We start from the raw sequence: 56,363 nt of genomic DNA, 5'->3' as shown, positions 1-56,363 counted from the left end.
CACGCGAAGGCGGGCGAACTCGCCGAGCGGTTCGACGCCTACCACATCGTGGTGGACGGCCGGGTGGAGCGCACCGTGCCCACCTACCGGGGCGAACACCAGAACTTCGGCTGACTTGTCCACATGTCCACAACCCTGTGGACAACTCAGGCGAGCGTCGCCGCCGCCTGTCGCAGTTCGTCGAGCGTCCGCCGGGTCAGTTCGGCGAAGTCCAGCTGGTTGGCCGGGTCGATCCAGCGGGTGAACGCGGTCCGGAAGGCGAGGTTCCCGATCTCGGCGGCGAGGCTCGCGCCGGGTTCCGGCACGCCGCGTTCCCGCAGGGCGTCCCGGAAGGCGGTGGTGAGCGTGGCGAGCTTGAGCAGCTCGCGCTCCTGCAGCTCGGGGTTGGCGTCGATGACGGCCTGCCGTTCCTGCGCCCACTTCAGCCGCTCCGGCCCGAAGAACACCGCGGTGGCTTCGAGAGCCGCGCCGATCGCCGCCAGCGGTTCGACCGGATCGGGCACGGCGGTGATCGCCTCCGCGAGAACCTTGACCAGCGCGTCCTGACCGCCGAACAGCACCTCGCGCTTGTCGGCGAAGTGCCGGAAGAAGGTCCGCTTCGTCAGCCCGGTGCGCTCCGCGATCTCCGCGACCGTCGTGTTGTCGTACCCCCGCTCGGTGAACAGCTCCAGCGCGGCGCGCGACAGCCGCTCAGGCGCGTTGGGCTCCCACCTGACCATGGGCCCAGTCTAGGTGATGACACCAAGTGTCATGCGGTGCTATCGTTGCTGATGTCACCAAGTGACATCACTGAGGAGGATTCCATGCGGGTTTTCGTCACGGGCGCGTCCGGGCACGTCGGTTCGGCGGTCGTCCCGGAGCTGCTTTCGGCTGGTCACGAGGTGGTCGGCCTGGCGCGGTCGGAGGCCTCGGCCGCGAAGCTGTCCGCCGCCGGCGCGCAGGTGCGGCGGGGCGACCTGCGGGACCTGGACGGCCTGCGGGAGGCGGCGGCCGAGGCGGATGGCGTCATCCACCTCGCCTTCGACCACGAGGCCATGACCGCCGGGGACTTCGCGACCGCGGGCGACACCGACCTGGCCGTCGTGCGGGCGTTCGGCGAGGTGCTGGCCGGCACCGGCAAGCCGCTGGTCGGGACCTCGGGTACCGGGATGGTCGCCGAGCTCGGGCTGGACCGGGCCGCCACCGAGGAGGACGTGATGCCCGGCGGCTATCGGATCGACGCGGAGAACGAGCTCATCGGGTTCGCCGACCGCGGGATCCGGTCGTCGGTGGTCCGGCTCCCGCCGACCGTGCACAGCTCACTGGACAAGCACGGTTTCGTCCCGGTCCTGATCGCCGCCGCGCGGAAGGCGGGCCGGTCCGGCTACCTCGGCGACGGCGTCAACCGCTGGCCCGCCGTGCACACGCTGGACGCCGCGCGGCTCTACCGCCTGGCGCTGGAGAAGGCCCCGGCCGGTTCGCGGTTGCACGCCGTGGGGGACGAGGGCGTCCCGTTCCGGCAGATCGCCGAGGCCATCGGCCGCCACCTGGGGTTGCCGACGGAGAGCATCCCGGCCGAGCAGGCGGAGGAGCACTTCGGCTTCCTGGCCCGCTTCGCGGCGATGGACAACGCGGCGTCCAGCGAGCGCACCCAGCGGCTGCTGGACTGGAAGCCGGAGCACCCCGGCCTGCTCGCCGACCTCGACGCGGGCCACTACTTCGAAGAGGGCTGACCGCTCTGGTACGCGGCGCAGCCGCTTGCGCCATGCAGGCAGCTCGCACCGCTACCCGCACCGCCCCGCAAGCCGCGCTGACACGTTCCTATTCGCCGAGGCGCGAGGCCAAGTACTGCTTGATGAGGTGCTTGGTCTCGCCCACGATTTCCGCGTCGCCCTCGGGGTCGCGGTGGAAGGCCAGCTTCAGCAGCCCGTCCGCGGCCTCGATGGCGACCGTCATCGCCAGCGACAGGCGTGGCGTGTTCAGGTCGATGTACTTCCCGACGAGGTCGGCGAGCGAGTCCGCGATGACCCGGTTGTTGTCCCGGCTGTCGTCGAGCAGCTGCCGGTCCACCACGTCGCCGAAGTGCACCTTCGAGAAGCCCGGCACGGTCCGGTGCATCTCCAGGTAGATGTCCAGCACCGAGTCGACGACGTCCCACCAGTGCCGCGGGTCCTCGCGGCTCAGCCGCTCGCTCACGGCCTGCACGAACCGGTCGAGGTTGCGTTGCGTCAGCGCCCGCACGACCGCCCGCTTGTCGGGGAAGAACTGGTACAGCGACCCGACGGCGACCCCGGCGCGCTTCGCGATCAGGGTGGTGGTCAACGCGTCATAACCGACCTCGTCGATGAGCTCGGCGCTCGCGTCCAGCATCTGCTCGACCCGCTTCGCGCTGCGCTGCTGGACGGGCTGCCGGCGAAGCGGGGTCGTCGTCGCCTGGGTCTCCGACACGTTGTGCTCCTTCTGGTGCTCTGAACAGGGACTTTAGCGCGCCGGACCGCTTCCCCCCGGTCGAGGGAAGGGCTAGCATTTGAGAACTTTTCACGTTAGCCCCGATGAAGGGACGTCGCTCGTGGAGAACCTCGCCTTCCCGCCCGGCTTCCTGTGGGGCGTGTCCACTTCGGCCTTCCAGATCGAGGGCGCCACCAGCGAAGACGGGCGCGGACCGTCGGTGTGGGACACCTTCGCCCCCGGGCAGGCCGACGTCGCCTGCGACCACTACCACCGCTGGCCGGAGGACGTCGCGCTGCTGACCGAGCTGGGTGTCGGCGCCTACCGCTTCTCCTTCGCCTGGCCGCGGATCCAGCCGACGGGGTCCGGCGCGCCGAACGCGGCGGGCCTTGCCTTCTACGACCGGCTGATCGACGCGCTCTGCGAAGCGGACATCGCGCCGGTGGCGACGGTCTACCACTGGGACACCCCGCAACCGCTGGAGGACGACGGCGGCTGGCTGAACCGGGAGACGGCGTACCGGTTCGCCGAGTACGCCTCGGTCCTCGGCGAGCGCTTCGCTGATCGCGTGCGGATGTGGATCCCCCTCAACGAGCCGATGGTGACGACGGTGTTCGGGTACGCGATCGGTGAGTACGCGCCCGGACGGACACTGCTCTTGGACGCCCTCCCCACCGCACACCACCAACACCTCGCCCACGGCCTCGCGGTCCAGGCTCTGCGGGCCGCGGGTGCCTCGAACATCGGCACCGCCAACCATCATTGTCCAGTTTGGCCCACTTCAAACGCCGAAGCCGATCATGACGCGGCGCGCCGACTGGACGCATTGCTCAACAGAGCCTTTTCGGACCCGGTGCTGCTCGGCGCTTATCCCGCGGAAATCGAACCGCACCTTCCCGCCGGATACGCCGATGACCTGGTGAACATCGGTCAACCGCTGGATTTCTACGGCGTCAACTATTACGAGCCGCAGGGCGCGGCGGCGCCCGGCGAGGGCAATCCGCTGCCGTTCGAACTTCGCCCGATCGAGGGTTTTCCGCGCACCACCAACGACTCCCCGATCGTGCCGGCCGCGCTGCACGAGCTGCTGGTCGGCCTGCGCGACCGCTACGGCGAGAAGCTGCCGCCGATCTACCTGACCGAGAACGGTGCGAGCTTCGACGGCGTCCACGATCAGGAGCGCATCGACTTCCTGGACGCGCACCTGCGGTCCGTCGCCGCCGCGATAACGGCGGGAGTTGAAGTCCGTGGGTATTTCGTTTGGTCGTTGCTCGACAATTTCGAATGGTCCAAGGGGTACGCGCCGCGGTTCGGCCTGGTGCACGTCGACTACGAAACGCAGCGCCGGACTCCCAAGGACTCCTTCTCCTGGTACCGGAAGCTGGTGCGCGCATGACCGGAACGCGGACGCCCGACGCGCTCGCCGAGCCCGACGTCCCGGTCCGGGCCGGCTGGGTCAGCCTGCTCTTCGGCGCGAACATCGGGCTATGGCTGGGGATCTACGCCCCGATCCAGGTGCTGCTGCCGGAACAGGCCGAGCACCTGGACGCCGCGGACAAGGAGCTGGTGTTCGGCATCGTCACCGGGGTCGGCGCGGTGGTCGCGCTGCTCACCAACCCGCTGGTCGGGCTGGCCTCGGACCGCACGCGCTCGCGGTTCGGGCGGCGGCACCCGTGGACGCTCGCGGGCGCGCTGTGCGGCGCGCTCGGCTTGGTGGTGCTGGCGCTGGCGCCGAACGTGGCGGTCATGGTCGTCGGTTGGTGCCTGGTGCAGGCCGGGCTCGGCGGCATGCTCGCCACGCTCACCTCGGCGGTGCCGGACCGGGTCCCGGTCGGCCAGCGGGCGCGGATCGGCGGCCTCGTCGGCATCAGCCAGATGCTCGGCACGGTCCTCGGCGCCGTGCTGGTGACGGTCCTGGTCACCAGCCTGCCCGGCGGCTACCTCGCCTGCGCCGCGGTCGTGGTGCTCGGTGCGGCGGCGTTCGTGCTGCGCACCAGGGACATCGCCCTGCCCCGGGACTGGCGCCCGGCGACCGGTTTCCGCGCGGTCCTGCGCGAGCTGTGGGTTTCGCCGCGGCGGCACCCGGACTTCGCGTGGGCCTGGGGCTGCCACTTCCTGATCAACCTCGGCAACGCGCTGGGCACGTTCTTCCTGCTGTTCTTCCTCAAGGACGCGGTGCACCACCCGGACCCGGACACCGGGCTGCTGATCATGATGGGTCTCTACGGCGTCGCGCTGGTGATCGGCGGCCTCGTGGTCGGCCCGCTGTCCGACCGGACCGGCCGCCGCAAGCCGTTCGTGCTGGGCGCGGTGGTGGTGATGGCCGCGGCGGCGGTGGTGCTGGTGCTGTGGCAGACCTGGCCCGCAGCGCTGGCGGCGTCCCCGCTGCTCGGGGTCGGCTTCGGCGCGTACTGGGCGGTGGCGCTGGCCATCCTCACCGAGGTGCTGCCCGCCGCGCAGGACCGCGCCAAGGACCTGGGCGTCATCAACATCGCGAACGCGCTGCCGCAGGTGATCGCGCCGGTCTCCGCCACCGTGATCCTGGCCGAACTGGGCGGCTACCCGGGACTGTTCGCCGCTTCGGCGGTCGCGACGCTCGCGGCCGGGGCGTTCGTCCTCCGCGTCCGCTCGGTGCGCTGAAATCACCGAAGGGCTCCTCCGGGGTTCGGAGGAGCCCTTCAGCTCCGTACCTTTGGGCCCGCGGGCCGGTGCCGGTCGGGGGAGGGGAGTGCAACGGCACCGGTCCGCGGAGTTCTCGGGGCCACGAGGGCGGGGGCGGTCAAGGTGCGATCTGCAACTTCGCGACCTCAACCATGATCGACAACATAGTGGTGACGGGGGCGTTCCGCCAGAGGTTGTGACCGAGTTTTTTCGATTAATCGCCGAGTGGTCAGTGGTTCGCGACCTGCGGTATCAGCGCGTGCCGACCGGTTGTCTCACCCGGCGTCGTACCGCGCGTCTGTGCCGGGACCTTCGGCTTGCGGCGCGACGGGCGGCGCAGGTCCTGCTGGGGGGCGAGACCGCCGGCGACGAGGTGCTCGTGCGCGACCTGCCACACCGAGCACGGCGCCTTGCAGCGGTGCCACCGGGTGGAGCAGGTGGGGCAGTCACCCCGCTCGTCGGGCTCGTGAGCGGTCAGCATCGCGCGCCAGCCCTCGGTCAGCCGCGGCAGTTCCGACCGGGCCACTGAGACCAGGGACTGCGCGTCCGCCCTGGTGGCGAGATCGGCGAGCATGTCGAGGCGCTCCCAAACCGCGTTGCGGAGGACCTGCCCAAGGATCTGATCCACGGAATTCTCACCGTCACCTTTCCGCCAGTTTGGCGGCTTCGTTCAACGCCGCCTGGAGCTGGCCGAGCTGACCCGCGGTGAGGCGGGCCGTTTCCCCGGGCGGCCCGACGAGGACCACCTGGTTGTCCTGGACGAGCACGGTGACGCAGCGGTCGCGGTTGATCATGTCGCCGCACTGCACCCGCCACACCAGCTGACCACCCTCGTAGCGGCGCAGCTGCGCGGCACGCGGGTCCGGCGCCGGCATCGCCGACCGGCTCGCGACCGGCGCACCGGCCGGGGCGAAGGACCGCCGGTGGACCTGGGCGCGTGGTGCCGAGATCGAGTTCATGAACTCCACCGCGTGTCTCCGCTCTGCTTCGGGCTTGCTGTCCGTGTTCGTCGTAGCTCTGCGTGATCGCGGGCCGTATTCGCTCGGTCACGCCGAACCCGAGAACTAGATTGCGATGAACCGCAGCCGAAGAGAAGGCGAACCGCGGTCACAGCGGCGACCGGCGCGGGCGGGCCGGTGAACGGTCGCCGGAGTTCACCCCGACCGATCAGGGCTCCCGCAACGACGTTTCCCAGGGTTCAATGGGTGTGCCTACGCTGCGAATCGACGCCCGACAGGACGGTGAGGGGGCGCAATGGACGCCGGTGACAACACTGATGCCCGCCAGGGACACCCGATCAGCTCGGATGCCTGGGAGAAGCGGGAGATGAGGGAGGCCCTGGCCGCCCGCAACATCAGTGCCGTGTACCGGAACCTGCGCAAGGAGGGCATCTCCCAGCGCCAGATCGCCGCGCTCACCGGCCAGTCCCAGTCGGAGGTCTCGGAGATCCTCAAAGGCCGCCAGGTGATGGCCTACGACGTGCTCGCCAGGATCGCCGACGGACTGGGTGTCCCCCGTGGATACATGGGCCTCGCCTACGACGAGGCCACCGAGATTCAGGTCGTCGGCGCAGCCGACGAGCAGCAGGCTGAGGAGGACGAGTCCGTGAAGCGGCGGAACTTCCTCGCGCACGCCGCCCAGGTCACGATGGGGGCGGCCATCCTGGGATCGTCGCCGAGGGCATGGGCGGCGAGCCCCGCGAGGACGCCGGCACCCGGCCACATCGGGATGACCGACGTGCGCCAGGTCGAGGCTGCGACCAGAGCGCTGCGCGCGCTCGACTACCAGTACGGCGGCGGTTTCTGCCGCGACGCCGTGGTCGCGCAGCTGTCCTGGGGGCAGCAGATGCTCGACTCCTCCGCGGCCACCCCGGTCCGCTCGCGCCTGTTCGTGGCGCTGGCCGACCTGCACAGCCTGGCCGGTTGGACGTCGTTCGACAGTGGACTGATGGACTCCGCGCGCGGGCACTTCGCCAACGCGCTGGAGCTGGCCAAGCAGGGCAACAACGACCACCTGGTGGCCAACATCCTGTACCGGATGGGCCGGGTCTACCTGCACCAGGAGGCGCCCAACGACGCGCTCAAGCTGTTCCAGCTGGGACAGATCGCGGCGCAGGAATCCGGCTCCGAGCTGGCGATCTCCGTGCTCGCGGCCAACCAGGCGTGGGCCTACGCGATGATGGGCAACGAGGACCAGTCGCTCAAGCTGCTCGGCCTGGCGAAGGACGAGTTCGCCCGCGCCAACGTGGCCGAGGCCGAGGACTGGGTCAAGTTCTTCAACGAGACCGACGTCTACGCGATGATCGGCACCGTCCACACGGTACTGGCGCGCGGCGTCGACACGAAGCACACGCAGTACGCGATCCCGGCGCTGACCAGGGCGATCGAGGCCTACGGCGAGGACATGCAGCGCAGCAAGGTGTTCAACCAGGCCGCGCTGGCCACCAACCACCTCATCGACGGCGACATCGACCACGGCGCCCGCATCGGCCGCCTGGCGCTGGAGTCGGCGGACGGCCTCAAGTCGGCCCGGGTGAAGGACCGCATGATGCCGATGCAGGAGGAAGCGGCCAAGCGCCGCAACAACCCGGACGCCCGCGACCTCGACGAACGCATCAGTTCGTTCTTCGCGGCATAGGACGATGCGCACCGTCGCGGACGAGCTGGACGGCCGGTTCACCAAGGAGAAACTGGCCGCCGTGCTGGCCGAGGCGTGCGCCCTGCTGGGTCTGGACCACCGTGGCGCCCGGCTGCTGCGGTTCACCAACAACGCCGTCTACGAGCTGGCGGGCGCGCCCGTCGTGATGCGCATCGTCGGGTCGCGGGCGCTGCGGCACCGGGTCGCCAAGGTCGTCGAGGTCGCACGGCACTTCGAGGCCAACGACGTGCCTGCGATCCGCCTGCTGCCCGGCGTCGGCCAGCCGATCCACGTCGGCGAGCACGTCGTCACCGCGTGGGTCCGGGTGCCGCCGGGAGAGCGCCGCGCGAACGCCGCCGACCTGGGCAGACTGCTGCGCCGGGTGCACGCCCTGCCCGCGCCGGACGGCGTCGGCGAGTGGGCGCCGCTGGCGGACGTGCGGGCCCGCGTGGCCGACGCCGAGGAGCTCGACCCAGACGACCGCCGGTTCCTGCTGCGCCGCAGCGCCGAGGTCGAAGCGGCGCTCGGCGAGCTGGAGTTCCCGCTGGACCGGAGCCTGATCCACGGCGACGCGCACCCGGGCAACGTGATCGTCGGCCCGGACGGACCGGTGCTGTGCGACTTCGACTCCGCGTGCTTCGGCCCGCCGGAATGGGACCTCACGCCGCTGGCCGTCGGCCGCGAGCGGTTCGGGGACCCGGCGGGCCGGTACCGCATGCTCGCCGACGTCTACGGCTTCGACGTCACCGCCTGGGACGGGTTCGCGGTGCTGCGGGCCGCCCGCGAGCTCAAGCTCGTGACCAGCGTGCTGCCGATCCTGCGCAGCCACCCGCACGTGCGCGGCGAGCTGCGGCGACGGCTGGGCGACCTGCGCGCGGGCCGTGCCGGCACGGAGTGGGCCCGCTACCGCTAGTCCACATCGTGGGAAAATCGGGGACATTTACCGACCGCAGAAGACCGCTCGTCGTATGTCCGGATCCCTGTGCGAGCGGTGCGAACTTCGGCCCGGCTAGTCACCCCGGGCGGATTAATCCGTCCCCCACGCGTGCAACTTGCAGCTACTGACGGTTAGCTGACCGGGGCGCGGGTGAGCACCACCGCGAAGCCGAACGCGAGCCCCATGACGGTCAGCTCGAGCGTCGCCCACGTCGCGAGCGCGGTCCGCTCGTGCCGGACGATCCGCGGCATCAGCTTCCACCGGACCATCGCCCCGAGCACCGCGATCCCCGCCGCGCACAGCAGCTTGAGCACCACGAGCTGCCCGTACGGCGTGGTGAACAACGCGGTGAACAGCCCGATCGTCGGGTTGAGCAGGATCTCCACCACCGCGTTGAACAGGCCCGTCGCCGACACCAGGACCAGGCACAGGGTGGCCAGCTTGGAGAACCGCGGCAGCGCGTGCGCGAGCAGCGTCCGGTTCGCGGCGAGCAGCACGACCATCGCGCCGAGGCCGCCGGTCCACGCGACCGCGCCCATGACGTGCAGCTCCATCGAGATCATCGTGTAGTCGTGGTAGTCCCAGTTCGCCGCGTGCCCGGTCACCGGCAGTGGCAGCAGGGCGAACAGGCCGAGCCCGACGCGCACCTCGGCAGGCACCTTCTCGCCGTGCCGCAGCGTCAGCACCCCCAGCCCGACCTGGACCAGCGCGAGCACGGCGACGACGAGCAGCGCCTTGCCCGCGCCGACCTGCACCACGTAGTCCCAGATGTCGGCGAAGCTCACGGTCGGCACCTGCGGCCGATACTCGGCGGTCTGCAGGACGAGCGTGACCAGCGCGGTCATCGTCCACACCAGCGACGCGGCGAGCGCGATCGGACGGGCGCGGCGCATGATCGGCTCGGTGAGCTTCGGCCGGTCGTACCCGACCAGCACAGACAGCAGGGCGAGCCCGATCGTCGTCACCGCGGCCAGGTCGAGCAGCACGCGGACGATCGGGATGGCGACCGAGACCACCTCGCTGACCTCCGCCACCCCGGGCACCGGCGCGGTGGCCGTCAGCGCGACGCCGATCAGCGCGCCGGCCAGCGCCGCGGTGACGATCGCGACGATCGCCTGGTAACGGACTTGCGAGGTGGCCCCGGCCGCCGTAGTCATGCCGCGACGCCTCCCCGCTGCGCTCCTTGGGCCGCGGCCGGCCCTGCGATGCTCATGCGTCGTTGTCGCGGAGTCATGCCTTTTCCCTACCCATCCGCAGAGCCAGCGTCAGCCCGATGGCCAGCAGGACCACCGCGCCGAGGATCCACACCCACACCGGAACGCCGCCGCCGGACTGCGCGGCGGGCGCGGCCGTGTCCGCCCCGGTCGCGGCGCTGGCCGTGGCCGGGGTGCCGTTGCCGGCGGTGGTGAGGGTGAACGGCACCTCGCCGGTCACCGGGTGCCCGTCGGCGGACAGGATCCGGAACCCGACGGTGTACTGCCCCGCCGGGCCGAGCGGCCGCACGCCGACGGTGACGACGTTGCTGCTGATCTGCACGTCGCCCTCCGCCCACTGGGTGCCGCCGGGGCCGGTGACCGAGACCTGGTTGACGTTGCCGCCCTGCACCGGCGCGTCGAAGGTCAGCGTGATCTTCGACGGCCCGGTCGCGAGCACGGCGTCCTTGGCCGGGTCGGACGAGACGAGCACGTTGTGCGCGAGCGCCGGGGTGGCGGTGACGACCAGCGCGACCAGTGCGGTGGCGACGGTGACGAGCAGGCGGCGCATTACTTCGACGCCTTCCGGGAGCGCAGGACCGCCCCGGCGCCGACACCGAGGCCGAGCGCGCCGACGGCCAGTCCGGCGCCGCCGAGCCAGCGGGCCGTGTCGTCCGTGGAGGCGGACTCCTCCGCCGCGGCCTGTGCGGCGGCGGTCTTCGCGTGGTGCGAGTCGCCCGAGGCCGAAGCCGCGGCCAGCGACACGGTGGGGGCCGGGTGCTCCGGCTCCTCCGCGCCGGCCGCCTGGACCTGGTCCCACGCCACGACCGCGCCGTTGTCGTAGGTCTGGATCGCGGGCAGGACCAGTTCGTCGACCGCGGGCAGCGAGCCCGCGGTGATGCCGAAGTCCTGGTACTGGGTTTCGCCGGGGCCGATCTTGGTGCCCGGCTGAGCGGTGAAGACGATCTTCGTGACCGCCTCGGTGACGTCGAGGCCCTTGCCGTTCTTGACCGGCGCCGGCAGCGGGGTCTTGGTGACCTCCGCGGTCCAGCCGGGGATCGGCTGGTACCGCACCGAGCTGATCGCGTACTCCGGCTTGAAGTCGATCTCCACCTTGACGGTGGCGGCGTTCTCCTCCTCGTTCGGCACGCGGAAGGTGATCGCCCCGTACCCACCCTGCTGCGGCTCCGAGCCGAGGACGTTGGCGGTGACGTGCGCGGACGCGACGCCCGCGCCCAGCAGACCCGCGATCCCGACCGTGCCGGCCAGCACGAGCCCGCGCCGGATGACGGCGTTGTTCGTCATGATGCTCCTGAAGAAGTGAAGTGGGTCAGCGCGCTGCGCTGAGGTGAAGGGTGTGGTGCGCCGGGCGCGCGGGCGGGCCGCGCCGCGCGTGCATCCGGTTCAACAACACCTGCACCTGCGGCACGCCGGGCGCCGGAGCGGGCGCGGCGGGCAGCGGGACCGGCGGCGGGAGCGGTCCGAACAGGACCGGGAGCAGCAGCGACAACCGCGCGGCGGCGACGTCCAGCAGTGCTTCGGCGTGCGCCAGCAGCAGTCCGGTCACGACCGTCGCGCCCGCGTGGGCGGCGAACATCGCGCCGGGCATGTCGCCGGCGTGCGGCATCAGCTCGTCGAGCACGACGTGCATCAGCAGCTGGGCCGCGCCGAGGACGGCGAGCACGCCGACCGGGCCGCGGGTGCGGTCGGCCAGCGCGGTGCCGGTCCAGCCGACGAGCAGGACGAGCAGCAGCGTCAGCGCGGTGTCCGGGAGGCCGCCGTGGGCGAGCGCGTGCGCGCTGACGGCAAGGCCGCCGGAGGTGAGCGCGAGCAGGACGCCGCGCACGGTGCGTGACGCTCCGTGTCGCTGGGGTCGCTTGCTCACCGATCCAGGGTATGAGACCGGTGATGATCATGCGACGGCATCCCGGGTGGTGAACGCTGGGAGAGGTCCGGAAACCGGTCCTACTCGGACCGTAACCCAGTGTCGGTAGTTGAGACTTTCATGTTTTTCGGCAACGGTGGGTAGGCCGGACGAGTGAACGACCGAACCGGGAGGAGGCGGCCACCGGGGATGAACCTGTTCGAATACGTGGCCGATCGGTGGAGCAGGCTCGGGCTGCAGGCCTGGCTCCACGTGAGCGCCGTGGTGCAGTGCACGATCATCGCCGCCGTCATCGGTGTGCTGATCGGCATCGCGGTCTACCGCAGCCCCATCGGATCGGCCCTGGCCACCGCGCTGGCCAGCACGGTCCTCACCATCCCGTCGTTCGCGCTGATCGGCCTGCTGATCCCGATCGTCGGGCTCGGCGTGGCGCCCAGCGTGATCCCGCTCGTGCTGTACGCGCTGCTGCCGATCGTGCGGAACACCATCGTCGGGCTGAGCGGGGTCGACCCCGCGGTCACCGACGCCGCCAAGGGCATCGGGATGAGCCGGTTCGGCGTGCTCACGCGCGTCGAGCTGCGCCTGGCCTGGCCCGCGATCCTGGCCGGCATGCGCGTCGCCACCCAGATGCTGATGGGCATCGCGGTGATCGCCGCCTACGCCAAGGGGCCGGGCCTGGGGTCGGAGGTGTTCGCCGGGCTGACCAACGCGGGCAGCACCAACTCCATGAACCAGGCCCTCACCGGCACGATCGGCGTGGTCGTCCTCGCGCTGATCCTCGACGGCATCTACGTCCTGATCTCCCGCTTCACCGTTCCCAGGGGTGTCCGTGTCTGAAACCATCGAATCTCCCGCACAGGCGGAATCCGGCGCGGTGTCCGGCGTCGAGATCCAGCTGGAGCACGTCACCAAGCGCTACCCCGGCTCGCGCCAGCCCGCGGTCGACGACGTCACCATGACGATCCCGGCCGGCAAGATCGTGATCCTGGTCGGCCCGTCCGGCTGCGGCAAGACGACCACGATGCGGATGATCAACCGGCTGATCGAGCCGACGTCCGGCCGGATCACCATCGGCGGTGAGGACGCGCTGAGCCTCAACCCGGACCGCCTGCGCCGCAAGGTCGGCTACGCGATCCAGCAGGCCGGGCTGTTCCCGCACTTCACGGTCGCGCAGAACGTCGCGGTCGTGCCCGGGCTGCTCGGCTGGGACAAGAAGAAGATCGCCGACCGCGTCGACGAGATGCTCGACCTGGTCGGGCTCGACCCGGCCCAGTTCCACGACCGGTTCCCGCGCCAGCTCTCCGGCGGCCAGCAGCAGCGCGTCGGCGTGGCCCGCGCGCTCGCCGCCGATCCGCCGGTGCTGCTGATGGACGAGCCGTTCGGCGCGGTCGACCCCATCACCCGCGGCAACCTGCAGGACGAGCTGTTGCGGCTGCAGTCCGAACTGGGCAAGACGATCGTGTTCGTGACCCACGACTTCGACGAGGCCGTGAAGCTCGGCGACAAGATCGCGGTGCTCGGCAACCAGTCGAAGATCCTGCAGTACGACACCCCGGACGCGATCCTGGCCAACCCGGCCGACGACACGGTCGCCGGGTTCGTCGGCGCGGGCGCGTCGCTCAAGCAGCTCACCCTGCTGCGCGTGCGCGACGTCGAGCTGAAGCAGGACACGGTGACCGCGACGATCGGCGATTCGCCCGCCGAGCTGCGGCGGCAGATGACCGAGCAGCGCCGCACCTACGCGCTGGTGCTCGACCACCGCCGCCGCCCGGTCCGCTGGGTGCACGTCCGGGACCTGGGCAGCGCGACCTCGCTGGACGGGGTCGGCAAGCCGATCGGCGACTACGTGAGCCTGCAGTCGACGCTGCAGGACGCGCTGGAGGCGATGCTCGTCGAGGGCGGCGGCGTGCCGGTCACCGGGGCGCGCGGCGAGTACGCCGGGATGATCGAGCTGGACACCGTGATGGGCACGATCCAGCGGCTGCGCGAGGAGCACTCCGACGACGGGGGACCGGCGTGACCACGACCGTCGACAAGGGGTTCACCACCGAATCCGGCTCCCGCCGCGCGGAACGGGCGCGCCTGCTGGTGCAGCCCGCGGTGGTCGTGGTGGTCGTCGCCGCGGTCGTGGCCTGGGCGCTGCTGCGGGACAACGACGCCATCGAGGCGCAGAACCTGAACGCCGCCCGGCTGCTGGAGGCGACGTGGCAGCACCTGCTGATCACGGTCGCGGTCGCGGTCATCGTGGTCGGCGTCGCGGTGCCGCTCGGCGCGGTGCTCACCCGCTCCTGGGCGCGGCCGATCGCGCCGGTGTTCCTGACGATCGCGAACATCGGGCAGGCCGCGCCCGCGCTCGGCGTGATCGTGTTGTTCTTCCTGTGGACCCAGTGGGACGGGTTCTGGGTCGCGGTGCTGCCGATCGCGTTCTACTCGCTGCTGCCGGTGCTGCGGAACACGATCGTCGGCATCAACTCGGTCGACCCGGCGCTGATCGACGCGGGCCGCGGCATCGGCATGTCCGGCCGCGCGGTGCTGTTCCGGATCGAGCTGCCGCTGGCGGTGCCGCTGATCCTGGCCGGGCTGCGGACGTCGCTGGTGCTGGCGGTCGGCACGGCGACGCTGGCGTTCTTCGTCAACGGCGGCGGGCTCGGCGAGCTGATCGACACCGGGTACAAGCTCAACCGCGTCCCGGTGCTGGTCACCGGCGCGATCCTGGCGGTCGGCCTGGCACTGCTGATCGACTGGCTGGGCGCGGTCATGGAACGCGTCTTCGGACCGAGGGGGCTGGCGTGAAGCACCGCTGGAAGGCGATTTTCGGAGCCGCGCTGCTGACGACCTCGCTCACCGCGTGTGGCCTGGACGTCAACGCGGCGCTGCCGTACGAGGTGAAGCCCGGGTCGATCCGGCCGGTGCCGAGCCTGGACGGCGTGGACATCGCGGTGGGGTCGAAGGACTTCACCGAGAACATCATCCTGGGCTACATGGCCGAGCTGGCGTTGTCGGCGGCCGGGGCGGACATCACCGACCTGACGAACATCAGCGGGTCGAACTCCGCGCGACAGGCACTGATCAACGGGCAGATCGACATCTCGTGGGAGTACACCGGCACCGCGTGGATCTCCTACCAGGGCAACACCGAGCCGATCCCGGACGAGAAGGCCCAGTTCGACGCGGCGAAGGCGGCCGACGAGGCGCAGTTCGGCATCACCTGGCTGGACTACTCGCCGGTGAACGACACGTACGCGTTCGCCACCACTGAGGCCTACGCCCAGCAGCACAACCTGCGGTCCAATTCGGACATGACGGAGTTCTTGAAGCAGCACCCGGAACAGGCCATCTTCTGCGTGGAGACGGAGTTCGCGAGCCGCCAGGACGGGATGCCGGGCGTGCAGAAGACCTACGGCTTCCCGACCACGGAGGTGAAGACGTTCGGCACGGGCGCGATCTACTCCGCGGTGGCCAGCGGCACCTGCAACTTCGGCGAGATCTTCACGACGGACGGCCGCATCGCGGGCCTGAACCTCCGCGTCCTTGCCGACGACAAGCGGTTCTTCCCGCAGTACAACGCGGCGGTCACGATGAAGAAGGAGTTCCTGGACGCGCACCCGGCGGTGCGCGGGGTGCTGGAACCCGTCGCGAAGGCGCTGGACAACCAGCAGATGATCGAGCTGTGCAAGCAGGTCGACGTCGACGGCCGGGACGCCGGTGAGGTCGCCCGCGACTGGATGGTCGCGAAGGGCTTCATCCAGTAGCTAGACGCCGAGGCGCTTGAGCAGCTGGCCCTCGATCCGCTCCAGCTCGGCCGCCACCGCGTGGTGCGCGGCCTTGCGGCGCGTGCCGGGCATGCGCTCGGCGGCCCGGACCGCGGCGGTCAGCTGTTCGAGCGTCGCCTGCGAGTCGTTCGCGAATCGGACGTCGTCGTCGCTCGCGCGTTCGGCCTTGCGCACCTCGGCCAGCGCCTCGGACGTGCCGGCGATGCGCGCCAGCAGGTGCGCGCCGCGGCCGGTGAACTCCGAGAGCTGGTCGATCGGCACCCCGAGGCGCCGCGCCTGGTAGTGGTCGTAGGCGTCGCGGACCGCGCTCGCCGCCTTGACCGCGAGCGGTGCCAGCGCGGGAGCCACCGCGGGCACCACGATCTTCGCCACGGCGACCGCGTTCTTGGCCTTCTTCGGCGTGATGCCCGTCTCGGCCGGCGTCTTGGTCTTCTTGCGAGCCATGGGCTGAATGTAGCGGCACGCACAAGCCGGAGCATGTCCGACACGTAATGCGCCGGTCACACTCGGCGCGGAACTGTCGGTGGTCCTCTCTAAAGTGGGTGTCATGGAACCTGAGGTGCTGCTCGAGGCCGGCGCGGTGAGCCGTTGCCGTCGTCGTGTGCACCTCGAACACGACCCGGCGATGCGTGAGGTGCCGCTGGCCCCGCCGGACCCGTCGGCCGAGCAGCGGATCGCCGACGCGGCCGCGCACCGCGCCGAGATCCGCGACCGGCTGATCGCGGCCAACCCGGGCGCGAGCTGGGTGGTCGTCGACCGGGAGCTGCCGCCGCCGGAGCGGGCCGCCGCGACCCAGCAGGCGATGGCGCAGGGCGCCGACTACATCTGGGGCGCGCTGCTGCCCGCCGACCGGGCCGGCCACCGCCGCGGCGGGTCCGAGCTGCTGGTCCGCGCGGAGGGCGGGTACCTGCCGGTGCTGGTGGTGCGCCACCGCATCACCGACCCGGGCGCGGGCGCGGTCACCACGCCGCCGCACGACCTCGACCCGCGGCACGCGATCCCCGACCCGGCGCGCCGGGTCCGCTCGCACCCGCGCGACCAGATGCGGCTGGCCCACCTGCGCCGCATGCTGGAGGCGCACGGAATGGCGGCGGACCGGCTGGTCGGCGGTGTCATCGGCCTGGACGCCGACGTGGTGCTGTGGCACGACCTGTCCGCCGCGACCTGGCCGAACGGCCGCACGGCGCTGACCGAGTACGACACTCGCTTCGCCGACCGGCTGGCGATCGCCGGGGCCGCCCGCTCCGGCGGCCCCGCGCTGGCCGAGCCGTCCCGCGTGCTGGAGTGCCGCACCTGCCCGTGGTGGCCGACGTGCGAGGCGGAGCTGACCGCGATGCGGGACGTGAGCCTGGTCGTCCGCGGTGAGGACGCGATGGAGCTGCGCCGCGCCGGGGTCTCCACAGTGGACAAGCTCGCCGCGCTCGACCCGGACGACGAGCCGCCGATCATCTGGACGTCCGGGCCGTTCGCCGACGCTGTCGCCCTGGCCAGGGCGTGGCTCGCGGACCTGACGATGGTGCGCCGCGTCCGCGAGGTCGAGGTGGCGCGCGCGGACGTCGAGGTCGACATCGACATGGAGTCCTTCGGCGAGTCCGGCGCCTACCTGTGGGGATGCCTGCTCAGCGGCGCGGACATCGGGGTCGAGCAGGGCTACCGAGCGTTCGTGACCTGGCAGCCGCTGCCGACCGGGGACGAGGCGCGGTCGTTCACGGAGTTCTGGACCTGGCTGCGTGACGTCCGCGAGCGCACCCGCGCGGCCGGCCTCACGTTCCGGGCCTACTGCTACAACGCGATGGCCGAGAACCGCTGGCTCTTCGGCTCGGTCGAGCGGTTCGGCGACCACCCCGGCATGCCTGCCAAAGCCGAGATCCAGTCCTTTGTGGATTCGGATGAGTGGGTGGACCTGTTCCGCAGCGTGTCCGACCAGTTCCTGTGCTCCCGCGGCAAGGGGCTGAAGGTGGTCGCCCCGGTGGCCGGCTTCACTTGGCGCGACCCGGAAGCCGGGGGGGAGGCCTCGATGCGCTGGTACCGCCAGGCGGTAGGCATGGACGGCGGCGAGCCGGACCTGACCCAGCGCGACCGACTGCTGCGCTACAACGAGGACGACGTGCGAGCCACGCACGCCCTGCGCGAGTGGATGACCACGACCGCGAACGGCATCCCGTTCATGGGCGACCTATAGGCGCCACCGCCTGGTGGTGGCGCTTCCCCTGGCGCTTCCCCTGGCGCTTCGCTTGGCGGTGACCCGCCAGCGGGGCGCTGCGGCGCCGCCAGGTGGCGCTTTCCCTGGGCCTTCTCTTGCTGGTGACCCGCCTGCGGGCGTTGACCGCGCACTGCGCGGGAGGCGGCTCGCTTACTCGTGCGCTCACCTGCCTGGGCCGGCGCTATCCGGGTCGCGATTTGCAGCCTGGCTGGGCTTGCGCCATCCCCGCCGTGCGATCCGGGTCTTGGCTCGCGGGCCTGTGCCTGGGCTGTGCCATCCCGGCCTCGCCATCGTCGCCGTGCCATCGCGGTCAGCCGGAAGCCTCGGCCGCCCGGAGGTAGGCGCTCAGCTGCGTGGCGGCCTCCAGCATCGCCACCCCCTGCGCGGTCAGCTTCCCCTGCCACGCCGACAGCGCGTCGGCCAGTGCCTTGGTTCCGCCTGCCGTCCGGATCTGCCGCACCACCTCCGCGATGTGTTCCAGCAGGTAGCCGCCGCGCCGGAGGAGGTGCGCGAGTTCCGCGTCGCGCACGTCGGCCGCCTGGTAGAGGCGGTACCCGGTGGCCGGATCCCTGGTGGGCGAGATGATGCCCGCCTCCTCCCACTTGCGCAGCGTCGCCGGCGTTACGCGGAGCCTCCGCGCGAGTTCGCCGATCGTCCGCGCCGGCCCTTCCGCAACGGACGGGGCTTCGGTCAGGTGCCCGACCGCCTTGCGCACCGAGTCCAGCGTCTCCCGATCGCGCAGCAACTGGGCGTGCCCGCGGTCGACGAGCGTCAGCGCGTGGTCGAGCCTGCCCTCGTTGAGCGCCTTCATGATCTGCCCGGCGATCGCGTGCCCGTGCGCCCGCACCAGCGCCAGGAACGCCCGCAGCGCCGCGGCGTGCACCTCCGTGTAGACCCGGTAGCCGCTGGGCGTGCGGTCGGCCCGCGGGAGGAAGCCGTCCCGCTCGTAGTTGCGCACCGCCTGCGTCGAGATGCCGTGCTCGCGCGCGAGATCCGCCGGTTTCAAGGTGACCACCGGTTGGAGACTTTAGCGCACTCCACCGAGACCAAGTCCAACAAAAGTCTCAACCGTTCTTTCAACGATACGATTGAGGCTCATGGACATTCGAGAACTACTCGCCCCGGACGTCGACTTCCTGGCCTTCGGCGAGCCCGCCCACCTGGAATCGGCCTTCGCCCGGATCCGCAACGAACTGTTGGCCGAGCTGGCCGGTGCGGTCACCGCGATCGCACTGGAGACCGACCGCGTCGCCGCGCTCGCGGTGAACGACTACGTCCAGCACGGCGACGGCGACCTGGACACGGTGATGCGTGAGGGCTTCTCGCACCGCTTCGGCGAGCTCGACAACAACCGGCGCCTGATCGCCTGGATGCGCGAGTACAACGAGACCGCCGAGCGGCCGCTCGCCTTCCACGGCTTCGACGTCTCCACGGAAATGATGAACGCGCCCAGCCCGCGCACCTACCTCGAGCACGCGCGGGACTACCTGGGCCTCGACCACGACATCGCGGCCCTCACCGGCGACGACGAGCGGTGGAACCGCACGGAGGCAGTGCTGAAGGCGGCCGAATCGCCCGGCGCGACGCCCGAGGCGGACCGGCTCCGCGTGATCGCCGACGACATGCTGGTCACCCTCCACGCCGGCGCGCCGATGCTGATCGCGGCGACCTCACGCGCCGAGTGGGACCGGGCGCGGATCCACCTCACCGCGGGCCTCGGCCTGCTGCGGTACCACCGCCAGGCCGCGGAACCGGTCGACGACAGCGCGCGCTGGACCCGGATGAGCGCGTTCCGCGACGCGATGATGGCCCAGAACCTGCTCGACATCCGGGACGCCGAGCGCGGCCCGGTCCTGGTGTTCGGCCAGAACCGGCACCTGCAGCGCAACGAGAGCCACATGCGGCTGGGCCCGATGGACATGAACTGGTCCAGCGCGGGCGCCATCGTTTCGTCGCTGGTTGGCGAGCGGTACCGGCTGATCGTCGGCAGCCTGGGCAGCAGCAAGGCGATCGACCTCGGCGAACCCGGGCCGGAGACGTTCGAGGGCCGGTTACAGAGCCGCGTCGACACGTGGGGTCTGGTGCCGGCGCGCGAGCTCGCTGCCGCGGAGACGCGCACCGACACCAACCCGATGCAGGGCTACTTCCCACTGGACCAGGCCACGGTCGACGGCGCCGACGCGATCCTGCACGTCACCGCCGGCACCGACACACAGGCCCTGGTGCTGCGCGCCTAGCGCGGCGCCATCCGCAGCGAGCCGTCCATGCGGATGACCTCGCCGTTGAGGTAGTCGTGCTCGACGATGTTCACCGCGAGCTGGGCGTACTCGTCGGGCCGGCCGAGGCGCTTCGGGAACGGCACCCCCGCCGCCAGACCGGCCCGGAACTCGTCGGAGACCGTGGCCAGCATCGGGGTGTCGATGATGCCCGGCGCGATCGTCATGACCCGGATGCCGTGCGAGGCCAGGTCACGCGCCGCGGGCAGGGTCATCCCGGCGACACCGCCCTTCGACGCCGAGTAGGCGACCTGCCCGATCTGCCCGTCGAAGGCGGCGACCGACGCGGTGTTGATGACGACACCCCGGGCGCCGTCCTCGACGGGCTCGGTCTTGGCGATCGCCTCGGCGGCCAGGGTCGTCACGTTGAAGGTGCCGATCAGGTTGACCTCGACGACCTTGCGGAACAGGTTCAGGTCGTGCCTGCCCTTCTTGGACAGGATCCGCGCGGACGGCCCGATGCCGGCGCAGTTCACCACGACCCGCAGCGGCACCGACCCGCCCGCGGCCTGCTCCACCGCGGCCGCGACCTGGTCACCGTCGGTCACGTCGGCCTCGACGTAGGTGATGCCCTCGACCTTCTCCGCCTTCTCGATCCCGGCGGCGAGGTCCAGCGCGAACACGTGCGCGCCCCGCTCGGCGAGCGCCTTCGCCGTCGCGCCACCGAGCCCCGACGCACCACCTGTGACGATCGCGGCGGTGTCCTTGATCTGCATGAACGGTTCCTTCCGTGGCCGGCCACTCTGCTCTGCACACGAGGTTAACGCTCGTTTTCCCCGGCCTGGCGTGGCCCTCCTCACCCGTCGCGCGACGTACCCGGCGCGGACGACTTCCGTTAGGACTGCGGTCAACTGCGGCTGTCACCGTCGGCAGCATGAGCGGAGCTCGCATCGTCGTGATCGGCACCGGATACGTCGGACTGACCACAGGGGCCTGCCTCGCCGCCCTCGGACACCAGGTGACCTGCGTGGACGTGGACGACGTCAAGGTGGCCCGGCTCGCCGCGGGACGGGTGGACATCCTGGAGCCCGGCCTGGAGGAACTGGTCACGCGCGGGCTCGCGGCGAGAAGGCTGCGGTTCGTCGTCGGGTCCCGCGCTGCGGTGGCCGGCGCGGAGGCCGTCTACCTGTGCGTGCCGACGCCGATGGGCGCGGGCGGCGCCGCCGACCTCCGCGCCGTCGAAGCGGTGATCGCCGAGATCGCCGACGTCCTGCCCGCCGGGTGCGCGGTGGTCACCAAGTCGACCGTCCCGGTCGGCACCGCCCAGCGCATCCGCGCCCTGCTCGGCCGCGACGACGTGCCGGTGGTCGCGAACCCCGAGTTCCTGCGCGAGGGCACCGCGGTCGCCGACTTCATGCACCCGGACCGGATCGTCGTCGGCTCCGACGACGAGGCCGCCGCGCGCCGCATCGCCGACCTCTACCGCGACCTGTCCGCGCCGAACGTCATCACCGATGCGGCCAGCGCGGAGCTGGTCAAGTACGCGGCCAACTGCTTCCTCGCGATGAAGCTGTCCTACGTCAACGCGATCGCCGAACTGTGCGAGCGGCTCGGCGCGGACATCGTGTCGGTGACCGAGGGGATGGGCCACGACCGTCGCATCGGCCGGTCGTTCCTCAAGCCCGGCCCTGGCTGGGGCGGCTCCTGCCTGCCCAAGGACACGCACGCGCTGGTGCAGGTCGCCGAGTCCGTCGGGTTCGACTTCTCGCTGCTCACCGCCGCGATCGTGGAGAACATCGCGCAGCGGGACCGGATCGTCGCGAAGATCGCCGGCGCGGTGGGCGGCAGCCTGGCTGCCGCCCGGATCGGCGTGCTGGGCCTGGCGTTCAAGGCCGGCACGAACGACCTGCGCGACTCGCCCGCCCTGTCGGTGACCTCGATGCTCGCCGCGCACGGGGCCGAGGTCACGGCCTACGACCCGGCGGTGCGCGAGGCGCTGCCCGGCATGACCGTGGTCGACGACCCGTACCAGGTGGCCAAGGACGCCGACGCGATCGTCGTGCTCACCGAGTGGGCCGAGTTCACCAAGCTGGACTGGGGTTACGTGGCGGACCTGATGCAGGGCGACGGGGTGGTGGACACACGGAACCTGCTGGAGCCGCGGACCATCACGGACGCCGGACTGTCCTATGTGGGCCTCGGCCGCCCCCGCCCGGCCCGCGTCGCCCTGCCGGGGTGACTCACGGCTGCCAGAGCCAGAACTCGATGCCCTGGTTGTCGATGCAGTCGGCGGTGAGGCCGTACGGTTTGCGGTCCACTTCGGTCACCTGACCGCCGGCCGCGCGGACACGCTCCACCGCGGCGTGCACGTCGTCGACCGCGTACATCAGCTTCCAGCCGACCTGCCGCGGCCCGCCCCACAGGCCGCCTTCCAGGCCAGGCCCCTGGAAACGCCAGGCGCCTTCGACGGATCCCCGGGAGAACTGCCAGCCGAGCACGCTGCCGTAGAACGCCTTCGCGGCCTCGTCGTCGGGGACCTGGAAGGTGAAGTACATGGCCTGGCCGTGTCGCGCGGTGTCCTGACCGCTGGCCCGGACCGGCGCCTGGGCCAGCAGCCACCGCTGGCCGAACGGGTCGCGGATCGAGCCGGACCGGCCGTGCCCGCGGTCGGACACCGGGTCGAGCACCTGCGCGCCCAGCTCGACGGCGCGCGCCACCGCGGCGTCCACATCGGACAGCTCGATCCGGATGCTCGCCCCGCCCGTGGCCGTCTGGTGCCCGATCTCCGGGAACTCCTCGGCCAGCATCAGGACGCTGTCGCCGATCGCCAGTTCGGCGTGCCCGATGCGGCCGTCCGCCATGACGATGGGGTCGCCGCGGCGTTGCGCGCCGAAGGCTTGGACGTAGAAGTCCAGAGCCCGCCGCGCGTCGGACACGGCGAGGTACGGGGTCAGCGAGTGCAGTTCCGCCCGTGCGGGTGCTTCCGTGCTGGTCATCTCTCCTCCGTTCAACACAGCGCGACGCAGGCGCTCGCGCAGCTCGGCGGCGAACCGCGGATCGGGGGCGACCGGCTGGACCGGGGTGCGGAGTGCGTCGAACGGGTCAGTCATCACGCACCTCCTTCTCCCGGTAGGCGGCCCGGAACGCGGATCGCGCCCGGACCAGCAGTGCTTCGGTGGCGTGCACGGTCCGGCCCAGCAGGCGGGCGACCTCCGGCACCGGCAGACCGTCCAGGTACCGCAGCGTCAGCGCGGCCCGGTGGTGCGCGCCCAGCGACTCGAGCACCTCGCGGGCCAGCAGGGCGTCCAGTTCGGCGTCCCACGGGTCCACCGAACCGGCCTCGGATTCGTGCACCACGCGCAGCCCGCGTTCCTCACGCTCCCGCCACCGCCAGTGGTCGATCAGCTTGTGCCGGGCCACCCCGATGAGCCACGGCGTGCTCACCGGGGGCGCCCCCGGGTTCCGGCACGCGCTGACGGCGCCGAGGAACGTCTCCGAGGTCAGCTCCTCGGCCACGCCCCGGTCACCGCAGCGCGCGAGCAGGTAGCCGTACACCTCCGGCAGCGCCGTCTCGTAGAGGTCGAGCAGCGCGAAGGCCGGGTCCGGTCGTACCCGCGGTTCGCTCACACCCCCATCGTCGTCCGGGGAGGCGGTTCTCCGACGCCCTTCGCGCGGATTTTCAGCCGCGCGGGTCCGGCAAGCGCCGCGCGGCGACCGCGACGACGGCCATCACGGTCGCCTGCAGGCCGGTGACCAGCAGCAACGCGTCCTGCGCGCCCCAAGTGCCCGCCAGCGCGACGTACAGGGTGCCCATGGTCGCGACGCCCAGCGCGAGCGCGCTCTGCTGGGTCGTGGTGAGCATGCCGCTGCCCGCGCCCGCGCTGTCCGCCGGGACCCGCGACAGGACGACCCGGAAGAGCGTCGGCCCGGCCAGCCCCTGCCCGGCGCCCGTCACCAGCATGCCGGGGACGAGGGCGAGGACCGTGACGTCCGGCCAGGACAGCAGCACGGTGCCGATGAGGGTGAGCAGCCCGAGCACCTGCACGGCCGTGCCGAGCACGATGACGTGACGCCCGAGCCGGGCCACGAACCGGCTGCTGAGCAGCGAGAACACGAGGAACGCGACGGCCATCGGGGCGAGCGCGAGACCCGACGCGAGCGGGCCGAGACGCAGGCCGTCCTGCAGCACGAGCGCGTAGACGAACAGGAACCCGCCGAACCCGGCGAAGAACGGCACGCCGACCATCAGCCCGCGGCGCATGCTCGGCATCCGCGCCAGCGACGGCGGCAGCAGCGGGGTCGCGCCTCGCGCTTCGAGCCGGCGTTCCACGGTGACGAACGCGGCCGCGGCGAACGGGACGGCGACGAGCAGCGCCCAGCACCACGCCGGCCAGCCGAGCGCGTGGCCCTCCATCAGTGGCACGAGCAGCGCGAGCAGGGTCAGGCCGAGCAGGGCGGTGCCCCGGAGGTCCACGCCGAGCGGGTGGTTCGCCTTGGTGTCCGGCAGCAGACGACGGGCCAGCACCAGGCCGAGCAGCCCGATCGGCACGTTGACCAGGAAGATCGGCCGCCAGCCGCCGCCCGCCAGGTCGGCCGACACGAGGACCCCGCCGAGGAGCTGGCCGACGACCATCGAGATGCCGCCGGTGGCGCCGTAGTAGCCGATGGTGCGGGAGCGCCGCTCGCCGGAGGTGGTGGCCTGGATGATCGAGAGCACCTGCGGCACCACCAGCGCGGCCGCCGCGCCCTGGACGACGCGGGCCGCGACCAGCACGCCCGCGTTCGGGGCGAGCCCGCAGACCAGCGAGGTCAGGGTGAACGCGGCCAGGCCGAGGGAGAACACGCGGCGGTGGCCGAACGCGTCGCCCAGCCGCCCGCCGACGACCAGCAGCAGCGCGAACGCGAGGCCGTAACCGGCGACGATCCACTCCAGCGTGGCGGCAGTGGTGTGCAGGTCGGCATTGATGGTGGGCAGCGCGACGTTGACGATGTACAGGTCGATGGGCGCCAGCGCCGCCCCCAGGAGCACGGTGGCGAGCCCACCGCGGGTGAGTGCCAGCCGGGTCTCGGCCGGCGCCAGGGTTGTGGTCATGGTTCCACGGTGGGCTGCCGCGGAGCCTGGTACCAGATAGCGTTGATCCAGGTACCGGGACTACCTGGTAACAGGATCGGGCGCGTGCCAGGCTGGCACCATGACCACCGCCGTGCGCATGTCCGCCGACGAGATCCGCCGCGCCGAGCTGGCCGCGTTCCTGCGCAGCCGCCGGGAACGGATCTCGCCCGAGCAGGTCGGCCTGCCCGCGGGCGGCCGCCGCCGCACGCCCGGGCTGCGGCGCGAGGAGGTCGCCCAGCTCGCCGGGGTCGGGGTCACCTGGTACACGTGGCTGGAGCAGGGCCGCGACATCCACGCGTCCGAGCAGGTGCTCACCGCGATCGCGCGGACCCTGCAGCTCGACCAGCACGAGCGCAGCCACCTGTTCACCCTCGCCGGCGCGCCCGAGCCGCCGATGGAGAAGGACTGCAAGGTCGTCACACCGCAGATCCGGGCGATCCTCGACCAGCTGGAGCCGTTCCCCGCGGCGGTGCAGAACGCGCGCACCGACATCCTCGCCTACAACCGCACCTACGACTGGCTGATGGACGTCGGGAGCGTGCCGGTCGAGGAGCGCAACTCGATGCTGCTGGCCTTCACGAACCCGCGGTGGCGGGCGAGGCTGCGGGACTGGGAGGACGGCCTGCCGCGCTCGGTGGCGCAGTTCCGCGCGTCGATGGCCGAGCACGTCGCCGAGCCGGGCTGGAAGGCGCTGGTCAAACGCCTGCGTCGGGAGTCACCGGAGTTCGAGGCGATCTGGAACCAGCACGACGTCCAGCCGATGCGGAACCTCACGAAGTGCTTCGTGCACCCCGAGGCGGGCCTGCTGAGCTTCGACTACACGCACCTGTGGTTCGGCCGCCGCTCCGAGGTCCGCCTGACGACCTACACCCCCGCGGACAGCGAGACGGCCGCGAAGCTCGCGGCCCGCTGATCTTGCGGAACCGGCGGCCGGGCTGGTTGCGTCGTACCCAGGGTAGATGGGGGGCGTATGACCGAGGGCAATCCGCTGGTGGCGGCGCCGGTGTCGACGACGACCGGGGTGACCGGGATCGGGATCCTGGAGTCGGCGCAGGACCTGTCCAACGGCATCAAGGACGGGTCGTGGGTCGAGGGCGGGCTGGGCGCGCTCGGCACCGGTCTCGAGGTGCTGTCGATGGTCATCGATCCGCTGGGCACGCTGGCGCAGTACGGGGTGGCGTGGCTGATCGAGCACGTGCGGCCGCTGAAGGAGGCGCTGGATTGGCTGGCGGGGGATCCGCCGGTGATCCAGTCGTTCGCCGACACCTGGGCGAACGTGGCGGCCGAGGTGGGCACGATCGCGGGCGATCTGGGCAACGAGGTGAACAACGGGACCGCGGGCTGGTCGGGTCAGGCGGCCGACACCTACCGGGGCGCGGGCGCGGAGCAGGCGGACGCGCTGGCGGGGGCGGCGGCGCTGGCCGACGGGATCTCCAGCGGTGTGATGATCATGGGCACGGTGGTCGGGTTCGTGCGCGAGATGGTGCGCGACATCGTGGCCGAGCTGGTCGGCAAGCTGATCACCTGGGCGCTGGAGGCGGCCTGCACCCTGGGCTTCGCCACCCCGCTGATCGCCGCGCAGGCGACCACGGCCATTTCCAGCGCCGTCACCCGCATCGCCGACTTCATCCGTAAGCTGGTCAAGACCATCGGCAACGTCTCGCCACGGATCAGCCGGATCATCTCCAAGCTGGACGAGATCATCCAGCAGCTGACCAAGATCGGCCGCAAGCTCGGCGGCGACGGCACCACCCCGTCGGCCGCGCACGGCGGCGGCGGGAAGGTCGACACGCCGGACCTGAACAGCCCGGACACCCCCGACAGCCCCGACGGCGTGGACGGCACCCCGGGCACCCCGGGCACCGGCCGCTCCGGCGACGGTTCCGGGAGCCCGCTCCGGCAGGACGCCGAAGACCCCGACCTCCGTTCCCAGGAACCGGTCGGGCGGTGCGGCCGCCGTGAGCCGATCGACATGGCGACCGGCGAGATGTACCTGGTGCAGAAGGACGTCCAGCTGCCCGGCCTCCTCCCGCTGGTGCTGCAGCGCGTGCACGTGTCGTCCTACCGGTCCGGCCGCCTCTTCGGCCCGTCCTGGGCGTCCACATTGGACCAGCGGCTGGAGGTCGACGAGCGCGGTGTGTGCTACGCGGGTCCCGACGGCGTGATCCTCGTGTACCCGCACCCGCCCGCGGACGGCGAGGTCTACGCGGAGGCGGGCGCCCGCTGGCCGCTGGCCCGGGCGGCCGATGGCGGGTACATGATCCGCCAGCCGCAGAGCGGCCGGGTGCTGCGGTTCGCGCCGGCTCGCGGCGGCACCGCCGAACTCACGGCGATCGAGGAACGCGCCGACCGGATCGAGTTCGACCGGGACCCGTCCGGGATGCCCGTCGCGGTCCGGCACTCCGGTGGATACCAGGTCGACGTGCGGACCTCCGACGGGCGGGTCGCGGAACTCAGCCTGCACGACCCGGCGTCCGGCGGAATTCCCCTCGTGCGGTACGGCTACGACGACGGCCACCTCGTCGAGGTCGTCAACTCGTCCGGCCGTCCGCTGCGGTTCGCCTACGACCACGCCGGCCGGATCACCCGCTGGGACGACCGCAACGGCGAGTGGTACGCCTACACCTACGACCACCGCGGTCGCTGCGTGCGCACCGAGGGCTCGGGCGACGCGCTCGCCGGCACGCTCGAGTACGACGTCGACAACCGGGTGACCACCGAGACCAACTCGCTGGGCCACGTGCGGCGGTACCACTTCAACGAGTTCAACCAGCTGGTACGGGAGATCGACCCGCTGGGCGGCGAGACGCGGTTCGAATGGGACCGATACCACCGGCTCCTCGCCCATCACGACCAGCTGGGCCGCACCACCCGCTACCGGTATGACGACCGGGGCAGCCTCACCGAGGTGACGCGCCCCGACGGCACGCGGGCGCTGATCGAGTACAACGACCAGGGCCTGCCCGTGACCGCGGTCGACCCCGACGGCTCGGTGTGGCGGTACGAGTACGACGACTCGGGCAACCGCACGCTCGTCGTGGACCCGGCGGGCGGGGTGACCAGGTACGGCTACGACGCGTCGGGGCACCTCGCGACGATCACCGACCACTTCGGCAACGTGGTCCGCCGGGAAACCGACCGCGCCGGTCTGCTCACCGCATTGACCGACCCCGGCGGCGGCGTCACGCGCTACCGGCGGGACCAGTTCGGCCGGGTGACCGTCATCGAGGACCCCGTCGGCGGCGAAACGCACCTCCGCTGGACGGTCGAGGGCAAGCTGCTGTCCCGCACGTCGCCGGACGGCACGACCGAGCGGTGGAGGTACGACGGCGAGGGCAACGAGGTCGAACGGGTCGACGCGAACGGCAACGTGACCCGCGTCGAGATGACGCACTTCGATGCCTTCGCTTCGCAGACGGGGCCGGACGGCGCCCGGTTCGACTTCGTCTACGACAGCGAGATGAAGCTTCGCGCGGTGCGCGACCCGCTCGGCGCGGAATGGCGGTACGAGTACGACGCGGCCGGCCGCCTGGTCGCCGAGACGGACTTCACCGGTCGCACGATCTCCTACGAGCGTGACGCGGCAGGGCAGCTCGTGTCCCGGACGAACGGTGCGGGCGAGACCACGGTCTTTGTGCGCGACGCCCTCGGCAACATCGTCGAGCGCCGGTCCCGGGATGCTGTCGCGACCTTCGAATACGATCCGGCGGGCCGCCTCGTCCGTGCCCGCAACGCGGACGCTGATGTCCGTTTCGAACGGGACGCCGCGGGGCGCGTGCTCGCCGAGACGATCAACGGCCACTCCACGGTTTTCGCCTACGACGCCCTGGGTCGCCGCACGTACCGGCGCACCCCCTCGGGTGCCGAGAGCTTCTGGAACTACGGCGCAGGCCACCGGCCCGCGTCGCTGCGCACCGGCGGGCGGACGTTCTCCTTCGGGTTCGACGCCGCGGGCCGCGAGATCGAGCGGTTGCTCGACAGCGGAACCGCGCTGGCCCAGACGTGGACGCCAACGCACCGGCTGAACTCCCAGACGGTGACCGGTGTCGCGGACCGCGCGACCGGAACCATGCGGCACCTGTACGAGCGCCGGTACCACTACCGGCCCGACGGTGTCGTCCGCGCGGTCGAAGACGACATCGCCGGCGTCCGGCGGTACGAGCTCGACGCCAACGGGCGGGTGGAACAGGTCGGCAGCGCGGACGGCCACGAGCGGTACTCCTACGACGCCGCGGGCAACATCCGGACCGCGGAGTGGCCGGACACCGACGTGGACGGCCAGGGTCGGCGGGACTACCGGGGCACGCTCCTGGTTTCGGCGGGTCGCGTGCGGTACGGCTACGACCGGCAGGGCCGGATCACGTTGCGGCAGAAGAAGCGGCTGTCGGCGAAACCCGACACGTGGCACTACGCCTGGAACTCCGAGGACCGGCTGACCTCGGTGATCACCCCGGACGGCACGCGGTGGCGCTACCTCTACGACGCGCTCGGCCGCCGCATCGCGAAGCTGCGGCTCGCCGCGGACGGCGTCACGGTCGCGGAACGGACCGACTTCTTCTGGGACGGGTCCGTTCTCGCCGAACAGATCAGCAGCGACGCCACCGCGATCTCGTGGGAGCACGAGCCGGGCGGTAAGCGTCCCCTGGCCCAGGTCGAGCGCGTGTTCCGGGGGGACGGCTCGCAACAGTGGTTCGACCGCGCCTTCTACGCGATCGTCACCGACCTGGCCGGCGCGCCGACCGAACTCGTCGACGCCTCCGGCGCCGTGGCGTGGCAGGGGCGCCGGACGCTGTGGGGCAAGGCGCCGGAGAACCGGGCAGGCACACCGCTGCGGTTCGCGGGTCAGTACTTCGACCCGGAAACCGGCATGCACTACAACTTCCAGCGCTACTACGACCCGGAATCGGGACGCTACGCCAGCAACGATCCGCTGGGACTCGAGGGCGGGTTCAACCCGCAGGCGTACGTCCCCAACCCGGTCACCTGGATCGACCCGCTGGGACTCACCGCCGCGGACGGGTGCGGCCCGGACACACCCGACGGCGACGGCGACGAGTACGTGCCGCTCTACAAGGCGCCGCAGCGCGGCCTCGGGCAGCAGCAGTACGAGCACGGCTACCGCGCGGACGACTACGGAGGGACGGGCCCGTGGGCGGCGGGAGCGTTCTTCGCGCGGGACCGCGAGCTCGCGGACACCTACGCGGGTCACTACGGTGAGGGCGTCATCGAGATCCAGGTCCCGGCCTCGGACTACGCGGACCGGTTCGAGCCGTTCGAACAGCCCTACCAGGGCGGGCCGCTGACCGAGGTCGAGATCCCCGCGTCTCGTGTAGAAGAACTGAACCAGTACCCGAGAAAGTGGCATCGATGATGAACGACGCGGAATGGGCGGCCGCGAAGGAACGCTTCCCGATCGGCTCCGCGGTGGCGGCCGTGGTCGAGCAGCACCTGCCGTTCGGCATGGTCGTGACCCTGCCCGGCGGGCTGCCCGCGTTGATCGACGCCATCAGCTACCGGCCGGGCGGCGAGGACGTGTTCGACCACTCGAAGTGGCCCGCCACCGGCGAGTCGATCGACGCCGTGGTCGCCGATCACCGGGACCGCAACCGGCAGATCCAGCTTCGGGTGGGGCCGCCCGTGTGGGAGAAGACCGGGAGTGCTCGGGCCTGACGCTGCCGCGCGAGGAGCAGCCCGTCCGGTCCGCCTCGCGGCGCGCCTGCCCTGACCTCGCGCGTACCGCCCGAGTCGTAATCCAAGAGCCGCTCTTCGACGGACGCGCTGCGCGGCCGTCTGCCGTAGCTTCGGGGGCGTGCGTGACCCCCGCCGGTGGCCGGCCCCCGTGGACGTGGTGCTGACCCTCGTCCCGCTGGGGTTCGTCCTCGGGACGACCACCGTGGCCGGCCGGGTGCAGCACCACCCGCTCGACCTGACCGGCTACCTGTGGCTCACCGCGGCCGCGTTGCCGTTGTTCGCCGTGCGGCGGGCGCCGTTGCCGGTCTTCGTCGTCACCGCCGCGCTGACCTGGGTCTACTACAGCACGGACCACCCGGGCGGCCCGGCGGTCGTGGTGCCGACCATCGCGCTGTTCGTGCTCACCCGCGCCCGTGGACCGCTCGTCGCGGGCATCGCCGGGTCGGCCGTCATCCTGGCCGGGCTGGTCGTCTACTTCGCCCGCGGCGGCGAACTCGTGCTCGACGCCCGCGCCGGGCTGTTCGTCGTCTGGCTGGTGGCCGTCCTCGGCATCGGCACCGCCGTCCGCAACCGTGTCGCGGCCAGGCTCGCCGCCGAGCAGGAGGCCGCCGAACGGCAGTCCCGCCTGGCCGAGCAGGAGCGGCTGCGCATCGCCCGCGAGGTGCACGACGTCGTCGCCCACAGCCTGGCCATGATCAACGTCCAGGCCGGTGTCGCGGTGCACGTCGCGGACCGGCGGCCGGACCAGGCCGTCGCCGCGCTGCAGGCGATCAAGGAGGCCAGCGCCACCGCGCTCGCCGACCTGCGCGCCACCGTCGCCGTGCTGCGCTCCGGTCAGGGCCTCGGGCCGGCGCCCAGCCTGAAACAGCTCGGCGAACTGCTCGACCACACCCGCGCGACCGGCCTGACCGTCCGCGTCCACGGCTCGCCCGGCGACCTGCCCGCCCCGGTCGACGGCGCGGCCTACCGCATCCTGCAGGAGTCGCTCACCAACGTCGTCCGGCACGCCAACCAGCCCCGCACCGTCGACATCCGCTTCACCCGCCGCGACGGGCAGTTCCGGCTCGTGGTGCGGGACGACGGCCGCGGCGCGGAAACCCCCACCGTCGGCAACGGCCTGCGGGGGATGCAGGAACGCGCCGCCGCGCTCGGCGGCAAGGCCGAGGCCCGCGCGGTCGACGGCGGTTTCGAGGTCCGCGCGGAACTACCCCTGGAGGAGACATGATCCGCGTCGTGCTCGCCGACGACCAGGCGCTGGTGCGCGCCGGGTTCCGCGTGCTGCTGGAGACCGAGGACGGGTTCGAGGTCTGCGGCGAGGCCGCGGACGGTGCGCAAGCGCTTGCCCTGGCGCGGGAACACCGCCCGGACGTGGTGGTCATGGACATCCGGATGCCCGGTGTCGACGGCCTCACTGCGACCCGCGAGATCACCGGCGACCCGGACCTGGCCGAGGTGAAGGTGCTGGTCCTGACCACCTTCGACGTCGACGAGTACGTGTTCCAGGCGCTGCGCTCGGGCGCCAGCGGGTTCCTGCTGAAGGACACCGACCCGGTCGAGCTGCTCCGCGCGCTGCGGGTGGTCGCCGCCGGCGAGGCACTGCTCGCGCCGACCGTCACCCGCAGGCTGATCAGCGAGTTCGTCGGCCGCCCGGAGAACCGGCGCATCGACGCCGGCGCGGTCCAGCGGATCACCGACCGGGAACGCGAGGTGCTGGCGCTGGTCGCGGGCGGGCTGTCCAACGACGAGATCGCCGCGCAGCTGGTGATCTCCACGGCCACCGCGCGCACGCACGTCAGCCGCATCATGACGAAACTCGGCGCGCGGGACCGCGCCCAGCTCGTCGTGCTCGCCTACGAGTCCGGCTTGGTCACGCCGCGTGGCTCACGGTGACGCAGTACGGCCACCAGCCGCACCAGGAACACCACGGCGATCAGGCCGACGAGGCCGATCTGGATCCACATCCGCGCCTCCTTCCCGTGCCCGATGCTCTGCCTGGTAGGCGCGCGGAGGTGGGAGGAGGTTGCGTGACACGCCGAACTCACCCGTTGGGGGTGACCGGCTCACCTGCGAGGATGCGCGTCAGCGACCAGACGCGGTGCGGGTCCAGGTCCACCGGGCGGGGCGCCGGATCGGGCCGGAGCCGGCTCAGCAGGACCTGCTGGACCAGCGCGGTCGGCACGCCGCGGGTGGCCAGCCGCCGCCAGAAGACGTGGTCCTCCAGGCCGTCGGCCAGCGGGTCCTCGGTCCAGCCGCCGAACGACTCGACCAGTTCGCGGCGCACCAGGTACCCGCTGCCCAGGTAGGGCAGCTCCGCCAGCCGCCGCTCCTCCGGGGGCAGCGCGGCGACCAGTCCTTCGACCGGGTCGGCGACCGGGCAGTGCACCACGTCGACCTCAGCGGAGGCGGCGACCAGCCGTTCCAGCAGCCGACGCGAGGCACGCAGCCCGCCGTCGAGCACCAGCAGCCACGGCGCGGCCGAGCGCTCCAGCAGCCGGTTGCGCGTGTACCCGCGGCCCAGTGGCAGCTCGTGCCGCAGCAGGTCGGCGGGCCGGGGGCGGGGCCGCGGCGCGACACCGTCCTCGCCGACGAGGATGCGGCGCGGCAGCACTGTGCCGGCGAGCAGGTCGCGCACCAGCGGGTCCGGATCCGGCTCGCCGGGGCGGCGGACCAGCAGCACGTCCACCTCGGCCCGGTCGGCGTCCGGGAACACCGTCGGCGCCGCCGACGGCAGCCACTCCACGCCGGACGTGCGGCGCGCGTCCACCGTCTGCTGGCCCATGCGGGTGGCCAGCGGCGGGTTCTCGGCCGGCGCGCCGAGCGACCGGGTGCCGGCGAACCGCACGTCCCAGGAGGGGGTGTCGATCGCCAGCGGCCGCGGCTCGTCGACGGCTGTGGTCTCGGCGAGCGGCGGGCTCGCGGGCACGCCGGGGGAGGCGGTCAGCACCCGCTCGGCCAATTCGACCAGGGTCTTCGCCGACGCCAGCGGGTCCAGCGCGGTGCGCACGAACTCGTACCCCGCCATCCGCAGGTCCCGTTCCCGCTGCGGGTCGGCGGCCAGCGCGGCGGCCGCCGTGCCCAGCGACTCCGGCCGCGTCACGACCAGGTGCGTGCCGGACACCAGCGGCGCGAGGTCCGTGGACGGTTCGGTCAGCACCACGCAGCCGTTGCACAGCGCCTCCAGCACCCGCACCCACTCCAGCGCCCGCGACCGCTCGCGGTGCAGGTTGAGCAGGAACCGCGAGTTCGCCAGGTGTGCGAACTTCGCCTCGCCGGGCAGGAAGTCGACCCGCTGCGGGCCCATCGGCTCGTGCGGCGGGGTGAGCAGCCGGACCCGCAGGTCGGCGAGGTCGCCGGCGTAGGACGCGAGCAGCTTGGACCGGCGCCGTTCCGCGGTGCCGAGGTAGGTCACGTCGATCTCGCGGGCGCTGTCCGGGTCGCCGCCCCACGCGTCCCACAGCGGCGAGTACCCTAGCTGGAAGTGCTCGACGGGGATGCCGCGGCGGCGCAGTTCGGCGGTCGAGTCGTGGTTGATGTCCACCGCGCCGGCCAGCCCCGGCAGCAGGGCCGCGCTGCGCTCGAAGGTCGCCGTGCCCGGATGTTCGACGCAGAAGGCGATGGTGCGGCGGCGCTGCTCCTCGGTCGGCTGGTCGGCCTCCGGGGTCACCACGAAGTACTCGTGCGGCACCACGACGTAGACCGTGTCGGCGTCCGCGTCCGGGTAGCGCCCGGTCGCGGTGGTCGCGTGGAACCCGGCCCGCCGCACCGAATCGGCGACCACCTCCAGCAGCTCCGCCATGAACCCGGAGCCGCCGGTCGCGGACACGAAGCAGAGCTGCGCGGTCATGAAGTCCGCCGCCGCACGGCCCGCAGCGGCGCGGTGACCCGCCAGCTCACCGTCGCCCGCGTCGCGTCCAGTTCCCGCGCCAGCTCGGCGGCCCGCTGCTCGGCGGCGAGCGTGCCGCTGTCGGTGAGCGGCGCTTCGGCCTGCGCCGCGCCGGACAGCTGCAGCTCGGCGTCCAGCAGCCGGAGCCGCAGCCGGTCGCGTTCGCCGCGGGTCCCGGCCAGCTCGGCGCGCAGCGAATCCCGTTCGGCGCGGGCGACCAGCACGTCCCGCGCCAGCGCGTCGGCCTGCTCCGCGCGTTCGGCGACGCCGGCCAGCTTCTCGACCTGCTTCACCAGCTGGTCGCGGTGCCTGGTCAGCTCGCGGATCTGCAGTTCGGACTCGCGCAGCTCGGTGCGCAACCGCTCGCGCTCCTCGGTGAACGCGACCCGCTCGGCCCGCAACCGGGTCAGCTCGGCGCGCACCGCGCCGGGAAGCTCGTCGGTCATCCCCGCTCCTTCACCAGTTCGGTGAGCACGTCGGCGTACTCGGCGGCGTAGCCGGCCGGGTCCAGCCAGCCGTGCAGCTTCTCGTAGGCGTTCGCGGCGATCGCGCGCCGCCGGTCCGCCGGGGTGTCGAGGGCACGCAGCAACGCGACGGTGAGCGCGTCCGCGTCGTTGGGCTCGAACAGCCAGCCGCTGTGCCCGTCGGCGATCATCTCCCGCGCGCCGAACACGTCGCTGGCGACGACCGGCAGACCGCAACACACGGCCTCCAGGATCGAGCGCGGCAGCGACTCCACGTCAGAGCTGTTCACGAACAGGTCCGCGGCCTCGAACCACGGCGCCGGGTCGCGCTGGATCGGCACCAGGTCGACCCAGTCCCGCAGCCCGGTCCGCTCGGTGAACTCGGCCAGCGCCAGCCCGTACGGCGACGGGTGGTGGCCGACGATGCTCAGCCGGATCCCCGGGTGCGCGCGGCGGACCCGGTCCATGGCGCTGATCAGCAGGCCCTGTCCCTTGCGCGGTTCCAGCACGCCGACGTTGAGCAGCAGCGTGGTGTCCTCGGGGATGCCGAGTTTCCGCCGCGCCGCGCGACGGTCGCGTTCGGACACCTGGCCGCCGTAGGTGACCATCGGCGTGCCGTAGCGGATCGTGCGGCAGCGCGCCGGGGTCGAGAACGGCAGGAACATCTCGCGCGTGGCGTCGGCGACGAACAGCAGCCGGTCCGCCTCGCGCAGCGTGCTCACCCAGCGCTCGCGCACCGGCGGCAGCAGGCCCGCCGGACCCCAGTTCTGGTACGAGAAATCGTTCAGGTCGAAGCTCTCGTGCAGCACCCACGCGGTCGGCAGGCCGGCGCGGATCGCCGCGTCCGCGCCGGGGAACGCGCCGAGCGTGTTGACCAGCGCGACCGAGGCGTCGGTGCCGCGCGCGAACTGGGCGAGCTCGGCGATGTGCCCTTCGTAGGAGGCGACGTCGTGCACGCGGTACGGCGAGGTGAGGTGCACGTCGATGCCGTGCGCTTCGCAGTCCGCGCGCAGTTCGCCGTCGAGCTGGGTGACGACTGTGATGCGCCAGCCGTGCCGGGTCGCGAGCCGGTCCAGCAGCTCCTGCAACCACAACTGCCCGCCGCCGACCGCGAGGCTGTGCGTGAACACCAGCACGTGGCGCGGATCCGTGCCGCCACGCGGCCGCGCCAGCGCCTTCCGCGTGCGGTCGGCGAGCCGGGCGGCCAGCGCGACGTCGGAGTCCTCGGCCGCCGGGTTGGACAGCACGACCTCGCGCGCCTCGGAGGTCCACTCGCCGGACAGCTCGCCGCGGACGCGGATCCGCACCGACAGGGCACGGTCCTCGCCCGCCGGCAGGTCGATGGGCACGCGCGCCTCGAACCCGCTGACCCCGGCGTCCGGGAAGTCCGGCAGGTGGTCGGCCACGTCCGGCCGCGGCAGGCGGGTGCGGGCGCGAACCGGCTCACCGCCGTCGACCAGGACCTCGACCAGCGACGGCGCACGCGAGTCGAGCAGCACCCAGCCACGCACGAACACCACGTCGCCCTGCGGGTTGTCGCCGTGCTTCGGGGTGTCGATCTCGTACAGCCGCAGCGGTTCCTCGTCGCCGAAGCGGCCGACCTCGACCACGGCGCCGGTCAGCGCGTCGCCGTTCGCGGCGCGGACCACGACCTCGTGCCTGCCGGTCGGCACCGGGTCCGGGGTGCGGATCAGCAGACCGGTCGTGCCCGGCGGTTCGGTCCCAGTGTCGTGGCGCCGCACCTCCGCCTCGGACCCTCCGATGTGGACGGTCACGGTCTCGCCCGCGGTGACCCAGCCGCGCAGCTCGAACAGGTGCCCCACCGGCCGTCCCGGCCGCACCAACCCGGCCGCTGTGTTCATCGTCCCGCCTTCAACGTCTCTTCGGCGTCCTTGACCAGGATCAGCACGTCCTGGTGGCCGTCCCAGCCCGCCTCGACGTACCCGGCGAGGCGCAGCCGCGGGGTGAGGACGTGCCCGGTCACCCACTCCGGGGTGCTCAGCGAGATGCCGTACCCGGGCTGGCCGGGGTAGTCGGCGTAGCCGAACCCGTGGTCACGGTAGTCCGCCAGCACCCGGGCGTGGTCCGCGGCCGTCAGGCCGTACTCGCCGCCGTTGGCCATCCGCCACGCGACGCGGCGGCCGTGCGTGGTGACCACCGCGATCCCGCCCGGCGCGAGCGCGCGCTCGAAGTAGCCGAGCAGCGCGTCCCACGCCGCGATGTCGAGGTGGGTCAGCACCGAGCCGGACCAGATCAGGTCGATGTCGCTGACCTGCGGGATCTCCTCGATGCGCACCGACGCGGGCAGCCCGGTCGCGCCGAAGAACCGCACGCAATGCTCGACGCCGTCCAGTTCGATGTCGGAGGCGACGAGTTCGGCGTCCGGGAAGGCGGCCCGGAACGTGCGCAGCACCCGGCCGTAGCCGCAGCCGAAGTCGAGCACCCGCCGCGGCGCGGGCCGTCCGGCGGCCTGCAGCCCGTGCAGGCACGCCCGCAGCGCCTGCCCGGCCACCGCGAAGTAGTGCTCGGTGTTGCCGCGGAACATCGAGTCGCCGGACGCGATGATCCGGTCCACGCGGGCCATCGTGCGGGCGACCTGCGCGTCCAGTTCGGTCGTGGCCGGGGTGTGCCGCGTGGTCTCCTCGGCGAGACGGCGGCGCCAGGCCAGGCGCATCGCGTCCCGCTCGTGGTCCAGACCGGGGCCGGAGGTGACGCCGCAGCGCCGGATCGCCTGGAACTCCGCCTCCCGCTCGGCGGCCGCGTCGACGAACGCCGTCGGACGCTCGAGCAGGACGCCGAGCCACGCCGCCAGGTCCCGCACCGTCGTGCCGGGCGCGGCGCCCGCCCAGCCGGCCCGGGCGAGTTCGTCGGCGAGCAGCAGCAGGCCCCGGTCGATCACCTCGTCGGCGGTCGTCCCGGCGCGCTCCCACTCCAGGTCGATCGCCTGCGGCGGGTCTCCGGCCAGCACGTTCGACGGGATCAGATCCCACGACGGGTTCGCCCGCACCAGATCCGCCCACGCGGTCAGCAGCTCCGCGGCCCGCCACGGCTGCTCGGTCAGCACCTCGGGCAGCGTCGGGGCGTCGACCACGACGTCCGTCCACTCGCGCACCGCGACCGAACCGGGTTCCTGCGGCAGCAGGGGAGTGCGGCGAATCTCGTCACCGACCACGTCCGCCCGGGTGCACCAGCGGGCCGCGCGGTCGGTGTTGAAGTAGGTGGCGAGCAGGTCGTCCGGCCAGAGCCGGGCGGCGGGTTCGCCCGCCGAGGCGAGGAACAGCAGGCCGTCCACGGTGTCCAGGCCGAGACCGCCCTCGACCATCTCGGCCCAGCGCTCGTCACGGCCGGACAGCTCCACCGCGAGCCGCGGGTGCCGGTCGAGCAGTTCGGCCGTGATGACGGCGCGGGTGATCCGGTGACCGGGGAGGCAGCCGAGGACCTTGTGGACGGTCAGCCCGGCCTCGGCCAGCCGCCGTTCCCAGTGGCGGCGCGACTGCCCGCCCGGCCTGCCAACGCCCAGCCGGTTCGGCACCGCGAGGCACAGCACCCCGCCGGGCTTCAACCGGTCCGCGTGCTCGACGTCGGACGCGACGACCAGGTCGTACCGCTCGCCGGGGACCTCGTCCAGCACGCGCACCCCGGGCAGGTCGGCGGTGCGGGCCCGGACGGCCTCCGCGTGGACCGCCCCGACGGCGTCGACCCGCGCCACCTGCTCGCCGAGGTACCGCGTCACCGCGCCGTGCCCCGCGCCCACTTCGAGCACGTGCGCGTCCGGCGGCAACCGGAGCGCCCGCAACGCGTTGGCCCGGCCGTGGTCGAGCTGGTCCCGCTCGCCCGGCGCGAGTGCCGCGAAGTGCAGCTCGTCGGACAGCGCGGAGTGGTCGGCGGCGTTGCGGATGATCTCGGCGACCAGGTCGCTCACGATCAGCCCACCGGATAGGGCAGCAACATCGAGCGGACGGTCCGCTGGTAGGCGCCCGACAACGCGGCCTCGTCGGCCAGGTCGCCCTGCGTCACGTTGACGCGGATCAGGTTCTCGCCCGACACCCAGGTGGCGCGGTACACGATCGGCGAGGCGACGAGCTTGTGGAACACCACCTGCGGCGGGATGTTCGGCAGCTGGTCACTGATGAGCACCAGGCCGTTGCGCACGTAGTACTGGCGCAGCTGGCCGGCGAGCGCGGTCGCGGTGGCGGAGCTGTCCAGCGGGATGACCGTCACCGAAATCTTCTCGTTGCCCGGGCCGCTGGCGTCCGGCTGGCGCTGCGAACCGCGCCAGGCGACCTCCTGCACCGAGCGGCTGCTCAGCAGCGTGGCCTCGCCCTCGTCCATGATGCCGAGGTCGACCAGCCTGCTGACCGGCAGCAGACCGCTCTGACCGTCCGCGGTGCCCTCGGTCGGCGGGATCTTGTCCAGCAGCGCCTGGTTGGGCGAGTTGCTCGCGGCGCTCGAAGTGGGCGGCGCCTGTGTGGTTGTCGGGCCGGCCTGGTTGTCGTCACCGCCGGACGTGGTCAGGAAGATCGTCAGGCCCGCGGCGACCAGCACCACGACGACCGCGACGGAGATCCAGACGGCCTTGCCCTTGCCCTTGGCGGGCTTGTCGTCGAAGGCCTCCGGTCCCTGCGCGACCGGGCTGATCGGCGGGAAGTCCGAGCCACCCCACGGCGGGCTCGCGTCGGATTCCGGCGCGTTCCACGGCTGCTGCACCGGCTGCGGACCGGACTGGGGGAACCCGGCGGGCGGGGAGGCCGGGAAGCCCGCGGGCGGCGACTGCGGCGCGGGCGGGTTGGCGACGTACTGGGTGCGCTCCGGGTCCACCGGCGGCCTGGCCTGCCAGTTCGGCGAGACGGCCTGCGTCGGTTCTGCGGAGAAGTTCTGCGGCTGCTGCTGGGGCGGCTGCGGCGTGCCCTGCGGCGGGCTGATCGGCGCGATCACCTGCGTCGAATCCGCGGAGTTGTCCTGCTGCTGCGGCGTCGGCTGTTGCTGGGGCGCCTGCTGCTGCGGCTGGGCCGCGCTGTCGCTGTAGGACACCGCGGACGAGAGCACCTGGTCCCGGCGGACGCGGTAGTCGTCCGCGGAGAGACGTCCCGAGGCAAGCTCTTCGTCCAGCTTGCGCAACTCCTCCTGCCAGGACACCCGGTAGCCCCCTAATCTGCTCTGGACGAGGCGGAACGCGTCCGCCGGATAGCGCTACGGTGACGACGCACATTGTGCACGCCTACCCTGCTCATCGCCGGTGAGGGTCATTTCGTGACCTTGTTCTGGTTAGGGTGTGACGGAGGAGGGGGCGAAATGGCGGCACGCTGGCCCGCCGTGGCCGCGGTCGCCGGGGGAACCGCGCTCATCGGCCTGCACGGCTGGTCCTACGGCAACTGGATCAACGACGACGCGGCGATCACTTTCGCGTACGCGCGCGACCTGGTCGACGGCGCGGGGCCGGTGCTCCAGCCGGGTGCGGAACCGGTCGAGGGGTTTTCGAACCCGGCCTGGCTCGTCCTGCTGGTGCTGGGGAAGGTGCTGCGCCTGTTCGACACCGGCGCGATCTTCGGCGTGCCCGACTACGTCCTGTTCCCGAAGATGCTCGGATTGCTGTGCTGCGCCGGTGTTCTCGCCGCGTGCCACTTCGCGGTGAGTCGCGTCACGCGGTGGGCGTGGCTGGTGACGTTGTTCGCGGGCGGGTTGCTGGCCGCGATCCCGTCGTTCGTGATCTGGTCGCTGTCCGGTTTGGAGAACCCGCTGTACGCGCTGGCGGTGGCGTGGCTGGCGGCCCTGTTGTTCCACGCGGTGGCGGACGGGCGGGTGGCCGGCGTCCGGGTCGGGCTGGCCGCCGGTCTGCTGGCCGTGCTGGCGGCTCTGACCAGGCCGGACGGTGCGATCTTCGTGGTGGCCTACCCGGTGGTGGCGCTGGTGTTCGCGCGGCGGTGGCGGGCGTTGCTTCCGACGGGGGTGTCGGTGCTGGCGTTCGCGGTGCCGTACGGCGCGTACCTGCTGTGGCGGCACGCGGAGTTCGGCCGGTGGGTGCCGAACACGGCGGTGGCGAAGAACCAGCAGCCGCCGTCGTGGTCGAACGCCGGGCGGGTGGTGGAGCCGGTGGAGTATCTCGGCTGGCCGGTGGTGCTGGCCGGGCTGGTGACCGTGGGGTTGGCGTTCTGGCTGGTCCCGGCGTTGCGGCGGCCGTTGGTGGCGTGGCTGGTGCCGCTGGTGCTCGCGCTGGCGGCGTACTGCGTGCTCAACCCGGAGCCGGGCGGCGAGTTCCGGTTCGCGACTCCGTTGTGGACGATGGCGGCGCTGGTCGCGGCGCTGGCGGTGGTCGAGGTGATGCGGGCGCTGTCGGTGCGCTGGCGGGCGGTGCTGGCGGTCGTGCTGGTGGCCGCGGCGGTGCCGAGCGCGCCCGCGCTGGCCGACTCGGGCCGCGGGTTCGCGAGCGGTCCGGTGGTGCCGTTGTGCCAGATCGCGGAGCGGTACGGGCGGTTGTTCAACGGGTACGCGGACACGATCGGCCTGCGGGAGGGGTCGGTGCTGTTGCCCGATGTCGGCGGGACGGCGCTGACCAGTCGGTTGCGGGTGGTGGACTCGGTGGGGCTGGCGGACGCGCACATCGCGGACCTGGTGTCCACGGGGGACTTCCGGGGGTTGCGGGACTACGTGTTCGACGAGGTCAAGCCGACGTTCATCCACACGCACGTGCCGTGGACCGACCTGACGGGGCTGACGTCGGACGGGCGCCTTGCGGTCGAGTACGCGGCGGTGGTGCTCGACCGGACGGGCAAGAACGGCGACTGGGTGCGGCTGGACGCGCTCGACGGCGACGACCTGGTGAACTTGCGGGCGTACGCGCGGGTGACCGTGCCGCGAGTGGAGGCTTCGCGCGCGGCGTCGGTGACCGGGCGGTGTGGTGACGTGCTGCGGCCCGGTCAGGTGCCCTAGTTCGGCGGGAGTGCCGTGGCCAGGGAGGTCTTGGTCTGGGCGAGGCGTTCGGTCAGCGAGTTCGGGTCGCCGTCGAGGCCCTGGGACACCCAGATGGCGACGGCGTAGCTGCCCGAGGTGTACCACGTGCCGCTCATCTGGCCTGCCGAGTTGCTGCCGGTGACGGCCTTCGCGTCGGTCGACCCGGACGGGACGGTCTGCAGGCCGGCGGTGAGGGAGTGCTCGTAGAGGCCGCGGGTGATCGAGGCCGCGGCGGTGGGCGAGCTGGCGGGGACGACCAGGACGAGGTAGCCCTGCGGGCCCTGGGAGGAGCCGCGGAAGATGACCTGGTTGGCGCCGTTGTCCTTGAAGAGCTGGCCTTCCTCGCGGGAGTACAGCTTGAGGTCGATGCCCTGCTCGACGGTCAGGGTGCCGTTGTTGGTGCTCGGGGTGCCCGGCAGGGTCGGCAACCGCGCCTCGACGGCCTCCGGGGAGTTGACGGCGGAGGTGGTCGGCCCGGCGGTCGTGGTGGTGTTGTTGTCGCGCAGGAACCACACGCCGGCCGCGACCATCGCGACCACGACGACGACGCCGAGGGTGATGAACAACCAGGTCGGCTTGCGCTTCGGCGGGGCCTGCAAGACGGGCGCGGCGTCGAAGGGAAGCTGTTGGCCGGGCCCATGCAGGGGCGGCGGCGGGGTCATGCTGGGCAACGGCCGGGCAGGCGGAGGCACCGGATTCGTGACGACCGTCGGAGCGTCCTCGATGGAGGGAAAGCGCATCGAGTCGGTGGCCCGCTCGTCGGCCGGGCTGGGGGCGCTCGTGGGCTTCTTGGTGGCGAGCAGCTGCGCGGAGATGCTCTGAGTGGGCCCTTCCTCCGTGGCGAGCGCACTCCCGACGGGAGCCTCCCCACCCTGCTGCTGGCTCTGGCCGCCTTGCGGCTGCCCAGCCTGCGGGTGACTCTGCCCTTGGCCACCCTGCTGCTGGCCGGCCGGTGGCTGCCCGGCCTGAGGCTGGCTGTGCGGCTGACCGCCCAGTTGCCCACCGTGCTGCTGGCTCTGCGGCTGGCTGCCCTGTGGTGTGCCGCTCTGCGGCTGGCTGCCCTGCTGCTGGCCAGCCTGTGGCTGGTCGCTGTGTGGCTGCCCCTGGCCGGCCTGCGGCTGCCCGGCTTCGGGCTGCGGCTGGGCCCCTGGCTCAGCCTGGCCACCCTGAACCTGCCCGACCTGCCCCGCCTCGACCTGACCCGGACCAGCCTGCGGCTGCCCCGCCGGAGTCTGCCCCGTCGCGCCGGTCTGAACCTGCCCGTACACGTCCTGCGGCTGCCCGACCTGCGGCTGAACCCCCGCCTGCGGCTGGCTCTGCGGCTGCCCAACCGGCGGCTGGCCCGCCTGCGGCTGCCCCGGCACGCCCGGCCCCTGCGGCACCCCGCCCACCGGCTGATGCCCGTACTCGCCCGGCGGAACCTGCCCCTGCGGCGCGAAACCCTGCGGCACCGCGCCCCCCGGCACCGCGCCCCCCGGCACCGCGCCCTGCGGCGCGCCCTCCTGCTGCCACCCTTGGGGCGCCTGCGCCCACGGCGCCTCCCCCGGCTGCGGAGCGAACCCCGGACCGGCCGGATTCGCACTCTGCCACTGAGGCGCCCCGTCAACCCGCCCCCGCGGCGAAGCCACCGACGCCGGCGCCACATTGCCCGACGCGGCGGCGAGCAGCTCGTCCCGCATCTTGCGGTGCTGGTGCTGGGTGATGGTCCCGTTGGCGAGCTCGGCGTCCAAACGGCGCAGCTCGTCCTGCCAACTCATCCCGGGGCTCCTCGGTCAACTTGCGCACGGTGGACGTCACCGAGAAGATAGCGCGATCACCGGTTCGATGGGTGCGGATGTGTCCGATCCGCCCGCCTACCCCGCCGGCAGCAGCGGCTCCACCTTCTCGGCGAAGGCCTGCGCGTTCGGACAGCCCTGAGCGTCTTCACTGGCCCGCGCCATGGTCGCCAACACCAGGGCGAGGGCGTGTTCTCCGACCCCCACCGCGACAGCACAGCCGCCGGTGGGAATGTCGGCCTGCAGGGCGTCGCGACCGTTGATCGAGATCTCCCGCGCCCCCGTGTTGTCCACGGCGAATCCGCTCAGCCCTTGCGTGGAGTCGAGCGCCAGACTGTAGGTGATGAATTCCGGTTTCGACGCTGTGCACTGGTTGCGCGCGCTCTTGTTCTCGCCGGGGTTGAATCCCTGACCCGCGTTGAGCTGGTCCAGTAGTTGACAGGCGTTGAGCCCGGCGAACACGTCGGCGCTGGCAGTAGCGGTCGCGCCGGCGGCCGGCGCGGCCGTGCCGGCAACCGTGTCGGTGCAGGCAGTTGCCAAAGCCACCCCCGTCAAGGCGGCCAAGAGACCACTAAAACGCGCACCCCAGGGCATCATTGCTGATCGAAAATGGGATCCCATACTGCTGGACCTACCGAACCTTCGGCAGCAATGGCTCGACCCTTTCCGCGAGCGTTCTGGCGTTCGGGCAGGCCTGTGGGTCGTCGGTGGTGCTCGACATGTTCACAGTGACCAGCGCCCGCGCATGTTGCGTGACCTCGATGGCGATCGCGCAGCCACCGCCCAGGATGGGCGCCTGCATGGCGTTGCGTCCGTTGATCGAGGTGGTCTGCACTCCGGTGTTCGCTTCGGCGAATTCGCTCAAGCCTTGAGATGGATCAAGGGCAAGTCCGTACGAGCCGAACTCGGGCTTGAGGATGCCGCACTCGTTGCGACGCGTCTTGTTCTCGCCGGGGTTGAAACCCTCACCGGCGTAAAGCTGATCCAGGATCTGACACGCGTTGAGGCCGGCGAACACATCCGCGCTGCTCGTAGCAGGCGCGCTGGACGCCGGAGTCGCAGTGCCGGTCACGGTACTGGTGCACCCAACTGCTGCGAGCGCTGAGCACGCCACACCGGCGAGCCCCAGCGCGACACGAAACTTCACGCTCACCGTGACCCCTGGTCCTTGAACTTGCTGAGAGCCTGCGTAGCCGCGTCGTCGGCGGCGTCGTACTTGCTTATTGCGATCTCGATGGCCTGGGAAAGCGTTGTCAACATTTCTCGTGCGGCTTCGAAGACGCGAACCAGTGACTGGTCGTCGCTGTCCATGGCCTGGAGGAAATGCGCACTGGCCATTCTGGCGTACTCGTCGTTGCCGAATTTCGGCGCTTGCTTGAGCAGGTAGACCCGGCGACCGACGTCGGTCAACTGATCCTGCATTTGGCTCACCGCCTGGCGCAGGTGTGTGCCCGTCTCCTCGTCCACCGCCCAGCGGCCGGCTTGCGCGTCCGCCAGCATGCGCTTCGCGTCGGTGTTCATCGTGTTCAGTTGTTGCTCGCCGCCGAAGACGTTGGCCACCTGGGTCGCCACGTCGCCCGAGTTGTCGCTCATGAGCCCTCCCTCGCTCGGCCAGCACGATATCGCCCGGGCCGCCCCGCTGCCACAACCAGCGACTACGCCGCCTCCTCCAGGTACGCCGCCGCTTGCAGGGTGAACAGTGACGCGTAGTCGCCGCCCTGGGACATCAGCTCCTCGTGCGTTCCTTCCTCCGCCAGGCGGCCCCGGTCGAGCAGCAGGATCTTCTCCGCCTGCCGCACCGTCGAGAACCGGTGCGAGATGTACAGCGTCGTCCGGCCCTCGGACAGCGCGCGCAGCCTCGCGAACAGATCATGCTCCGCCGCGGCGTCCAGTGCCGATGTCGGCTCGTCCAGGATCAGCACCGGCGCGTCCCGCATGAAGGCCCGCGCCAGCGCGATCTTCTGCCACTCCCCGCCGGACAGCGACACCCCCTGGTCGAACCACCGGCCAAGCGGGCTGTCGAAACCCCGCGGCAGCCGGGAAATCCGCGAACCGACCCCGGCCCGCTCCGCGGCGTCTTCGATGCGTGCCCGGTCGTCCAGTGCGCCCAGCTGCCCGAGCCCGATGTTCTCCGCCGCCGTGCCCTGGTACGTCACGTAGTCCTGGAACATCGCCGAAATCCGGGACCGCAGCTCGTCCGGGTCGAACTCGCGCAGATCCACCCCGTCCAGCAGGATCCGGCCCCCGGTCGGGTCGTAGAGCCGGCACAGCAGCTTGATCAGCGTCGACTTGCCCGCCCCGTTCCGCCCGACGACCGCCACCGTCTCACCGGGCCGGATCTCGAACGACACGTCGTCCAGCGCCTTCTCCCCGGCGCCCGGGTAGCTGAACGACACGTTCTCGAACTCGATGTGCCCCCGCACCGGCTCGGGCAGCGGCTTCGCCACCGCGGGCGCCGTGATCCGCGGTTCGGTCGCCAGGAAGTCGTACAGCGTGTCCAGGTACAGGTTGTTCTCGTACATCCCGGAGAACCCGCTGAACAACCCCTGCACCGACGTCTGCACCGCCGCCGCGGCCGCCGTGTACAACGCGAGGTCCCCGATCGTCAGCCGCCCGGCCACCGCCTCCAGCGCGATGTACAGCGCGATCCCGGATCCGGCCAATGTGGACAACAGGCTCCACGCCGTTCCCACGAAGTTGCGCCGCGTCGTCAGCTTCCGCTCACGCGCGTAGTAGTTCTGCCCGAGCCGCCGGAACCGGTCCACCAGGTACGGCCCGAGCCCGAACAGCTTGGTCTCCTTGGCGTACGTGTCGGTGGTGACCAGCGAGTTCAGGTAGTCCATCCGCCGCCGGATCGGCGACATCCACAGCGTCAGCATGAACGCCCGCGCCCCGTACTTCGACTGCGAGATGAACGCCGGAACGGGCGCGGCCAGCGCGACCACCGCCAGCAGCGGGCTCACCGACACCAGCAGCACCACCATGCTCCCGAACGTGATCGACGTCCGGACCAGCCCGAGCGCCGAGGTCAGCATCGACACCGGCCGCTGTGGCGCCTCCTGCGACGCCTGCCGCAGCTGGTCGTAGGACTCCGAGTCCTCGAAGAACCGCAGGTCCAGCTTGCTCGCGTGGTCCATCACGCGGTGCCGGATGCTCAACGTCATCCGCTCCTGCAGCAACTGCTGCGCCGCGTTCGTCAACGCGGTGCTGATCGCCGTCGCCGTGAACACGCCGAACTCCAGCGCGGCCAGCTCGACGATCCGCGTGGTCGTCCCGTGCCCCTGCACCGCCGCCACCACGGCGTCCAGCAGCAGCTTCGCCACGTACGCGGTCAGCGTCGGCATCAGGCCGCTCACCACAGTGGACAGTGCGATCAGGACGGTCATCACCGGGCTCGCCTGCCAGGCCAATCCGATCACGCGCGGCAGCCCACGCACCGTCCCGCTCGCGGACTGGCGGAGCCGGGTCAGGCGCGACCGCAGGTCCGTCGGCTCGTCCCGCACCGCGTCCGGGATGTCGACCGGACCGGTCAGCCCGCTCTGCGCGACCGAGCTGCTGGCCTTCCGCAGCATCCGGCGCACCCCGATCGGTGCCCCGCCCCCGTGCATCATGCGCTCACCGCCCCGTGCAGGAACACGTCGATCAGCTCCGCCGTGGACAACCCCGCCTGGTCGTCGCGACGGCGCGAGAACAGCAGCGACATGAAGACCCCGGCCAGCTGTTCGGCGGGCAGCCGCAACCGGTCTTCTGGCGTGAACAGCTCCGTGATGGCCTCGCGCATCGCGGTGAACGATTCCGCGCGCGAGCCCTTCCGCGGCTCGCCGCGCTTGAGCCTGCCGGAGGAGTGCAACGCGCCCATCAACGCGCCCATCCGCTCCAGGTGCGCCGACAACGCCTCCGCGGCTTCGGTGAGCCGGTCCGCCAGCGGCTGGTCGAGCGGGATCTCGGCGACCACCGCCAGCGCGCTGTCCGGTTTGAGCGCTTCGGCGACACAGGCGTCGAGCAGTTCGTCCTTGTCCTTGAAGGCGCGGAAGATCGTGCCTTCGCCGATGCCGGCGGCGCGCGCGATCTGGGCGGTGGTCACGGCGGCACCGTGCTCGACGACCAGCGGCAGCACGGCCTGCACGATCATCCGGCGCCGGTCTTCGGCGCTCATGCCGGGCGCCCGGCGGCGGGGAGGAGCGGTCATGGGACCAGTGTGCGGAGTGAGCGCTCACTCCGTCAAGCGGGTAGAAGAACGGGGCCGCGCCGGAACGCGGCCCCGAACCGTCAGTACGTGATCGCCATGGCCGGATCGGCCAGCAGCGCGCCGACGTCGGCGAGGAACTGCGAGCCCTGCTGCCCGTCGACCAGCCGGTGGTCGAAGCTCAGCGACAGCTGCAGCACCTTCCGCACGGCGAGCTGCCCGTCCACCACCCACGGCGCGTCCTTGATCGCGCCGAAGGCCAGGATCGCGGCCTCGCCCGGGTTGATGATCGGCGTGCCGGTGTCCACCCCGAACACCCCGACGTTGGTGATCGTGATCGTCCCGTTGACCATGTCCGCGGGCGGGGTCTTGCCTTCGCGCGCGGTCGTGGTCAGCTGGTCCAGCGCCCGCGCCAGCTCGGGCAGCGACATCGCGTCCGCGTCCCGGATCTTCGGCACCACGAGCCCGCGGGGCGTCGCCGCGGCGATGCCCAGGTGCACGTAGTCCTTGTAGACGATCTCGCCCGCCGCCTCGTCCCAGGTGGCGTTGACGTCCGGCGTCCGCTTCACCGCCATGCACACGGCCTTGGCCGCGAAGGCCAGCGGGGTCAGCTTCACCCCGGCGAAGTCCGGGTGCTTCTTCAGCCGCTCACGCAGCTCCATCATCGGCGTGACGTCGATGGTGAGGAACTCCGTGACGTGCGGCGCGGTGAACGCGCTGGACACCATCGCCTGCGCGGTCGCCTTGCGGACGCCCTTGACCGGCACCCGACGCTCACGCGACCCGGCCACCGGCGCGGGAGCAGCGGGAGCAGCCGGACGGGCCGCCCGCTCGACGTCCTCGCGCGTGATGATCCCGCCGTCCGCCGACCCGGTCAGGGTCGACAGGTCGACACCGAGGTCCTTGGCGAGCTTGCGCACCGGCGGCTTGGCCAGCGGCACGTAGCCACCCCGCGCCGCCGCGGGCGCCGGCGCCGGAGCAGCCGGTGCGGCGGGAGGAGCAGCAGGCGGTGCGGCGGACGGAGCGGCCCGACGCGGTCGTCGCCGCGCCTCGGTCGTCTTCGAGCCGTAGCCGACCAGCGGCTTCATCTCCTCCTCGGCCGCGGCAGGCGCCGGCGCGGACGAGCCGTTCACCGCCTGGGCCGGAGACGCCGACGACCCGGCCGGGTCGACGTCGACGGTCAGCAGCGGCGCCCCGACCTCGACGGTCGCGCCGGGCTCGGCCAGCACCTCGGTGATCACGCCTGCCCACGGGATGGGCAGCTCGACGGCGGCCTTCGCGGTCTCCACCTCGACGACGATCTGGTTGACCGTCACCTCGTCGCCGGGCTGCACCCGGACGTTCAGGATCTCGGCTTCGGTCAGGCCTTCGGCGGTGTCGGCGAGCAGGAACTGCTTGTACTCGGGCACCCCGCCTCACCAGCCCATCGCGCGGTCGACGGTGTGCAGCACCCGGTCCAGGTCGGGGAGGAAGTGCTCCTCGAGTTTGGACGGCGGGTACGGGGTGTCGAACCCGGTGGCGCGCAGCACCGGCGCCTCCAGCGAGTAGAAGCACTCCTGCTGCACGCGCGCGGCGATCTCCGAGGTGATCGACGACTCCGACGACGCCTCGCTGACCGCGACCAGCCGCCCGGTGCGGCGCACCGACTCGAACACCGGCGCCAGGTCGAGCGGCGAGATCGTGCGGAGGTCGATGACCTCCAGCGACCGGCCCTCTTCCGCCGCGGCCTCGGCCGCGTCCAGACACACCTTCACCGACGGCCCGTAGGCGACCAGCGTGCAGTCGGTGCCCTGGCGCACCACCCGCGAGGCGAACAGCGGCCCCGGCGGCGTCGTGGTGTCCACTTCGGACTTGAGCTGCCCGTTGTGGTAGAGCCGCTTCGGCTCGAAGAACAGCACCGGGTCGTCGCAGTCGATGGCCTGCTGGATCATCCAGTACGCGTCGGCCGGGTTGGAGCACGACACGACCTTCAGCCCGGGGATGTGCGCGAACAGCGACTCCGGCGACTCGGAGTGGTGCTCGACCGCCCCGATCCCGCCGCCGAAGGGCACCCGCACGACCACCGGGACCTTGACCTTGCCCTGCGTCCGGTAGTGCAGCTTCGCCAGTTGCGAAGAGATCTGGTCGAAGCCGGGGAAGATGAAGCCCTCGAACTGGATCTCGCACACCGGCCGGAACCCGCGCACGGCGAGGCCGACCGCGGTGCCGATGATGCCGGACTCGGCCAGCGGCGTGTCCAGCACGCGCTGCTCGCCGAAGTCCTTCTGCAGCCCGTCGGTGATGCGGAAGACGCCGCCGAGCTTGCCGACGTCCTCACCGAGGACGATGACCTTGTCGTCGGCCTCCATCGCGGCACGCAGGCCCAGGTTCAGGGCCTTCCCGATGGTCAGCTTCTGCATCGCGGGCACGGCACCGTCCACAGGGGACTTGACGGGGGCGGCCATCAGCGCTCACCCGCTTCCACGAAACCGGCGAGGTAGGACAGGTACTCGTCGCGCTGGGCGTCGAGCACCGGCGACGGTTCGGCGTAGACGTTGGCGAACACGCGTTCCGGCGGCGGTTCGGGCATGTTGAAGCAGAACTCGCGCAGGTCGGCGGCGAACGCGTCGGCCTCGGCCTGGATCTGGTCGAACCACGCCTGGTCGGCGAACCCGCTGCGCGCCAGGTGCACCCGCACACGCTCGATGGGGTCCTTGTGCTTCCACACCTCGAGCTCGTCGGAGAGCCGGTAGCGGGTCGGGTCGTCGGTGGTGGTGTGGGCGTCCATCCGGTAGGTGAACGCCTCGATCAGCACCGGGCCGTTGCCGTGGCGGCACTCTTCGAGCGCCCACCGGGTCACCGCGAGGCAGGCCAGCACGTCGTTGCCGTCGACGCGGATGCCGGGGAACCCGTACCCGCGGGCGCGCTGGTAGAGCGGCAGGCGGGACTGGCGTTCGGTCGGCTCGGAGATCGCCCACTGGTTGTTCTGGCAGAAGAACACCAGCGGCGCGTCGTACACCGCGGCCCACACGAAACCCTCGTGCACGTCGCCCTGCGAGGTGGCGCCGTCGCCGAAGTAGACGATGGTGGCTTCGCCGTCGTCGTCGCCGACCTTGCCCTCGAACTTCTGGCCCATCGCGTAGCCGGCGGCGTTGAGGACCTGGTTGCCGATCACGATGGTGTACGGGTGGAAGCCGTGGGCCTGGAAGTCCCAGCCACCGTGGTCGGTGCACCGGAAGATGCCCAGCAGTTCCTTGAAGTCGACGCCGCGGGTGTAGGCCACGCCGTGTTCCCGGTAGCTCGGGAAGGCCATGTCCTGCGGTTTGAGCGCGCGGCCGGAGCCGACCTGCGCGGCTTCCTGGCCCAGCAGCGGGACCCAGATGCCGAGCTGGCCCTGGCGCTGCATCGCGTTGGCTTCCCGGTCGGCCCGGCGGACCAGCACCATGTCGCGGTAGAGCCCGCGCAGCGCTTCCGGGTCGACGTCGGAGATGTAGCGGTCGAACTGCGGCGAAGCGATCCGCTCGCCTTCGGGGGTGAGCAGCTGAGTCACCTCAGCGCCACCTGCGTCCGTGTTTCGCAAACCGGCGATCACCTGCTCCCGCGATGGTTGTGCGGCCTGTGCGGCCGGTCCTTCGCCGGGCTCCGGGTGCGTCCACTGTTCGGGGGACGGCATGCGCGTTCTCCTCGGTGTCCTGCCACGAGGCCGCTTGTGGCGGCCGCTGATGGCTGACCGGCGGCCACCGACGTTTCGGATCCGAAGCGCTCGGCAGCCGTCGGCCGTGACGGCTTACGGGGAACATCCTGACACGAACCAGCCCCGCGAGTGCAGGTCCGCGCCTGATTTGTTGCTGGGAAAGTCCGCCCTGAGCTGCGCAAACGCTCGGAAGCCCGACCGACGACCCACCGATAGTCGGCCGTGGAGGCGCGCGTTCACCTGCCCGGAAGTGACGGACGGGCCACCTCCGTCGCGGAGAACGCTCCGGAGGTGGCCCGTCTCGGTGCTGTGGGTGACCTGCGTCACGCCACCCGGTTACAGGTTGGCCTTGGTGAACTGGTACTGCTGTGCCGCCTGTGAACTGAAGTTGTACTTGAGAGTGGCGAGCCCGAACGGCTTCGTCGGGTCGACCTTGAACAGCGTGCTCGACCGCGGCGGGTTGCGGGTGTCGGCCGGGCCGTACTTGTAGTCGCCGGTGAGACCGTCGAACGACACGGTGCCCAGTTCGCTGGACGCTTTCAGGATGCCGTCGCGGGACAGATCGCCCAGCTCGACCGCCTTCTCCAGCACCGCGGTCATCGCGCGGGCCTGGTTGTAGCCGAAGGCGAAGTAGTAGTCCGGCTCCTGCTGCGGGGCGAAGGCGTTCTTGTCGGCGACCATCTTCGCCATGCCCGGCACGGAGTTGTCGCCCCACTCGGTGCCCTCGGCGACGATCGTGACGTACTGCTGCAGGTACGGCGCGATCGCGGACTTGGCGAACGCCGAGGTGTAGCTCGGCGACTGCCCGTACCACTTGGGCGCGAACCGGGCCTGCGCCGCGGTGCCCCAGATCTTGGCCGCGTCCGTCGGGGTCGCGGTCAGGAACACCATCTGGCAGCCGGCGCCGGCGAGCGCGCCGATCTGCCCGGCGTAGTTCTCCGTGCCCGCCTTGAAGCGCTGCGTGTTCGCCACGGTGAAGCCGTAGCTCTTCGCCGCGAAGTCGATCCCGGCCTGGCCCGCCTCGCCGTAGACGTCGTCCTGGACCATCGTGCAGATCTTCGAGTCCTTGGTGCCGCCGCCTTCGGTGAGGTAGTGGTCCATGGCGTTGATCGCCTGCACCTGGTACGGCCCGCCGACCGGCAGCAGGTTCTCTTCACGCACCCACAGCGCGTCCAGCGAGGCGGGCGCGGCGAGCATCTTGTCCGCGCGCAGCTGCGGCAGCACGGCCAGCGTCGACGGCGTGCCCAGCAGCTGTGTGAACGCGACGACGTCGCCCTTGACCTTGTTGTACTTCTGCACGGCGACGTCCGGCTTGTACTGGGTGTCCTCCTGGACGAGCTGCACCTTGTACTTGCCCGCGATCCCGCCGCGTTCGTTGAGCGCTTGGAACCAGACCTCGTTGCCCGAGGTCAGCGGCTGCCCGATCACCGCGACCGGACCGGACAGCGGGGACAGCACGCCGAGCTTGATCGTCGTGCCGTCGAACCCGGTCGTGGCGCCCGGGTTGCCGGCCTGGCCGCCACCACCGCCTTCGTCGTCGCCCGCGCCGCCGCACGCGGCCAGCACGAGCGTCGCCGCGGCCAGCGCGGCCGCGATCCGCGATCTCTTCATGGACGCCTCCTGAACTAGTAGGAGAAGGGCCAGGCCTTGAAGTAGGTCTTGACGCGCAGCCAGATGCCCGCGAGCCCGCGTGGTTCGAGCACCAGGAACAGCACGATCAGCAACCCGAAGATGGCCTGGTTGAGGGCGAACACACTGATGAACCCCGAATCGCCCACGCTCGTCTGGACGCCGGGAATGACGTCGCTGTAGCGGTCGATCAGGGCGGGCAGCGCGCCGACGAACAGCGCGCCGAGCACCGATCCGAAGATCGTGCCCAGACCGCCCACGATGATCACCGCGATGTACTGGATGGACAGCAGCAGGTTCCACTCGTCGGGGCTCACGAACTGCTGGTAGGACCCGAACAGCGCGCCCGCCATCGAGGCGATCGCGCTGGACACCATGAACGCGCCGATCTTGTACCGGCCCGCCCGCACGCCGATCACCTCGGCGGCCTGGTCGCGGTCGCGCACCGCCTGGAGCGCGCGGCCCGGGCGGGTGCGGGCGAGGTTCTTCACCAGCAGCGCGACGAGCCCGACCAGCGCCCACACCAGCCAGAACCAGCCCTGGTTGCGCGAGTAGCTCTCGCCGAAGATCGTCAGGTCGGCGAAGTTCACCGGCCCGATCGCGACGTCGGCGTTGACCGACGTGCCCGAGTTGCCGCCGGTGAGGTCGTCGAGGTTGCGCCACAGGTGCTCGCCGAGGAACACCAGTCCGAGCGTGACGATCGCCAGGTAGTGGCCGCGCAGCCGCAGCGTGAACGGCCCGATCAGCCCGCCGAGCACGGCCCCGATCCCGGCGGCGGCGAGCAGCCACAGCGGGAACGGCATGCCGAAGTCGCCGCCGACCTTGGCTGTCACGTACGCGCCCGCGCCGATGAAGAACGCGTGCCCGAGCGAGATCTGCCCGCAGTAGCCGGTGAGCAGGTTGAGGCCGATCGCGCCGACCGCGGTGATGCCGGCGTAGATGAGGACGGACAACCAGAAGTCGTCCTGCACCACCGTCGGCAGCACCAGGAACGCCGCGATCATCAGCGCCAGCCCGAACTTCGACATCGGCGAGCCGAACAGGCGCAGGTCCTGGGCGTAGTCCCGGACGAGGTTGCGGTGCGGTTTGGGCATCAGATCCTCCGTACGTCCTTGGTTCCCAGCAGGCCGTACGGCCGGATCAGCAGGATCACGATCATCAGCAGGTAGGGCACGATGATCGACACGTTGTCGCCCGCCCAGGAGAACAGCTGGTCCTGGTAGCCCCGGGTGAGCGCCTCGGCCAGCCCGATCACGATGCCGCCGAGCACCGCGCCGGCCGGCGAGTCGAGGCCGCCGAGAATCATCGCCGGGAACGCCGCGAGCGCGATGAATCCGATCGACGGGGAGAGCCCGCCCGGCCCGGCCGCCATGGTGATCCCGGCGAGCGCCGCCAGCGCCGATGCGATGGCCCACGAGACCGCGTACACCCGGCGTGCGCTGATCCCCTGCGCCAGCGCCGCTTCCGGGTCGAACGCGGTGGCCCGCATCGCCAGGCCGAGCGAGGTGAAGCGGAAGAACAGGAAGAACGCGACGACGACCGCCGCGGTCAGCCCGATCGTCCACAGGTCCCGTACGCCGAAGACGATCCCGCCTGCTTCGACGGTCTGGATGTTCCACGGGTTGGTGACCTGCAGGTTGTCGAAGCCCCAGATCGCGGTGATCAGCGGCTCCAGCACGAACAGCAGGCCGATGGTGATCATGATGACCGCGAACGGCGGCTGCCCGACCATGCGCCGCAACACGATCCGCTCGAACCCGGCGCCGACCAGCGCCGCCGACGCGCACGCCAGCAGGATCGCCACACCGAACGCGATCGCCAGGTTGTTGGCGAAGGTGTACCCGAGGTAGGCGCCGAGCGCGAGCAGCCCGCCCTGCGCGAAGTTGATCACCCCAGTCGACTTGTAGATGACCACGAAACCCAGCGCCACCAGGGCGTAGGTGGACCCGAGGGCGAGCCCGGCGAAGCAGTTCTGCAGGAACGTCGTCACCGGTACATCGCCTCGATCTCGTGCTCGAACCGCAGCTCGATGGCCCGCCGTTTGACCTTCTGCGTCGCGGTCAGCTCGCCGTCCTCGTGGTCGAGTTCCTTGCCGATCAAGGTGACCCGCTTGATCTGCTCGACCTGCGAGAACTCCCGGTTGGTCTCGTCGACCACCTGCTGGACGAGCGCCACCACCTCGGGTTTGGCCGACAGGTCGGCGTAGGTCGTGTACGCGAGGCCGCGCCGGGTCGCCCAGTTGCCGACCGTCTCCGCCTCGATGCCGATCAACGCGGTGAGGTACTTGCGGCGGTCCCCGATCACGATCGCCTCGCGCACGAACGGCGAGACCTTGAGCCGGTTCTCGATCTCCGACGGCGAGATGTTCTTGCCGCCCGCGGTGATGATGATGTCCTTCTTGCGATCGGTGATCCGCAGGAACCCGTCGGCGTCGATCTCGCCGACGTCGCCGGTGTGCAGCCAGCCGTCCGCGTCCACCGCCGCCGCGGTGGCCTCCGGGTTGCGGAAGTAGCCCTGGAAAACCCCGGCCGAGCGGGTGAGGATCTCGCCGTCCTCGGCGATCCGCACCTCCACGCCGGGCAGCGGTTTGCCGACCGCGCCGAGCCGCACGTCGCCGTCCGGGGTGAGTGTGGCCAGCGCGGTGTTCTCGGTCTGCCCGTAGCCCTCGCGCACCGGAACCCCGATGGCCCACAGGTATTCCAGCACCTGCGGCGCGATCGGCGCGGCGCCGGACAACGCGGTGCGGACCCGGACCAGGCCGAGTTTCTCCCGCAGGGCACGGAAAACGAGGAACTCCGCGAGCCACAGGCGGATCCGGTCGCCCGCCGACAGCCGACCGGTCATCCGGCGCGGCGCGATCCGGCGGCCCTGCTTGAGCCAGAACCGGTAGAGACCGCGCTTGAGCCGCGAGGCGTCGGCCATCCGGATCTCGGTGCCCGCCAGCATCTTCTCCCACACCCGCGGCACGCCGAGGAACACGGTCGGCTGCACGTCGCGCAGGTCGTTGAGGAAGGACGGGCCGCCCTCGCCGAAGTTGACCACCGAACCGGCCCACACCGAGTCGATCAC

The 56,363-nt window shown here is 71.6% G+C and carries 51 protein-coding genes (2 of these 51 only partly in view); 19 read left to right on the top strand and 32 right to left on the bottom strand.

All coding sequences use genetic code 11. From position 1 onward, the window contains the following. A protein-coding gene (locus AMYTH_RS0128525) for an amino acid deaminase/aldolase (protein ID WP_027933126.1) crosses the window boundary here: on the top strand, positions 1-114 show its 3' portion. 1,074 nt of this gene lie to the left of the window's left edge; the window shows 114 of its 1,188 coding nt (coding positions 1,075-1,188); its start codon lies beyond the left edge, outside the window; its stop codon occupies positions 112-114. Positions 115-146: 32 nt separating this feature from the next. Here the strand turns inward: AMYTH_RS0128525 and AMYTH_RS0128520 are convergent, their stop codons facing one another. Further along, positions 147-719 (bottom strand): TetR/AcrR family transcriptional regulator, encoded by a 573-nt coding sequence (locus AMYTH_RS0128520; protein WP_027933125.1) that lies wholly within the window; start codon positions 717-719, stop codon positions 147-149. A gap of 84 nt (positions 720-803) precedes the next feature. Here AMYTH_RS0128520 and AMYTH_RS0128515 point away from each other — a divergent pair, with 84 nt between their 5' ends. Continuing rightward, the gene (locus AMYTH_RS0128515) at positions 804-1,712 is read left to right on the top strand and encodes an SDR family oxidoreductase (protein ID WP_027933124.1); all 909 of its coding nucleotides are present in this window, start codon (positions 804-806) and stop codon (positions 1,710-1,712) included. 88 nt (positions 1,713-1,800) lie between these two features. Here the strand turns inward: AMYTH_RS0128515 and AMYTH_RS0128510 are convergent, their stop codons facing one another. Next, positions 1,801-2,427 (bottom strand): TetR/AcrR family transcriptional regulator, encoded by a 627-nt coding sequence (locus tag AMYTH_RS0128510; RefSeq protein ID WP_027933123.1) that lies wholly within the window; start codon positions 2,425-2,427, stop codon positions 1,801-1,803. A gap of 121 nt (positions 2,428-2,548) precedes the next feature. Here AMYTH_RS0128510 and AMYTH_RS0128505 point away from each other — a divergent pair, with 121 nt between their 5' ends. Together AMYTH_RS0128505 and AMYTH_RS0128500 are read left to right on the top strand one after the other, a co-directional pair. Beyond that, positions 2,549-3,823, top strand: coding sequence for a GH1 family beta-glucosidase (locus tag AMYTH_RS0128505; protein WP_027933122.1), 1,275 nt, complete (start codon positions 2,549-2,551; stop codon positions 3,821-3,823). Then, complete coding sequence (locus AMYTH_RS0128500; RefSeq protein WP_027933121.1) at positions 3,820-5,067, top strand: MFS transporter; 1,248 nt, start codon at positions 3,820-3,822, stop codon at positions 5,065-5,067. The genes AMYTH_RS0128505 and AMYTH_RS0128500 overlap by 4 nt, the downstream gene beginning before the upstream one ends. Positions 5,068-5,317: 250 nt before the next feature. Here the strand turns inward: AMYTH_RS0128500 and AMYTH_RS0128495 are convergent, their stop codons facing one another. Both AMYTH_RS0128495 and AMYTH_RS0128490 read right to left on the bottom strand, forming a co-directional pair. Next, the gene (locus tag AMYTH_RS0128495; RefSeq protein WP_027933120.1) at positions 5,318-5,716 is read right to left on the bottom strand and encodes a hypothetical protein; all 399 of its coding nucleotides are present in this window, start codon (positions 5,714-5,716) and stop codon (positions 5,318-5,320) included. Between the two features lie 13 nt (positions 5,717-5,729). Then, the gene (locus AMYTH_RS0128490) at positions 5,730-6,056 is read right to left on the bottom strand and encodes a hypothetical protein (RefSeq protein ID WP_027933119.1); all 327 of its coding nucleotides are present in this window, start codon (positions 6,054-6,056) and stop codon (positions 5,730-5,732) included. 286 nt (positions 6,057-6,342) lie between these two features. Between AMYTH_RS0128490 and AMYTH_RS0128485 the strand changes: the two genes are divergently transcribed. Next, positions 6,343-7,725, top strand: coding sequence for a helix-turn-helix domain-containing protein (locus AMYTH_RS0128485; protein ID WP_017986057.1), 1,383 nt, complete (start codon positions 6,343-6,345; stop codon positions 7,723-7,725). Between the two features lie 4 nt (positions 7,726-7,729). Continuing rightward, complete coding sequence (locus AMYTH_RS0128480) at positions 7,730-8,638, top strand: phosphotransferase family protein (RefSeq protein WP_084022699.1); 909 nt, start codon at positions 7,730-7,732, stop codon at positions 8,636-8,638. Between the two features lie 155 nt (positions 8,639-8,793). Here the strand turns inward: AMYTH_RS0128480 and AMYTH_RS0128475 are convergent, their stop codons facing one another. The 4 genes from AMYTH_RS0128475 to AMYTH_RS0128460 form a co-directional block, all read right to left on the bottom strand. Further along, positions 8,794-9,819 carry a copper resistance D family protein gene (locus tag AMYTH_RS0128475; RefSeq protein WP_027933117.1) on the bottom strand — a complete coding sequence of 342 codons (1,026 nt, stop codon included), beginning with the start codon at positions 9,817-9,819 and terminating at the stop codon, positions 8,794-8,796. 73 nt (positions 9,820-9,892) lie between these two features. Then, complete coding sequence (locus tag AMYTH_RS0128470) at positions 9,893-10,426, bottom strand: copper resistance CopC family protein (protein WP_017986060.1); 534 nt, start codon at positions 10,424-10,426, stop codon at positions 9,893-9,895. Further along, positions 10,426-11,160: a YcnI family copper-binding membrane protein gene (locus tag AMYTH_RS0128465; RefSeq protein ID WP_027933116.1), complete on the bottom strand. Its 735-nt coding sequence runs from the start codon at positions 11,158-11,160 to the stop codon at positions 10,426-10,428. Before AMYTH_RS0128465 ends, AMYTH_RS0128470 begins: the two co-directional genes overlap by 1 nt. A gap of 25 nt (positions 11,161-11,185) precedes the next feature. Next, positions 11,186-11,740 (bottom strand): hypothetical protein, encoded by a 555-nt coding sequence (locus AMYTH_RS0128460; RefSeq protein ID WP_378365062.1) that lies wholly within the window; start codon positions 11,738-11,740, stop codon positions 11,186-11,188. A 189-nt stretch (positions 11,741-11,929) separates the two neighbouring features. Here AMYTH_RS0128460 and AMYTH_RS0128455 point away from each other — a divergent pair, with 189 nt between their 5' ends. Genes AMYTH_RS0128455 through AMYTH_RS0128440 form a run of 4 tightly spaced genes read left to right on the top strand, consistent with a single transcriptional unit; the run spans position 11,930 to position 15,492 of the window. Beyond that, a complete protein-coding gene (locus tag AMYTH_RS0128455) occupies positions 11,930-12,577 on the top strand; it encodes an ABC transporter permease (protein ID WP_027933114.1) in 648 nt (215 codons plus the stop codon). 37 nt (positions 12,578-12,614) lie between these two features. Further along, the gene (locus AMYTH_RS0128450) at positions 12,615-13,760 is read left to right on the top strand and encodes a betaine/proline/choline family ABC transporter ATP-binding protein (protein WP_037322742.1); all 1,146 of its coding nucleotides are present in this window, start codon (positions 12,615-12,617) and stop codon (positions 13,758-13,760) included. Then, complete coding sequence (locus AMYTH_RS0128445; protein ID WP_027933112.1) at positions 13,757-14,533, top strand: ABC transporter permease; 777 nt, start codon at positions 13,757-13,759, stop codon at positions 14,531-14,533. The genes AMYTH_RS0128450 and AMYTH_RS0128445 overlap by 4 nt, the downstream gene beginning before the upstream one ends. Further along, on the top strand, positions 14,530-15,492 hold the full coding sequence (locus AMYTH_RS0128440) for a glycine betaine ABC transporter substrate-binding protein (RefSeq protein WP_027933111.1): 963 nt from the start codon (positions 14,530-14,532) through the stop codon (positions 15,490-15,492). Before AMYTH_RS0128445 ends, AMYTH_RS0128440 begins: the two co-directional genes overlap by 4 nt. On the opposite strand, the gene AMYTH_RS0128435 is transcribed toward AMYTH_RS0128440, so the two are convergent. Continuing rightward, a complete protein-coding gene (locus AMYTH_RS0128435) occupies positions 15,493-15,957 on the bottom strand; it encodes a DUF6474 family protein (RefSeq protein WP_027933110.1) in 465 nt (154 codons plus the stop codon). Positions 15,958-16,060: 103 nt separating this feature from the next. Between AMYTH_RS0128435 and AMYTH_RS0128430 the strand changes: the two genes are divergently transcribed. Further along, entirely contained in the window at positions 16,061-17,695 is a 1,635-nt protein-coding gene (locus AMYTH_RS0128430) for a TM0106 family RecB-like putative nuclease (protein ID WP_027933109.1), read from the top strand. 331 nt (positions 17,696-18,026) lie between these two features. Here AMYTH_RS0128430 and AMYTH_RS0128425 read toward each other — a convergent pair whose 3' ends face one another. Next, positions 18,027-18,731: a TioE family transcriptional regulator gene (locus tag AMYTH_RS0128425; protein WP_027933108.1), complete on the bottom strand. Its 705-nt coding sequence runs from the start codon at positions 18,729-18,731 to the stop codon at positions 18,027-18,029. Positions 18,732-18,813: 82 nt separating this feature from the next. Here AMYTH_RS0128425 and AMYTH_RS0128420 point away from each other — a divergent pair, with 82 nt between their 5' ends. Next, on the top strand, positions 18,814-19,953 hold the full coding sequence (locus tag AMYTH_RS0128420; protein ID WP_027933107.1) for an erythromycin esterase family protein: 1,140 nt from the start codon (positions 18,814-18,816) through the stop codon (positions 19,951-19,953). Here the strand turns inward: AMYTH_RS0128420 and AMYTH_RS0128415 are convergent. Next, on the bottom strand, positions 19,950-20,708 hold the full coding sequence (locus AMYTH_RS0128415; RefSeq protein WP_020416323.1) for an SDR family NAD(P)-dependent oxidoreductase: 759 nt from the start codon (positions 20,706-20,708) through the stop codon (positions 19,950-19,952). The two genes, AMYTH_RS0128420 and AMYTH_RS0128415, sit on opposite strands and share 4 nt — an antisense overlap. 158 nt (positions 20,709-20,866) lie before the next feature. On the opposite strand from AMYTH_RS0128415, the gene AMYTH_RS0128410 reads away from it, so the two are divergent. Beyond that, positions 20,867-22,171 carry a UDP-glucose dehydrogenase family protein gene (locus tag AMYTH_RS0128410; RefSeq protein ID WP_084022698.1) on the top strand — a complete coding sequence of 435 codons (1,305 nt, stop codon included), beginning with the start codon at positions 20,867-20,869 and terminating at the stop codon, positions 22,169-22,171. A gap of 1 nt (position 22,172) precedes the next feature. Here the strand turns inward: AMYTH_RS0128410 and AMYTH_RS0128405 are convergent, their stop codons facing one another. The 3 genes from AMYTH_RS0128405 to AMYTH_RS0128395 are packed head-to-tail and all read right to left on the bottom strand — an operon-like array spanning position 22,173 to position 25,024. After that, on the bottom strand, positions 22,173-23,042 hold the full coding sequence (locus AMYTH_RS0128405; RefSeq protein ID WP_027933105.1) for a VOC family protein: 870 nt from the start codon (positions 23,040-23,042) through the stop codon (positions 22,173-22,175). Continuing rightward, positions 23,035-23,559 (bottom strand): RNA polymerase sigma factor, encoded by a 525-nt coding sequence (locus tag AMYTH_RS0128400; RefSeq protein ID WP_027933104.1) that lies wholly within the window; start codon positions 23,557-23,559, stop codon positions 23,035-23,037. Before AMYTH_RS0128400 ends, AMYTH_RS0128405 begins: the two co-directional genes overlap by 8 nt. Before the next feature lie 52 nt (positions 23,560-23,611). Continuing rightward, positions 23,612-25,024 carry an MFS transporter gene (locus tag AMYTH_RS0128395; RefSeq protein WP_027933103.1) on the bottom strand — a complete coding sequence of 471 codons (1,413 nt, stop codon included), beginning with the start codon at positions 25,022-25,024 and terminating at the stop codon, positions 23,612-23,614. 100 nt (positions 25,025-25,124) lie between these two features. Here AMYTH_RS0128395 and AMYTH_RS0128390 point away from each other — a divergent pair, with 100 nt between their 5' ends. The 5 genes from AMYTH_RS0128390 (at position 25,125) to AMYTH_RS0128370 (ending at position 32,626) form a co-directional block, all read left to right on the top strand. Further along, positions 25,125-25,958, top strand: a complete 834-nt coding sequence (locus tag AMYTH_RS0128390; RefSeq protein WP_027933102.1) for a helix-turn-helix transcriptional regulator — start codon at positions 25,125-25,127, stop codon at positions 25,956-25,958. Between the two features lie 57 nt (positions 25,959-26,015). Continuing rightward, positions 26,016-30,416 carry an RHS repeat-associated core domain-containing protein gene (locus AMYTH_RS45860; protein WP_051362846.1) on the top strand — a complete coding sequence of 1,467 codons (4,401 nt, stop codon included), beginning with the start codon at positions 26,016-26,018 and terminating at the stop codon, positions 30,414-30,416. Further along, positions 30,413-30,715: a hypothetical protein gene (locus AMYTH_RS0128380; protein WP_027933101.1), complete on the top strand. Its 303-nt coding sequence runs from the start codon at positions 30,413-30,415 to the stop codon at positions 30,713-30,715. The genes AMYTH_RS45860 and AMYTH_RS0128380 overlap by 4 nt, the downstream gene beginning before the upstream one ends. Positions 30,716-30,884: 169 nt before the next feature. Next, the gene (locus tag AMYTH_RS0128375) at positions 30,885-31,961 is read left to right on the top strand and encodes a sensor histidine kinase (protein ID WP_027933100.1); all 1,077 of its coding nucleotides are present in this window, start codon (positions 30,885-30,887) and stop codon (positions 31,959-31,961) included. Continuing rightward, positions 31,958-32,626, top strand: a complete 669-nt coding sequence (locus AMYTH_RS0128370) for a response regulator (RefSeq protein ID WP_027933099.1) — start codon at positions 31,958-31,960, stop codon at positions 32,624-32,626. Before AMYTH_RS0128375 ends, AMYTH_RS0128370 begins: the two co-directional genes overlap by 4 nt. Positions 32,627-32,774: 148 nt before the next feature. On the opposite strand, the gene AMYTH_RS0128360 is transcribed toward AMYTH_RS0128370, so the two are convergent. From AMYTH_RS0128360 to AMYTH_RS0128340, 5 genes are read right to left on the bottom strand one after another with little or no spacing between them, the layout of a single operon-like run. After that, positions 32,775-34,580: a glycosyltransferase family protein gene (locus AMYTH_RS0128360; RefSeq protein WP_027933098.1), complete on the bottom strand. Its 1,806-nt coding sequence runs from the start codon at positions 34,578-34,580 to the stop codon at positions 32,775-32,777. Beyond that, the gene (locus AMYTH_RS0128355) at positions 34,577-35,065 is read right to left on the bottom strand and encodes a hypothetical protein (protein ID WP_027933097.1); all 489 of its coding nucleotides are present in this window, start codon (positions 35,063-35,065) and stop codon (positions 34,577-34,579) included. The genes AMYTH_RS0128360 and AMYTH_RS0128355 overlap by 4 nt, the downstream gene beginning before the upstream one ends. Next, entirely contained in the window at positions 35,062-36,945 is a 1,884-nt protein-coding gene (locus AMYTH_RS0128350; protein WP_027933096.1) for a glycosyltransferase family 4 protein, read from the bottom strand. The genes AMYTH_RS0128355 and AMYTH_RS0128350 overlap by 4 nt, the downstream gene beginning before the upstream one ends. Continuing rightward, entirely contained in the window at positions 36,942-39,005 is a 2,064-nt protein-coding gene (locus AMYTH_RS0128345; RefSeq protein ID WP_027933095.1) for a class I SAM-dependent methyltransferase, read from the bottom strand. The genes AMYTH_RS0128350 and AMYTH_RS0128345 overlap by 4 nt, the downstream gene beginning before the upstream one ends. A 2-nt stretch (positions 39,006-39,007) precedes the next feature. Next, on the bottom strand, positions 39,008-40,219 hold the full coding sequence (locus AMYTH_RS0128340; RefSeq protein WP_037322741.1) for a hypothetical protein: 1,212 nt from the start codon (positions 40,217-40,219) through the stop codon (positions 39,008-39,010). Between the two features lie 156 nt (positions 40,220-40,375). Between AMYTH_RS0128340 and AMYTH_RS0128335 the strand changes: the two genes are divergently transcribed. Then, positions 40,376-42,010: a hypothetical protein gene (locus AMYTH_RS0128335; RefSeq protein ID WP_027933093.1), complete on the top strand. Its 1,635-nt coding sequence runs from the start codon at positions 40,376-40,378 to the stop codon at positions 42,008-42,010. On the opposite strand, the gene AMYTH_RS47225 is transcribed toward AMYTH_RS0128335, so the two are convergent. From AMYTH_RS47225 to AMYTH_RS0128270, 13 genes are all read right to left on the bottom strand, one after another. Further along, positions 42,007-43,788, bottom strand: a complete 1,782-nt coding sequence (locus tag AMYTH_RS47225) for a hypothetical protein (protein ID WP_027933092.1) — start codon at positions 43,786-43,788, stop codon at positions 42,007-42,009. The genes AMYTH_RS0128335 and AMYTH_RS47225 overlap by 4 nt on opposite strands. Before the next feature lie 96 nt (positions 43,789-43,884). Next, positions 43,885-44,370, bottom strand: coding sequence for a DUF3558 family protein (locus AMYTH_RS0128325; RefSeq protein WP_228684996.1), 486 nt, complete (start codon positions 44,368-44,370; stop codon positions 43,885-43,887). 67 nt (positions 44,371-44,437) lie between these two features. Further along, positions 44,438-44,959, bottom strand: coding sequence for a DUF3558 family protein (locus tag AMYTH_RS0128320; RefSeq protein ID WP_027933090.1), 522 nt, complete (start codon positions 44,957-44,959; stop codon positions 44,438-44,440). Beyond that, a complete protein-coding gene (locus AMYTH_RS0128315) occupies positions 44,956-45,399 on the bottom strand; it encodes a hypothetical protein (RefSeq protein WP_027933089.1) in 444 nt (147 codons plus the stop codon). Before AMYTH_RS0128315 ends, AMYTH_RS0128320 begins: the two co-directional genes overlap by 4 nt. A gap of 62 nt (positions 45,400-45,461) precedes the next feature. After that, positions 45,462-47,378, bottom strand: a complete 1,917-nt coding sequence (locus AMYTH_RS0128310) for an ABC transporter ATP-binding protein (protein ID WP_037324092.1) — start codon at positions 47,376-47,378, stop codon at positions 45,462-45,464. A gap of 35 nt (positions 47,379-47,413) precedes the next feature. Continuing rightward, on the bottom strand, positions 47,414-47,962 hold the full coding sequence (locus tag AMYTH_RS0128305) for a TetR/AcrR family transcriptional regulator (protein ID WP_027933087.1): 549 nt from the start codon (positions 47,960-47,962) through the stop codon (positions 47,414-47,416). 113 nt (positions 47,963-48,075) lie between these two features. Further along, on the bottom strand, positions 48,076-49,401 hold the full coding sequence (locus AMYTH_RS0128300; protein WP_027933086.1) for a dihydrolipoamide acetyltransferase family protein: 1,326 nt from the start codon (positions 49,399-49,401) through the stop codon (positions 48,076-48,078). A gap of 6 nt (positions 49,402-49,407) precedes the next feature. Further along, positions 49,408-50,436, bottom strand: a complete 1,029-nt coding sequence (locus AMYTH_RS0128295; RefSeq protein WP_027933085.1) for an alpha-ketoacid dehydrogenase subunit beta — start codon at positions 50,434-50,436, stop codon at positions 49,408-49,410. Next, complete coding sequence (gene pdhA, locus AMYTH_RS0128290; protein ID WP_027933084.1) at positions 50,436-51,644, bottom strand: pyruvate dehydrogenase (acetyl-transferring) E1 component subunit alpha; 1,209 nt, start codon at positions 51,642-51,644, stop codon at positions 50,436-50,438. The genes AMYTH_RS0128295 and pdhA overlap by 1 nt, the downstream gene beginning before the upstream one ends. A 357-nt stretch (positions 51,645-52,001) precedes the next feature. Beyond that, on the bottom strand, positions 52,002-53,276 hold the full coding sequence (locus AMYTH_RS0128285) for an ABC transporter substrate-binding protein (protein WP_027933083.1): 1,275 nt from the start codon (positions 53,274-53,276) through the stop codon (positions 52,002-52,004). 14 nt (positions 53,277-53,290) lie between these two features. Further along, complete coding sequence (locus AMYTH_RS0128280; RefSeq protein ID WP_027933082.1) at positions 53,291-54,388, bottom strand: branched-chain amino acid ABC transporter permease; 1,098 nt, start codon at positions 54,386-54,388, stop codon at positions 53,291-53,293. Next, positions 54,388-55,284, bottom strand: a complete 897-nt coding sequence (locus AMYTH_RS0128275) for a branched-chain amino acid ABC transporter permease (RefSeq protein ID WP_027933081.1) — start codon at positions 55,282-55,284, stop codon at positions 54,388-54,390. Before AMYTH_RS0128275 ends, AMYTH_RS0128280 begins: the two co-directional genes overlap by 1 nt. Further along, on the bottom strand, positions 55,281-56,363 hold the 3' portion of the coding sequence (locus tag AMYTH_RS0128270) for an AMP-dependent synthetase/ligase (RefSeq protein ID WP_027933080.1). The gene runs 729 nt beyond the window's last position; 1,083 of the gene's 1,812 nt are visible here — the last part of the coding sequence; its start codon lies beyond the right edge, outside the window; the stop codon is at positions 55,281-55,283. Before AMYTH_RS0128270 ends, AMYTH_RS0128275 begins: the two co-directional genes overlap by 4 nt.

Source organism: Amycolatopsis thermoflava N1165, from assembly GCF_000473265.1.
Lineage (GTDB): Bacteria > Actinomycetota > Actinomycetes > Mycobacteriales > Pseudonocardiaceae > Amycolatopsis_E > Amycolatopsis_E thermoflava.
This window is presented reverse-complemented; position numbering and strand designations above follow the sequence as displayed.

What these genes read in the sequence shown, in the direction of transcription:
- AMYTH_RS0128515 (WP_027933124.1), top strand. Translation starts at nt 804, where the DNA reads ATGCGGGTTTTCGTCACGGGCGCGTCCGGGCACGTCGGTTCGGCGGTC.
- AMYTH_RS0128520 (WP_027933125.1), bottom strand. Translation starts at nt 719, where the DNA reads ATGGTCAGGTGGGAGCCCAACGCGCCTGAGCGGCTGTCGCGCGCCGCG.
- AMYTH_RS0128480 (WP_084022699.1), top strand. Translation starts at nt 7,730, where the DNA reads ATGCGCACCGTCGCGGACGAGCTGGACGGCCGGTTCACCAAGGAGAAA.
- AMYTH_RS0128410 (WP_084022698.1), top strand. Translation starts at nt 20,867, where the DNA reads ATGAGCGGAGCTCGCATCGTCGTGATCGGCACCGGATACGTCGGACTG.
- AMYTH_RS0128390 (WP_027933102.1), top strand. Translation starts at nt 25,125, where the DNA reads ATGACCACCGCCGTGCGCATGTCCGCCGACGAGATCCGCCGCGCCGAG.
- AMYTH_RS0128280 (WP_027933082.1), bottom strand. Translation starts at nt 54,388, where the DNA reads ATGCCCAAACCGCACCGCAACCTCGTCCGGGACTACGCCCAGGACCTG.
- AMYTH_RS0128335 (WP_027933093.1), top strand. Translation starts at nt 40,376, where the DNA reads ATGGCGGCACGCTGGCCCGCCGTGGCCGCGGTCGCCGGGGGAACCGCG.
- AMYTH_RS0128405 (WP_027933105.1), bottom strand. Translation starts at nt 23,042, where the DNA reads ATGACTGACCCGTTCGACGCACTCCGCACCCCGGTCCAGCCGGTCGCC.
- AMYTH_RS45860 (WP_051362846.1), top strand. Translation starts at nt 26,016, where the DNA reads ATGACCGAGGGCAATCCGCTGGTGGCGGCGCCGGTGTCGACGACGACC.
- AMYTH_RS0128465 (WP_027933116.1), bottom strand. Translation starts at nt 11,160, where the DNA reads ATGACGAACAACGCCGTCATCCGGCGCGGGCTCGTGCTGGCCGGCACG.
- AMYTH_RS0128310 (WP_037324092.1), bottom strand. Translation starts at nt 47,378, where the DNA reads ATGCTGCGGAAGGCCAGCAGCTCGGTCGCGCAGAGCGGGCTGACCGGT.
- AMYTH_RS0128285 (WP_027933083.1), bottom strand. Translation starts at nt 53,276, where the DNA reads ATGAAGAGATCGCGGATCGCGGCCGCGCTGGCCGCGGCGACGCTCGTG.
- AMYTH_RS0128485 (WP_017986057.1), top strand. Translation starts at nt 6,343, where the DNA reads ATGGACGCCGGTGACAACACTGATGCCCGCCAGGGACACCCGATCAGC.
- AMYTH_RS0128380 (WP_027933101.1), top strand. Translation starts at nt 30,413, where the DNA reads ATGATGAACGACGCGGAATGGGCGGCCGCGAAGGAACGCTTCCCGATC.
- AMYTH_RS0128350 (WP_027933096.1), bottom strand. Translation starts at nt 36,945, where the DNA reads ATGAACACAGCGGCCGGGTTGGTGCGGCCGGGACGGCCGGTGGGGCAC.
- AMYTH_RS0128360 (WP_027933098.1), bottom strand. Translation starts at nt 34,580, where the DNA reads ATGACCGCGCAGCTCTGCTTCGTGTCCGCGACCGGCGGCTCCGGGTTC.
- pdhA (WP_027933084.1), bottom strand. Translation starts at nt 51,644, where the DNA reads ATGCCGTCCCCCGAACAGTGGACGCACCCGGAGCCCGGCGAAGGACCG.
- AMYTH_RS0128395 (WP_027933103.1), bottom strand. Translation starts at nt 25,024, where the DNA reads ATGACCACAACCCTGGCGCCGGCCGAGACCCGGCTGGCACTCACCCGC.
- AMYTH_RS0128355 (WP_027933097.1), bottom strand. Translation starts at nt 35,065, where the DNA reads ATGACCGACGAGCTTCCCGGCGCGGTGCGCGCCGAGCTGACCCGGTTG.
- AMYTH_RS0128315 (WP_027933089.1), bottom strand. Translation starts at nt 45,399, where the DNA reads ATGAGCGACAACTCGGGCGACGTGGCGACCCAGGTGGCCAACGTCTTC.
- AMYTH_RS0128455 (WP_027933114.1), top strand. Translation starts at nt 11,930, where the DNA reads ATGAACCTGTTCGAATACGTGGCCGATCGGTGGAGCAGGCTCGGGCTG.
- AMYTH_RS0128420 (WP_027933107.1), top strand. Translation starts at nt 18,814, where the DNA reads ATGGACATTCGAGAACTACTCGCCCCGGACGTCGACTTCCTGGCCTTC.
- AMYTH_RS0128500 (WP_027933121.1), top strand. Translation starts at nt 3,820, where the DNA reads ATGACCGGAACGCGGACGCCCGACGCGCTCGCCGAGCCCGACGTCCCG.
- AMYTH_RS0128305 (WP_027933087.1), bottom strand. Translation starts at nt 47,962, where the DNA reads ATGAGCGCCGAAGACCGGCGCCGGATGATCGTGCAGGCCGTGCTGCCG.
- AMYTH_RS0128295 (WP_027933085.1), bottom strand. Translation starts at nt 50,436, where the DNA reads ATGGCCGCCCCCGTCAAGTCCCCTGTGGACGGTGCCGTGCCCGCGATG.
- AMYTH_RS47225 (WP_027933092.1), bottom strand. Translation starts at nt 43,788, where the DNA reads ATGAGTTGGCAGGACGAGCTGCGCCGTTTGGACGCCGAGCTCGCCAAC.
- AMYTH_RS0128415 (WP_020416323.1), bottom strand. Translation starts at nt 20,708, where the DNA reads ATGCAGATCAAGGACACCGCCGCGATCGTCACAGGTGGTGCGTCGGGG.
- AMYTH_RS0128435 (WP_027933110.1), bottom strand. Translation starts at nt 15,957, where the DNA reads ATGGCTCGCAAGAAGACCAAGACGCCGGCCGAGACGGGCATCACGCCG.
- AMYTH_RS0128430 (WP_027933109.1), top strand. Translation starts at nt 16,061, where the DNA reads ATGGAACCTGAGGTGCTGCTCGAGGCCGGCGCGGTGAGCCGTTGCCGT.
- AMYTH_RS0128370 (WP_027933099.1), top strand. Translation starts at nt 31,958, where the DNA reads ATGATCCGCGTCGTGCTCGCCGACGACCAGGCGCTGGTGCGCGCCGGG.
- AMYTH_RS0128475 (WP_027933117.1), bottom strand. Translation starts at nt 9,819, where the DNA reads ATGACTACGGCGGCCGGGGCCACCTCGCAAGTCCGTTACCAGGCGATC.
- AMYTH_RS0128470 (WP_017986060.1), bottom strand. Translation starts at nt 10,426, where the DNA reads ATGCGCCGCCTGCTCGTCACCGTCGCCACCGCACTGGTCGCGCTGGTC.